We start from the raw sequence: 53732 nt of genomic DNA, 5'->3' as shown, positions 1-53732 counted from the left end.
CACTAATTTCAATATACTGAAAAAGTAATTTTTTTTATTTCTTTTTTCTTAATCATTTACGTACATCTTGATTATATTCTTCCCCAAAAAATATTAGCTTTTTAAATAGTATATGCAAAAATAAAGGTAATATATTCTAAAAACTTCAAATTAAAGACTATTAAAATAGATTAATTATTCATTTATATGGAAGTATCTAACTGGTAATAATAATAGCTACTTGATGTAGCGAGGTTGATCTGCTCATTATTAGAAACGTAACTCTATACGTTGGTGCAGAAATGTCTATATTGTAAATAAAAAGAAAACAATTTATCATAAAACTATTAACGTACAATTTTCTCTTGATTATATGTAAGAAAGAATAGGTGAAATGTATACATATGAAAAATCGCGTTGTCCAATTGCTATTTGTATTTACAATAGCAGTAATTATGATCATATTCTTAAATAAGTCTGTTATTTCCTTATATACCTTAATCGGCATACTATTACCTATCACAATTATAGGGATTTCCTTCGTTATCTTTATTGAAAATCGTTCCCCGCAAAGTACATTGGCTTGGTTTTTAGTATTAGCCATTCTCCCAGTTATCGGTGTACTTTTGTACTTGCTATTCGGAAGAAGTCGCTGGAGAAGAAAGAAACATTTATCTCGTTCAGAAGAAAAAAGGAAGTTATTCCGTGAAATTTTAGCAGGAAGAAGTTTTAATTTAAAACCCTCTTCCCCTTTAAATGAACGATCCACCTATTTGACCCAAGTTATACAAAAGTTTGGCGGTGGTCCTGTTGCTAATGATACAGCAACAAAACTCTTAACAAACGGAGATGAAACATTTACCGAAATCCTACAAGCGATTGAAAATGCAACACATCATATTCATATTCAATACTATATTTATCGCTCAGATGAAATCGGTACAACAATTCGAGATGCCTTAATAAGAAAAGCAAAATCTGGCGTGCTCGTACGCTTTCTTTACGATGGACTTGGCAGTAGTAAATTGCGTAGGAGTTTCTTACAACCAATGAAAGACGTGGGAATTGAAGTAGTCGAATTTGATTCTATTCTTTCGCCGTGGCTATTAGAAACCGTCAATTATCGTAACCACCGTAAGATTGTGATTGTAGATGGGACAATTGGTTTTACAGGCGGACTCAATGTCGGAGATGAATATCTTGGTCGTTCGAAGAAGTTTCCCATTTGGCGTGATAGCCATTTAAAAATAGAAGGAAAAGCCTTATATAAACTGCAGGCCATTTTCCTAGAAGATTTTCTCTATGCCACGAGTAGTTTAAATACTGAATCTTGGAATCACTTTATGGATAGCACATACTTTCCAAGTCAAGGCGCTCATCAGGCAGAAGGTGCCGTACAAATCGTTGCGAGTGGACCTAGCTCAGAAGATACAAGTATTCGTAATGCTTTATTGAAAATTATGGGCTCTGCAAAAAAGTCCATTTGGATTGCTACTCCGTACTTCATTCCTGATCAGGAAACATTAACTTTATTACGTTTGAGTGCACTTTCCGGCGTAGATGTCCGTATTTTATATCCTGGAAAAGGCGATAGCATCATTAGTGATCAAGCATCCCAATCATACTTTACACCACTTTTAAAAGCGGGCGTCTCCATTTACCGCGTTAAAGATGCTTTTATGCATGCTAAGATTGTACTTGTTGATGATGAAGTTGCAACAATTGGTACAGCAAATATGGATATTCGTAGTTTTGAGCTTAATTACGAACTCATTGCTGTCCTATATGAAACTAAAACGGTTCTAGATATTAAAAATGATTTCGTACAAGATTTTAAAGACTCCATAGAAATTACATGGGCGTCATTTCAAAAGCGAAGTATTCAAAAACGCATGCTTGAATCTCTTACGCGACTCATTTCTCCGCTACTGTAAATTTAAAAGGATTCATACACAGTTTTGTGTATGAATCCTTTTTTGCTCTTTGGACGGTGGATGTCGATAAAAATGAAAAGTTGGTCGATAATTCCTGAAAGTGTTTCGATAAAACTAAAAAGTTGGGATGTCATGTGAATTGGTTGATTTGCCGAAGAGCCCTACTTTATTTAGTTTGAGGCAATAGTTTTTCAACAAATGAAAAGGTGGTATGAAAAAATTCATACCACCCTTTATTAAATCAATTATGCCTCGGCATAATTGCGTCCGGAATCGACTTTGTGCTTAGGCCTGCACGAGGGCCAACATGATGTTGGTCACTCAGTCGTGTGTTGTTGTTGTTGTTGTTGTTGCCGCTTCGCTTTCGCACAAATAAAACCCTGTTGCTGCCGCTTCGCTTTCGCACAGATAAAACCCTGTTGCTGCCGCTTCGCTTTCGCACAGATAAATTGCCACAGGACGTGGCGTTTTTAGACTGAGTTCCTTTATTTCAGCGGGTGTTTGAACACCCGCTGAAAGAAGTTAAAGCTCTCCTGCTTTTAATTTTCCATGCCAGTCTTTTAAGAATGGAATATCTTCTTCTTGAATAGCGCCTGATTCATTAGCTGCTTCTATTAAATAATCGAAATTTGTTAGAGATACATATTTAATGCCCGCCTCATCGAATGCTTGTTCAGCACGTGGAAGATTGTAAGTGTAGACACAAACAACGCCCAGTACTTCACAGCCTGCTGCGCGTAAGGCTTCTACAGCTGTAATCGATGAGCCGCCTGTAGAAACGATATCTTCTACGACTACAACTTTTTGACCTGCTGCGTATTTTCCTTCGATTTGGTTACCACGGCCATGCTCTTTTGCTTTAGAGCGCACGTAAACCATAGGTAATTCTAAAATATCACTTACCCAAGCAGCATGTGGAATGCCTGCTGTTGCTGTACCTGCTACGATTTCTGTTGGTCCAAAGTTTTCCTTAATTAAAGATGCTAGACCGTTTGCTAATTGCTTACGAATTACAGGGTCAGAAATTGTTAGGCGTGTATCACAGTAAATTGGAGATTTAATGCCTGATGCCCATGTGAATAGTTCTGTTGGATTTAATTCGACTGCGCCTACTTTTAACATAGCGTGTGCGATTTCATTTTGTAATGTCATATTTATGCCTCCCATAATTCACTTACGATTTTATATGCTGCTACTGGATCTTGTGCACCTGTAACGGCACGTCCAACGACGATTAACGAAGAACCGTCACATTTTGCGCCGTCTGGTGTTGCAATGCGCTTTTGGTCGTGTGCGTCGCCACCTGCTAATCGGATACCAGGTGTCACACGTAAGAAATCTTCACCGCATGCTTCAGCAATCGCTTTTGCCTCATGTACGGAGCAGACAACACCATTTAAACCAGCTTGTTTTGTTAAGCTTGCGTAATGTAATACAGATTCCTGTAGAGATAAAGCAATTTTTTGCTCTGCTTGCATTTGCTTTTCTGTTGTAGAAGTCAGCTGTGTTACGGCAATTAATGCCGCACGTTCACGTCCTACAGGCGTACCGGCTTCAAGCCCCTCTAGTGCTGCCTCCATCATCGGACGTCCACCTGCCGCATGAACGTTGACTAAATCTACCCCTAATTTTGCTAGACCTTTCATAGCAGAACCCACTGTATTAGGAATATCGTGTAATTTTAAATCTAAAAAAATATCATGACCTAGATCTTTTACCTTGCGTACAATATCCGGCCCTTCCTGCATATATAATTCCATACCAATTTTCACGAAAAGAGGCTCGTTAAAGTGCTTTAGAAAGCTGAATACTTCTGTTTCTCCAGGAAAATCTAGTGCAAGTATTGGTTTTGTATTCATGAACGATGGCTCCTTCCGATAATATCTGAAATATGCTCTACTCCTAATTGATCGAGCTTTGCTGGTAGTTCATCAATTATATTTGGACAAACGAAGTGATCCACAAAGTTTGCTGTTCCAACAGCAACTGCCGATGCGCCGGCCGACATAAAGTCTATAACATCCTGCGCTTCTGTCACACCACCCATCCCAATAATCGGAATATTGACAGCCTTATACACCTCATAGACCATGCGAATCGCCACTGGCTTTACGGCAGGACCCGATAAGCCGCCTGTACCATTGGCAATCACTGGCTTACCAGTACGCTCATCTAGACGCATACCGATTAGTGTATTAATCATTGTAATGCCATCTGCACCACCCGCTTCAACAGCTTGTGCAATTTCTACGATATTCGTTACGTTAGGAGACAATTTCACGTATACAGGCACTTCAGAAACAGCTTTGACAGCTTTCACTAGCTCACGTGCAGTTGCAGGGTCTGTACCGAATTGAATACCACCACATTTAACGTTCGGACAAGAAATGTTAAGCTCTAATGCTTTAACATTTGGTGCAGTTGAAATACGACGTGCTACTTCCACGTAATCTTCTGTTTCCGTACCAGCAACATTTGCAATGATTGGCACATCATACGCTTCTAGAAATTTCAATTCTTCATTCATTACTTTATCGATTCCGGGATTTTGTAAACCAATGGCATTCAACATCCCTGCTGCTGTTTCTGCGACGCGCGGAGTTGGATTGCCGGGACGTGTTTCCACAGTCGTAGCTTTAATCATAACAGCGCCGAGCTTTGATAAATCATAAAGCTGTGCATATTCACGTCCAAAGCCAAAGCAACCGGAAGCTGGCATTATTGGATTTTTTAAATCTAAACCTGGTAATTGAATGTTTAAACGACTCATAATGCCACCGTACCTTTCGGGAAAACTGGACCGTCAGAGCATACTTTGACATAGTCTTTTGCTACTTGATCTGTTGTTTTACATACGCATGCAAAACAAGCACCGATCCCACAGCCCATACGCTCTTCAAATGATAAATAACCTTCTTTTTCTGGATAAAAGCCTTCAAGTGCTTTTAACATTGGTAGCGGACCGCAAGAATAAAAGACATCAAATTCAGGTGCTCGGGACTCTAAAACATTTGTCACAAAGCCCTTTGTTCCTTTAGATCCGTCAACCGTTACATAATGCGTTTCTCCAAGGGCACTGAATTCTTCCTCATAGAAGCATACATCTTCCGTTTGGAAGCCAAGCACATGGATTGTTTTAACACCACGTGCGTTCAATTGCTTGGAAAGCTCGTGTAATGGAGGTACTCCAATTCCTCCACCAACTAGTAGGGCTGTGCCTCCCTCTTTTACTGCTTCTACTGGGAACCCATTACCGATTGGACCTAGAACATCGACTAGCTGTCCTTCACGATTTGTCGCTAACACTTTTGTTCCGCGACCTTCCGCACGATAAATCATTGTAAATTCGTTGTTATCTTTATCTATGTTTGCAATACTAATTGGTCGACGTAAAAGCGGCTCCATTGAATCTGACACCTTTACATGGACAAACTGGCCAGGTGTCATATCCTGAACCAGTTCTCCACGAAGTGTCAATTCGAAAATGTTTGTCGCAATTTGCTTTTGAGAGACGACCGTCATTTTCTCTTGACGAATCATATTAATGTACTACCTCCGCTTTTGGCATTTGTTCTGCTGTGAATGTCATTGATTCAATAACACGGACCATCGCTTCAGCTGTGTCTAATGAAGTTAAGCAAGGTACGCCGTTTTCTACAGACTCACGGCGAATTCGGAAGCCATCACGTGCCGGTTGCTTACCTTTCGTTAATGTGTTGACTACAAGCTGTGCCTCACCGTTTTGAATTAAATCGATTAATGTTTCACCTTTTGCACCGATTTTGCCAACTACATCTGTGCGTACGCCAGCCGCTTCAAACGCTTGAGCTGTACCTTCAGTAGCGACAATACGATAGCCTACTGTTGAGAAGCGTTTTGCAAGTGCAATTGCTTCCTCTTTATCTTTATCGGACACAGTGAACAATACTGTGCCTTCTGTGCGAATTTCCATGCCTGCTGCAACTAAACCTTTGTAAAGTGCTTTTTCTAATGTTGCATCTTTCCCCATTACTTCACCTGTTGATTTCATTTCAGGCCCTAGTGTAATGTCAACACGACGTAATTTAGCGAATGAGAATACTGGCACTTTCACGAAGACACCATTTTGCTCTGGCGCTAAACCTGTTGGATAGCCTTGTTCTACGATTGATTTCCCAAGAATTGCTTTCGTTGCAATATTCGCCATCGGAATGTTTGTAATTTTACTTAAGAACGGTACTGTACGAGATGAACGAGGGTTCACCTCAATGACAAATACTTCGCCCTGTGAAATAACATATTGAATGTTCATTAAGCCTATGATGCCAAGACCTTTTGCAAGGCGAGTTGTATAATCCACTAACGTATCTTTTTGCGCTTGTGTTAATTTTTGTGGCGGGTATACAGAGATAGAGTCGCCAGAGTGAACCCCTGCTCGCTCGATATGCTCCATAATACCTGGTATTAAGACATTTTCACCGTCACAAATGGCATCTACTTCAATTTCTTGACCCGTTAAGTAGCGGTCTACTAATACTGGATGATCTGGAGATGCTTCTACCGCGTTCTCCATATAATGTTGTAATTCCTCTTCGTTGTAGACAATTTCCATTGCGCGTCCACCTAGTACGTATGAAGGACGAACTAGTACCGGGAAGCCTAGGCGTTCACTAATAGCAAGTGCTTCCTCCGTTGATACAGCTGTTTGACCTAGTGGCTGTGGAATGTTCAATTCACGTAACGCTTGCTCGAATTTGTCTCGGTTTTCCGCACGGTCGATATCTTCAAGAGATGTACCTAGGATTTTCACGCCATTTGCAGCTAATTTATCAGCTAGATTAATAGCTGTTTGACCACCGAATTGTACAACTACTCCAATTGGTTGCTCAAGGTCGATAATATGCATAACGTCTTCGATTGTTAATGGCTCAAAGTATAATTTATCTGAAACCGAGAAGTCAGTTGATACTGTCTCTGGATTTGAGTTAATAATAATTGCTTCGTAGCCTGCTTCTTGAATTGCCCATACTGAGTGTACTGTTGCGTAGTCGAATTCAACCCCTTGACCAATGCGGATTGGACCAGAACCAAGTACAATAACTGATGGCTTGTCTGATTTGATCGATTCGTTTTCATCCTCATATGTGCCATAGAAGTATGGTGTTTCAGATTCAAACTCCGCTGCACATGTATCAACCATTTTGTATACTGGGATAATGCCATTTTCTTTACGATATGCATATACTTCTTCTGGTGTTGTTTCCCAAAGCTCAGCAATCTTCTTATCTGCAAAGCCTAGTCGTTTTGCTGTACGTAACACTTCTTTATCGTCTTTATTGTCAGCAAGTGTTTGCTCCATATCTACGATGTTTTTGAATTTATTTAAGAAGAATAAGTCAATGGCAGACCATTCATGGATTTGCTCAATAGTTACACCGCGACGAAGTGCTTCACCGATGAAGAATAGACGCTCGTCACCTGCTTTACGGATACGTTTTTCAATCCAAGAATCAGTGTTTTCTTCTGCATGTTTCAGCTCTAAGTGAACTTGACCTGTTTCAAGAGAGCGCACTGCTTTTAGCATAGCTTCCTCAAATGTACGACCAAGTGCCATTACTTCACCAGTCGCTTTCATTTGTGTACCAAGATTACGCTTTGCTGATTCGAATTTATCGAATGGCCAACGTGGAATTTTCGCCACGATGTAGTCTAGAGCTGGCTCAAAGCAAGCATATGTTGAACCTGTTACAGGGTTTTTGATTTCATCTAATGTTAAACCAACCGCAATTTTTGCTGCTAGTTTTGCAATAGGATAGCCTGTTGCTTTTGACGCTAACGCTGATGAACGTGATACACGAGGGTTTACTTCGATCACATAGTAATTAAAGCTATATGGATCAAGCGCTAATTGTACGTTACAGCCACCTTCGATTTTCAGTGCACGGATAATATCTAAAGAGATATTACGTAACATTTGGTTTTCACGGTCTGAGAGTGTTTGAGTAGGTGCCACTACAATAGAGTCACCAGTATGAATCCCAACTGGGTCAACATTTTCCATGTTACATACAACGATGGCGTTGTCAGCAGCATCACGCATTACTTCATATTCGATTTCTTTATAACCAGCAATCGATTTTTCAAGTAAACATTGTGTTACTGGAGAATATTTTAGACCAGATGTAACAATCTCCTCTAGATCTTGATCGTTGTAGCAAATACCGCCACCTGTACCGCCAAGTGTGAAGGCAGGACGAACAATTACTGGGTAGCCAATTTTCGCTACAAAGTTTTTCGCTTCGTCTAAGTTATGGATAATATCTGATTCAGGTACTGGAGCACCTAGCTCATACATTAAATTACGGAAAAGATCGCGGTCTTCCGCTTTATGGATCGCTTCTAATTTTGTACCAAGAATTTCAATATCAAGCTCATCTAAAATTCCTGATTTATCTAATTCAATCGCCATATTTAAACCAGTTTGACCACCAAGTGTTGGCAGGATAGCATCTGGACGCTCTTTACGTAGAATTCGTGATACAAACTCAAGTGTAATTGGCTCAATATATACTTTGTCGGCAATTTCTGTATCTGTCATAATTGTCGCAGGGTTTGAGTTTATTAAAATAACGCGGTAGCCTTCTTCTTTTAAAGAAAGACAAGCTTGTGTTCCTGCGTAGTCAAATTCTGCTGCTTGTCCGATTACGATTGGACCTGATCCGATTACTAAAATAGTTTCAATATCTGTACGTTTAGGCATGTTGTTTCCCCTTCCCTGCTTCTACTTCCATCATTTCGATAAATTCATCAAATAAGTGATTTGAATCCTCTGGACCCGGTGATGCTTCTGGGTGATATTGCACTGTGAAGATTGGATATTTCTTGTGACGCACACCCTCACAAGTACCATCATTTAATGCGATATGTGTTATTTCTAAATCTGTACCTTTTAATGAATCGATGTCGATTGCATAACCATGATTTTGAGATGTTAAATCTGTACGACCTGTGCGTAAATCTTTTACTGGATGGTTACCACCACGGTGACCGAATGGTAATTTAAAGCTTCGTGCACCACATGCTAGCGAGAAGATTTGGTGACCTAAGCAAATACCGAACATTGGCACTTTTCCAATTAAATTGCGTACTGTTTCAATGCCTTCTGCTACGTCTTCAGGGTTACCTGGACCGTTTGATAGCATAATGCCATCTGGATGCCACGCTAAAATTTCTTCTGCCGAAGTATTGTAAGGGACAACGAGTACGTCGCAATCACGTTTGTTTAACTCACGAAGGATACCGTGCTTCATACCATAGTCAATTAATACGACGCGTTTGCCACGACCTGGTGATGGGTAGGCTGCTTTCGGTGAAACTTCACGAACATGATGTGTAATCGCTGGTGTTGCCTGTAATTTTGCCACGATTTCATCCACATTCACTTCTTCATCAGCCGCTGTTAAAATAGCCTTTACTGACCCTTTACTGCGAATAATGCGTGTTAATTTTCGTGTATCGATTCCTTCAATCCCCGGGATATCCTTGGATGTTAAGTACTCATCTACTGTTAAGTCACAGCGGAAGTTTGAAGGTGTTTTTGCTAATTCACGAACTACAAATCCACGAATAGCCGGTGTGATCGATTCAAAATCATCACGGTTAATACCGTAATTACCGATTAAAGGGTAAGTTAACGTTACGATTTGTCCGTAGAATGAAGGATCTGAAATTGTTTCCTGATATCCTGTCATCCCTGTTGTGAATACAACCTCACCTTGTGAAGCGCGCTCACTACCGAACGCTGTACCTGTAAATACTGTGCCATCTTCTAAAATAAGTAAACGTTTTTTCATTACTCTGCCTCCTGGTATACGATATTGCCTTCAAAAATTGTAAGGACTGGCCATCCTTTTGCAGTCCAACCATTGAATGGTGTATTGCGTCCTTTTGATACAAAGCCTTCTGCATCAATTGTTTGCTCTTTATTTAAATCAATTAAAATCATATCTGCTGAAGCTCCAACTTCTAATGTGCCATATGGTAAATCAAATATTTGAGCTGCCTTTACAGACATCCAGTCAATCAACTGTTTTAACGTCCATTTCCCTGTTTCTACAAACTGTGTATAAAGTAATGGGAAGGCTGTTTCAAAGCCTACAATGCCAAACGGTGCGCCTACCATGCCACAGCATTTTTCTTCTACTGTATGTGGAGCATGATCTGTAGCGATACAATCGATTGTACCGTCTAGCAACGCTGCGTGAAGTGAGTCTTTATCATCTATTCCACGTAATGGAGGATTCATTTTCCAGTTTGCATCATCTGATGGAATATCCATTTCTTCAAGTAATAAATGGTGTGGGCAAACTTCTGCCGTGACGCGAATTCCTGCTGCTTTCGCATCACGTACTGCACGTACAGATTCCTTCGTTGATACGTGACATACGTGGTAGCGTGCTCCAGCGGCTTCTGCCAGTAGAACATCTCGTGCAATTTGCACAGATTCACAAATCGATGGAATTCCTGGTAAACCAAGCTCTTGATTACGTTTCCCTTCATGCATCACACCGTCGTAAATTAATGAGTTATCTTCACAGTGTGCGACAACAACCACATCGTGCTGTGCTGCATCTTTCATTTGCTCATACATTGTTGAAGCAAGCTGGATCCCAACACCATCATCTGAAAATGCGACAGCCCCATGTGCTTTTAATTCTTCAATATTTGTACGAACCTCACCTGAAATGTCCCTTGTTAATGAGCCGTATGGAAGTACTCGAATAGCTGCACTTTCTTTAATAAGTCCGTTAATCAGCTGCATGTTTTCTACTGAATCTGGCACTGGTTTCGTATTTGGCATCGCGCAAATTGTTGTGAAGCCACCTTTTGCTGCTGATGCTGAACCTGTAGCAATTGTTTCTTTATGTTCAAAGCCCGGCTCACGTAAATGTGTGTGAACATCGACAAAGCCTGGTGCAACAACTAAACCATTTCCTTCGATTACTTCTGCGCCTGCTACATCTACGTTTTGACCTATTGCAGTAATTTTGCCATCTGCCATAGCGATATTTACTGTATATAGCTCGCCTTGTTCATTTACCATTTGTACATTTTGAAGAATTTTTGTCATGTTACTCTCTCCCCTTTAAAATTGTTTCAACAATAGCCATTCGTGTATAAACACCATTTCGAACCTGCTCGAAAATTCTAGAACGCTCGCATTCTACTAGCTCTGAAGCAATTTCTACATCACGATTGACCGGTGCTGGATGCATGATAATTGCCTTTTCTTTCATTTGTTTCTCACGTTCAATTGTTAAACCGTACTCTTCATGATAGCTCTCTTTTGAGAAGCTTTTATTTACCTTATGACGTTCATGCTGCACACGAAGTAACATAATCACATCGCTTATTTCGATTAAATCATCCCAAGAATGATGTGCTTCGAAACTGCCTGCCCAGTCTTCTGGACAAAGGAAATGAACATTTGCCCCTAGTCGCTGTAACGCTAACGCATTCGATTTCGCTACACGGCTATGGCAAATATCTCCAGCGATTGTCACATTTAACCCTTCAAAAGAACCAAACTCTTTTTTGATTGTATAAAGATCTAATAGTGATTGAGACGGATGCTGACCAGTGCCGTCACCTCCGTTAATAATAGACACATTGATGCCTTCAAGTAGTTCATTGTAATATGCATCTTCCTTTGCACGAATGACTACTGCGTCCATACCAATCATTTCTAACGTCTTTACCGTATCGTACAATGTCTCTCCTTTAGAGACGCTCGAAAAGCTACCGTCAAATGGGATAACGATACAGCCAGCTTTGCGCTCTGCCATTTCAAAGCTTGTTTTCGTACGCGTACTTGGTTCAAAAAATAAATTTGCAACGTTGTACGGGCGAGATAACGATGATGCTTCACCATTCTCAAAAGCTTGCGCACGATCTAGAATGTGGTTAATTTCTTCAATTGTTAAATGTTCCATCGATAATAAGTTCTTCATTGTAACCTCCGTAGGGTTTGTTTCATGAACGTTTATGTAAAACGTTCTCTAAAATCAATTTCGCCTTGGCGTAATTGTTGCTGTCGCTACGTTAGCACTGCGCTTTCGCACAGATAAACAATGCGTCCGGATTTTGAATTGTGCTAAGGCCTGCAGGATGCAGGTCAGTTAGCCGTTTTCGCAGGATGCGAAGGTTTTAGGCTAACATCCTTATATTCATTCCTTTGAAAATCCGTGACAACCGCCGGAGGCTTTATCTTCATTCATCTCACCTTTCTTATAGGTGGGATGAATGAAGATAATAAAAGCCCCGTTGATGTCATCAACGAGGCATAAGGAGGCGTGACAAACTACAGCAGGATACACTCCTACTACTTGCTTATCTACAACTTCCCTTTTTTTGCCTCTCTGGACAATTCATTAAAAGGTACTTCTATGAATTTTCATTTTGATTGTACGGTACTGGTAGTTCCGCTTCTTTTTTACCTGGTAGAATGGCATTTAAAACAACACCGATAATCGCTGCTAATGCCATACCTTCAATACTCAGTGATTCTGAAATGACGAACTTTGCACCACCGATGCCAATGACTAAAATAACAGAGGCAATAACCAAGTTACGACTATTCCCAAAGTCGATATGATTATCCACTAACATTCGTAATCCACTTGCTGCAATTATACCGAAGAGTAAGATGGAAACCCCACCAAGTACAGCTGTTGGAATTGTTGCAATAACTGCCATTGCTTTCCCGAAGAATGATAGTAAAATGGCTACGACTGCTGCACCTGCAATAACGTATATGCTGTATACACGAGTGATAGCAAGGACACCGATATTTTCACCGTAAGTTGTTTTCGGCGGACCTCCGATTAATGCACTAATAAATGTACCAATTCCGTCCCCTAATAACGAACGATGTAAGCCTGGCTCTTTAATATAATCTCGATTGACAACTTTACCTAATACTAACTGGTGACCAATATGCTCTGAAATCGTTACGATAACGATTGGCACCATTGTTAGGAGCAGCTTTGTTGTGATTTCAAACTCATAGTGAACACCTGGGATTAAGAAGTCCGGTAGTGCAAAGAAATCTGCTTTCGCAATTGGTGAATAATCAACAATGTCGATCATCATTGAGTAAACATATCCTACAATTAAGCCAATTAAGATCGGCATTGTACTTAAAATGCCTTTAAAGGCAATCGTGAAAATTATGGCTGTAAATAATGTCACTAACGCTGCTGAGAAGTGTAAAAAGCTATATTTACCATCAACATTCATCGCCATATTAACCGCTGTCCCTGATAATCCAAGACCAATTACCATAATGACTGGCCCTACTACAATCGGCGGTAAAATTTTCATGATCCATTTATAGCCGCTTTTCCAAATGATTAGGGATACGATACCATATGTAATCCCGACTGCCATTGCACCAATCATTGCATGACCTGGATTTACACTGGTACCATCTTTATTTAAACCACCTGCCACTAGTAAAATCGGCGCAATAAAGGCAAATGATGATCCTAAATAAGCAGGTACTTGAAATTTCGTAATTAATAAGAAGAACAGTGTAGCAATCCCACTCGTTAAAAGGGCAATTGCTGGACTAAGACCTACCAACTGAGGAACTAAGATCGTTGACCCAAACATGGCAAACATGTGCTGGAAACTTAATGTCACTAATTGGACTGGGGTCGGTTTATCCTTAATATCTAATACTGCATTTGACATAATGTTTCCTCACTTTATAGTTAGTCTTCTTTAAAAATGATGACGCCATCTTCTCCGTCCACTTCTTGTAAATTTACGACAATACGCTCTGCTCCAGATGTTGGTACATTTTTACCAACATAATCAGCTCTTATCGGAAGCTCTCTATGTCCTCTATCAATAAGAACTGCAAGTTGAATTTGTGCAGGACGTCCTAAATCCATCAATGCATCTAGCGCTGCGCGTACTGTACGCCCCGTATAAAGTACATCATCGACTAAAATAATTTTTTGATTGACGATCACATAATCAATATCTACTTGCTCAACATGTGCCTGTTCATTATCATGCTTTGTCGTTAAATCATCTCGATAGAGGGTGATGTCAAGCTCCCCCGTACGGATTGGTTTGCCTTCAATTTTTTCAATTCGTTCTGCTAGGCGTTTTGCAAGAAAGGCACCTCGTGTTTTAATACCAACTAAAATACATTCGTCGATCCCTTTATTGCGTTCAATAATTTCGTGTGCAATGCGTGTTAACGCTCTTGCCATAGATGGGCCATCTAATAACTCATTTTGTGCCATGTAAGTTTCCTCCTCTCTTCTATCTATTGTTGGTCATGTGTCCATAAAAAAACCTCTCGAGGCGAATAGCCTGAGAGGGTTATATACGTGTTTAAATAGCATGTTAAAAAAATTTGCAGCACAAATTTTTTGCAACACTTTCACATGTACCTTCTCAGCCTCTCTGGACTGCCATTAAAGGTGAATATTTAGTTAAGTTGTTCATTCACTTTCGTTAGTATAGACCTTCTTTACCTATACGTCAATGCATATTTCGTAAATCATTTAATAATTGTTCATAATAAGCAGGAATTGGTGCTTCGAACTCCATATATTCGCCAGATGTAGGGTGATCGAATCCTAAAATTCCTGCATGTAATACTTGTCCATTAAAGTCTATTGTCTTTTTTGGTCCATATTTTGGATCACCAACAAGAGGGTAGCCAATATATTTCATATGCACGCGAATTTGATGAGTTCGTCCTGTTTCTAAACGACATTCCATAAGAGTGTATTCGCCAAAGCGTTCGATAACTTGGAAGTGAGTTACTGCATGCTTCCCTTTATCGACAACTGCTTGTTTTTGACGATCTTTTTGGTCGCGTCCAATCGGTGCATCAATCGTTCCTTTATCATGTGCAATATGCCCGTGAACGAGCGCCGTATATTTACGTGTTACTGTTTTATTGACTAGCTGATTCACTAACGATTCATGAGCAGCATCATTTTTAGCAACCATCAATAATCCTGATGTATCCTTATCAATACGATGCACAATTCCCGGACGCATAACGCCATTAATGCCTGATAAATCCTGACAATGATACATTAAGCCGTTTACAAGAGTACCTGTCATATGTCCAGGCGCTGGATGGACAACCATGCCCTTTGGTTTATTCACAACAAGGACATCTGCATCCTCATAAACAATATCAAGATCTAAGTTTTCAGGAATGACATCTAATGGCTCTGCTTCAGGTACATCGACTTCTACAATATCCCCTACTTTTACCTTATACTTCGCCTTGACAGTCTCTCCATTTACTTTGATAATACCATCAGTAATCCAATTACCAATTTGTGTACGCGACCACTCTGATTGCACACTCGAAAGTGCCTTATCAATGCGCTCTCCCTGTTGCTGTTCTTCCATTGTATATGTTACTTGCGTCATTGTTTCACCTGTTTCTTTCCTTTTTTATCTTCCATGATTATGCCAATCATTAATATTACTACCGCCATTGTTAAAGCTGCATCCGCAATATTGAAGATTGGGAAATCATAATTAATTACTGGAATTAATACATTTACAAAATCGACCACTTCACCTCTAAATATACGGTCAATAAAATTCCCTACAGCTCCCCCTAATAAAAGCATTAAGCCCACTTGAAAAATAGGTTTACCTTTAGCCTCTTTATGATAAAAATATAAGATGGCACAAATAACACCTATCGTAACAATGCTAAATAACCACATTTGGCCTTCTAACATTCCCCATGCTGCTCCTTTATTTCGATGAGACACTATCCCAAACCACGGCTCCCATACTGAAATTCGTTCACGAAACTCCATATTTTTCACAATTAGCCATTTCGTCCATTGATCTAAAAGAATCACGAATGCGGCCAATCCATAATATTTATACACAGACATTCCTCCGTTCGCTCAACATCTAACCTATTCTACCATAAGAGCCCATCTCAGAATAACTAATATAGCATGAAAATATGGATCATCACCATTTTGTGGGGTTGATTTTTTGCTCTGGCTCGTCTCTTTCCTGCGGATGTTTGTTGAGCTATCCGCCGCTTTGGCGGTTCTATCCACGATTTTGGTGGTTCTATCCATCATTTTGACTCTTCTTTCCGTCGCTCTGGCCTTTCTATCCGTCGTTTTGACTCTTCTTTCCGTCACTTTGGCATTTCTATCCGTCGTTTTGACTCTTCTTTCCGTCGCTCTGGTTTTCTTCCGTCATTCTGGCTCTTCTTTCCGTCGCTTCGGCTCTTCTTTCCGTCGCTCTGGTTTTCTTCCGTCACTTCGGCTCTTCTTTCCGTCACTCTGGTTTCAATCCGTCATTCTGGCTCTTCTTTCCGTCGCTTTGACATTTCTATCCGTCGTTCTGGCTCTTCTTTCCGTCACTCTGGTTTTCTTCCGTCACTTTAGCTCTTCTTCCCGTCGCTCTGGCATTTCTATCCGTCGTTCTGGCTCTTCTTTCCGTCACTTTGGTTTTCTTCCGTCACTTCGGCTCTTCTTTCCGTCACTTTGGCATTTCTATCCGTCGCTTCGGCTCTTCTTTCCGTCGCTCTGGTTTTCTTCCGTCACTTCGGCTCTTCTTTCCGTCGCTTCGACTCTTCTTTCCGTCACTTCGGCTCTTCTTTCCGTCGCTTCGACTCTTCTTTCCGTCGCTCTGATTTTCATCCGTCGCCTTGGCTCTTCTTTCCGTCGCTTTTGATCTGCTTTCCGTCGCCTCGACTCTTCTTTCCGTCGCTCTCGACCTTCAAAAAAACGCAAGCCCCCCATCATCAAGGAGACTTGCGTTATTAATTACATAGAATGCAGATTCTTATTTACGTGTTTATTTATGTTACGCGTAATACTTTTCTACAACTTCTGCACAACGCGCACACACTGTTGGTTGTGCTTCATTTGAACCGACTGTTTCAGAAATAGACCAGCAACGCTCACATTTTTCACCTGTTGCCTTTTCTACAACGATCGATGCATGTTCTAGAGCTAATGCATCTGCAGGTGCAGCTTCTATTGATGCTACTTCAAAGGCAGAAACAATTGATAGCTGTGCAAAATTGATGCTTGCATCATTTAATAATGCCGCCACATCTTCTTTTGCATAAACTGTCACTTTCGCTTCAAGTGATTTACCGATTGTTTTTGCATTACGAGCTTCCTCTAATGCTTTTAAAATATCATCACGAACATCAATAATTTTTACCCATTTCTCACGTAGACTTTCGAAGTTTTCATGTTCATCTACCTCTGGGAAGTCTGTTAATTGTACAGATACCTCTTCTACAACACCTTGAGCATGTAAGTAAGACCACATCTCGTCACTTGTATGAGGGATAATAGGTGACATTACTTTTACTAATGTCATTAATGTGTCATGAATGACCGTTTGCATCGCACGGCGGTCTTTGTTGTCATGACCTTCGATGTACACAACATCTTTTGCAATATCTAAATAGAATGAAGATAATTCTACGGCAACAAAGTTATTCACCGCATGATAAACAGCTGCGAAATCATAGCGATCATATGCAGCACGTACAGTTTTTAAAACATCCTGTAGGCGCATATAAACGTATTGATCCATTTCACGAAGGTCTTCATATGCTACACGATCTTTCGTGGCATCAAAATCAGCTACATTTCCGTGTAAGAAACGGAATGTGTTACGGATTTTTCGATAAACCTCTGAAACTTGCTTCAACATATCCATTGAGATACGAACGTCGGCTGTATAATCTACAGAAGCAACCCACAAACGAAGAATATCTGCTCCGTATTGATCCATAACCTTTTTCGGGATAATGACATTCCCTAAAGATTTACTCATCTTACGACCTTCACCATCTAGAACGAAACCATGTGTTAATAGTCCCTTATATGGTGCATAGCCATTAATAGCTACAGAAGTAATTAATGATGAGTTAAACCATCCACGGTGTTGGTCAGAGCCCTCTAAATATAGATCAGCTGGATATTTCATACCACGTTCTACTAGTACACCTTGGTGAGAAGAACCTGAGTCAAACCAAACGTCCATAATATCGTTTTCTTTTGTAAATTCGCCATTCGGGCTACTTGGATGTGTGAAGCCTTCAGGTAATAATTCTTTTGCTGTTTTTTGGAACCAAATATTTGACCCATGTTCACGGAATAATGCAGAGATATGGGCAATTGTTTCTGGTGTAATAATTGGCTCACCATTTTCAGCATAGAAAATTGGAATTGGCACACCCCATGCGCGCTGACGTGAAATTACCCAGTCTCCACGGTCACGAATCATATTATAAAGACGCGTTTCACCCCAAGCAGGTGTAAATGCTGTTGATTTTACAGCCCCTAATAACTCATCACGGAATGCATCTATTGACGCAAACCATTGTGGTGTTGCACGATAAATAACTGGTTTTTTCGTACGCCAGTCATGTGGATAAGAGTGTGTAAAGAAGTTAAGTTTTTCTAATGCGCCTACTTCTTTTAATTTTTCTGTGATTAATTTGTTTGCATCATTGTAGAATACACCTTCAAAACCAGGTGCTTCATCTGTATAGCAGCCGCTATTATCAACAGGGCTAAGAATTGGTAGACCATATTGCTTACTAATATGATAGTCATCTTCCCCGTGTCCTGGTGCTGTATGAACACAGCCAGTACCCGCCTCAGCAGTTACGTGCTCTCCAACCATTACAAGAGATTCACGGTCATAGAATGGATGCTGTGCAACAACTCGGTCTAATGCTTCACCTTTAACTTCTTGAACAACTTCATACGATTCCCATTCAAGTTCGTTAGCAACCGTTTCTAATAATTCTTTTGCAACGATGAATTTTTTATCGGCAACTGCCACTACAACATAGATAAATTCAGGATTTACAGAAATCCCTAAGTTTGCTGGAATTGTCCAAGGTGTTGTTGTCCAAATGATCATTTTAGCATCTGCTGGGACAACACCTTTAGCATCTTTAAGCGCAAAGCTTACATAAATAGAAGGCGATTTAATATCTTTATATTCAATCTCTGCTTCTGCCAGTGCAGATTCAGATGATGGAGACCAGTAAACTGGTTTTAAACCTTTATAAATATAGCCTTTTTCAGCCATCTTTCCGAATACTTCGATTTGACGTGCTTCAAATTCAGGCTTTAATGTAATATATGGATTTTCCCAATCACCACGAACACCTAAACGGCGGAATTGTGTACGTTGGTTGTCGATTTGCTCGTACGCATACTCTTCACATAATTTACGGAATTCAGCAACTGACATTTCTTTACGCTTAACACCTTTGTTCGTAAGTGCTTGCTCAATTGGTAAACCATGTGTATCCCAGCCTGGAATATAGTTTACGTGGTAGCCAGTCATAGAACGATGACGCGTAATCATATCTTTCAACACTTTATTTAAAGCGTGACCGATATGGATATCACCATTTGCATATGGAGGTCCATCGTGTAACACATATTCTGGACATCCTTCTGTACGTTCCATCTGTAATTTATTAATGTCCATTTCGTTCCATTTTTCTTGCATCTTCGGTTCATTTGCCGGTAAGTTTCCACGCATTGGGAAATCTGTTTTTGGCATTAATAAAGTATCTTTGTATTCAACCATTGTTCAATTCCTCCTTTATGTTTACAAACAAAAAACAAATGCACTTAGGCGCTCATACAATTACGACAGTTATTAGGCGTATCATTATAACGTGTGGTTGATTTCCGTTCCGGCTGGGCGCTTTGTTGTTGCTGTCGCTACGCTTTCGCACAGATAAAACAATTGCTGACGCTTCGCTTTCGCACAGATAAAACAATTGCTGACGCTTCGCTTTCGCACAGAGCAAAGCTTCCTGGGGGCGTCCGATGAGCCGCTTCGCTTCGCTGCAGGGTCTCGGGCCAACAGATGTTTTTTGCGCGAAAGCGTAGTGCTAACGTAGCGTCAGCAGCACGATGTTGGTCACGAAGGCGTTATCACAGGACGTGATGTTCTTAGCCTTCGTTCCTCTATCGCTAATCCCCAAGGAGTCGCCCAGCCTCCACTCCAATCAACTTATATACATGACATACGTTTTGTGAAATACCATCCTCAAGTTCTATTTATCGGCAAAATCAACACGTTTTAACAACGGAAGTATAAGTTACCTCCATTTGAACATAAAAAAGCCTCTCAATCCCTCAAAGGGACGAGAAGCTTATACTCGCGGTACCACCCTAATTGTAGCACAACATTGTACTACCACTTAAAGCACATTAACGTTGTGCATCACGAAATAACTTACTTCATTCAGTTATTTAGCTCAGAAGTGATGTTCATTGTTATTTGCATGTTTGGGCTCACACTATCCCCAAATCGCTTAACTACGCCTAACAAATACTGTCTTCGTCTTTGCCTGTTTGCATATGTGTTCAAAATAATTACTATTACCATAGTATATGAAAATCAAACAATCACGTCAAGCTTCACTTATTGCGTTCAAATGTCTAACAACAGCGTTTAAACTTGATCGGCTTCCTGTGCTTCTTCAACAGATGTTTGAATTTCAGTAAGGTCAATATCATATTGTAACAAATGGTCCCAATCGTCTGCATTTAGTAAATCAAGCTGTGCCTCTACAAGCATTTTAAAACGATTACGGAATACCTTTGATTGCTTTTTCAACTCATCAATTTCAATTGTCACTTTACGAGCCTTTGTTAATGCCTCATTGACAATACGATCAGCATTTTTTTCTGCTTCTTTTACAATGAGTTTAGCCTCTTTTTGAGAATTTCTTCGTACTTCATCAGCTGCTTCTTGTGCAACAACAATTGATTTTTGTAACGTTTCCTCTAAAGAGTTAAAATGTCTCGCTTGTTCTAAGGAAATTTCCAGTTGTCTGTCTACTTCTTTTTTTTCACGTAACAAAATCTCATAGTCTTTTATAATTTGATCTAAAAATTCATTTACTTCATCTTCAGCATAACCTCTGAAAGATTTAGTAAACTCCTTATTATGTATATCAATAGGTGATAATGGCATACGATCCTTCTCTCCTTTACATGTACATTCGTACTTTCTATTATACAATTGTTCCAACCACTTAGCAGTAAAAATTAATGAAATTTACTTGATTTTCAGCTTTTTTGGGTCAATCGACCGATTTGTAATCGAATTTTATCTTTTTTTGTACGGCCTTCAGTCATCATAATTTTTATTCGACCACTTCCACGTACAGATAAAATATCTCCTTCTTGTAATTCAAAGGCAACCGTATTCCGTTCAGTCCAATTGACACGTACCTTTTTACCTGTAATTAATGCTTGTGCCTTCTGGCGAGACGTTTTTAAAACCGTCGAGATAATTACATCCAAACGCATAGAAGAAACAGTATGAGACTCTTCTAACCACTCTTCCTCGTTTGGAAGCAGTGTCTCTGTCTCTTTAATCGATTCTACATGTACCTTTACTTTGCCGATGCCTGTTAAATGTAAGCGTACATATTCCGCTACCTCATTCGCTACTACAAATTGTACTAGTTGTTCATTCACACGAATATCACCGAATTTACCACGATTCAGTCCTAAAGATAATAATGCTCCAAGAACATCCGGATGTCGTAGTTGGACAAATTTCACAGGGTATTGAATCGTAAATACGGTAAGCTGAAAGTCTTCCTCCACAGGCTCATAATAAGTAGGATAAATCAGCATGCGCTGTCTTTCTGCATTATCAAAGAGTCCAGCATTAGCTGTTTTCAATGTATCATACTGTCCAATAATCGATGTAACAATAAAACGTTGCCGAGGATCTAGAAAATCAGTAAGCTTTGGAGCATATCGATCCTCTACCTCTTGCTGCCAGCTCACAACCTGTTCGATAAAAGGTTGTTCATCTTTTCTAAAATGCTGTATTAAATGCTCCATGTAACTTCACCTCTATTATCACTCTTTTATCTGTACAATTTCATTGGTATTTTATGGTTTTATATCAATATATATTGATTATCCTTTTTTAAACATACAAATTAATTAGTAGGCTTCTGATTTCCACTACGGGCTACTCGCTTTCCCGCGGGAGTCGAGTAGCCCTCCGCTACAATCAGTTAAAATGGGTATATATTTGCAAAATATCAACAAAAAATTTTTATATTTAATAATAGATGCAACGACACCCTTCACTCAAATCCACATTACGTTTAAACTAATGTCACTCCAACTTTTAGTGGATAAGTAAAAATATGCGTGATTATAGTAGGAATGCTTTCATACCAACAATACTTTTTAAATTTAGTATTGGTCCTTAAATTCAGTTGGATTTTCTTTAGTAATGCCAGAACACTAATCTATACTCATGCTTAGGAATTCTAGGAATCATGACTAAATTGTAAAGCAATCATTTAATGTATTATTCCCCATAAATAAAAAATCCCCACCGTTCGTGAGGATTTCTTTTATTAAAACATAAAGTATATTTTTTGAATAACAATAAAAAGCCCATTTTTAATAAAATTAAGCATAAAAATTGCCACAATTGGTGAAATGTCAATCATCCCAATTGGAGGGATGAATTTCCTGAAAATCCCCAAATAAGGCTCGCATACTTTTTTCAGGAAACGGCCAATTGCTGAATCTTGTACAGCAGGCACCCATGACATTAAAACATATCCAACTAACATATAAGAATACACGTTAAATGCTAATGATATATAACTTAGAATTATCCATAAATCCATATAAACTACAATCCTCGCTATTAATTATCGTCTAAAATAAAATTCGAAATTTCGCCAGACACTTCTACATTTTCAGGTGTGCATAGGAAAATGTCTTTACCAATTCTTTGAATATCACCGCCGAGTGCATAAACTGTGCCACTTAAAAAATCAATAATCCGTACACCTTGTTCTCGTTCAATTCGTTGTAAATTGACGATCGTTGCACGCCTATTTTTTAAATGTTCTGCAATGTCCTGCGCTTCGGCATAAACTCTAGGTTCAACTAATACAACTTTTGCACCTTTAGAATTCATTGCTGTCTGCAAACTGACAATATTGTTTGTAGGTGTTGTACTCTGCGGAAAAATTTCCTGAACCGATGCCTTTCGCTCCTTCATAACTTTTTTAGGTTTCACCGATTGAATCTGTTGCTGCTGTTGTACGGGTTGTTGCTGTTGAATAGGAGCTTGAGTGATTTCTTCTTCTATTTCTTCCTCAAGATAAAAGAAATTTTTAATTTTATTTTTCATGCTCATCCCGTTCCCCTCTTTCATTTCCAACAAGAGCCGTTCCAACTCGAACAAATGTAGCCCCTTCTTCTACCGCAATTTCAAAGTCATTAGACATGCCCATTGATAACTCGGTACAAGGTGCGTGTGCGAATCCTTGCTCGGCTATTTGCTGTTGACATTGTTTTAATTGCTTAAAAACAGAGCGAATAATTGTATCCTCATCTGTATTCGGTGCCATTGTCATTAAACCAACGACTTGAACTTTCGTAAAACTCTTTAATGATTCAATAAAAGGCAGGACTTCTTCAATTGATAAACCATGTTTTGACTCTTCGCCTGATACATTAACTTGTACAAAGCATTTGACAGGTTTGTCTGCTCTTTTTTCAATTTCTTGCGCTAAACTTAAACGATCTAATGAATGTAAATAATCAATACTGTTAATGACCTGTTTTACCTTACGAGTTTGTAAAGAACCGATATAATGCCAATGTACATCAGCTTGAATTGCTTCAGTTTTACGATTTAAGCCTTCAGGACGGTTCTCTCCTAAATGAATAAGGCCTGTATCAATTGCTTCTTGTGTTCTTTCTACAGAAACTTCTTTTGTCACTGCAATAATTTGAACTTTCTCTGCTTCACGATTTGCGCGCTTTGTTGCTGCTTGTATAAGATCATTAATTTTCTTCAAATTTGTTAAGATTTTAGTCACTGTTTTTCCCAACTTTACAACAATAGTTTCTTTTATTGTAACAAGCAATGCTTGAATTATCAATGAATAGCCTGACCTATGTGAAAGAACATTTTACTCTAACAAACGCTTTAAAATTGCTTAGATTTTAATAAGCATTAAAAATTTTGCCTTTAAGATAATGCTTTTACTAAAATGACATCCTTTCCAACTACAAGTACATCTTTCATATACACTTTCCTAACAGATTCTTCCCCGCGAAAAAGGCCAAGATATTTACGGGGTTCTGCAATCATAAAAGCCGTTACATAGCCTGTTTCTTTGGATACCTCTGCATCTACCACAAATCCTAAAAAGCGTCCGTTGCCTGCTTCAATAACTTCTTTTTGCTGTAACATCGAGAAACGCATTTTATCCCTCCTAAATCAATTACTCTCAACATCGTTTTTATCTCAACAAACTATGTTTTCTCTTTATATTTATGTGTTTATTGTTGTTTAAATGAAAATGAAATGATTAAGGAATCTCTCTTTGGCAAGATGAGGAGTTGATTTCCGTTCCAACTGGAGGCTTTCCAAGGGCGTCCGATGAGCCGCTTGGGCCAAAAGGATGTTGGTCACGAAGGCGTTATCACAGGACGTGATGCTCTTAGCCTCCGTTCCTCTATCTGTAGGGTCTCATCTGTGACGCTGATCCCTAAGGAGTCGCCCAGTCGGAACGTAGATCAACCAATTCACATGACATACGTTTTAACAAAATGACATCCCGACTTTTTAGTTTTATCGAAACACTTACAGGAATTATCGACCAACCTTTGATTTCTATCGACCAACTTTCACGTTTTATCACCCAACTTCTGAATTTTATCGACATCTACCTTCCAAAGAGCAAAAAAAGGATTCATACACAAAACTGTGTGTGAATCCTTTTACTTTATTATGTTACCCAGTCGGAACGTAAATCAACCCCTCGTTTTGCCGAAGAGCCCTACTTAATTTTATACCATCGACATAAATAAAATGCGCACCCTGAATTCGGATGCGCATTGTTTTTTACTTATAATCTTTCTGCATTGTTTCAATTGCATTTTTTTCTAGACGAGAAATTTGCGCTTGAGAAATCCCCAATTCTTTTGCAATTTCTGTTTGTGTCTCACCGTAATAAAAACGCTTTGCAACAATCATTTGTTGACGATCATCTAACTTTTGCAAACTTTCCTTTACCGACACGTAGGCAACCCATTGATCTTCAGATACATCATCATCACGTAATTGGTCCATCATATAAACAGCGTCTCCACCGTCTGAATAAATGGGCTCCTGTAAGGAAACAGGGTCTTGAATGGCATCTAAAGCAAATAAAACATCTTCCTTTTTCATGTCAATCATTTCAGCAATTTCTTCAATCGTTGGTTCTCGTAAATTATCTGTTATCCATTGCTCTTTTGCCTGCATCGCCTTATACGCAATATCTCTTAGAGAACGAGAAACACGTAATGCATGATGATCACGCAGATGGCGACGAATTTCACCAATGATCATCGGTACAGCGTATGTTGAAAATCGTACATTATGCTTCAAATCGAAATGATCAATGGCTTTCATGAGGCCAATACAGCCTACCTGAAATAAATCATCTGCCTGCTCACCCCTGTAGGCAAATCTACCGACAATACTAAGCACTAACCTTAAATTGCACATTACAAGCTCTTCCCTAATCTCAGTTTCTCCAGCTTGTAAACGAATGAATAGTTCCTTCATTTCCTCGTGCTTTAATATTGGCAAAGTCGATGTATCTAAGCCGCAAAGATCTACTTTTGTTCGCATATTCGATTCCTCCGGATGTTATTCTCTGACTAAACCGTTACATCAGTTTGTCCGAGAGAAACAAGAATATGCACAAAAGATACGACCAATTTTAGGTAGGTTAAATTTCCCTCTCTAAGATATTGGCTGATTCAAATTTTCACGTAAATCTTGAATAATTTTCTTCTCTAATCGGGAAATATATGATTGCGAAATACCTAAATGATCAGCAACTTCTTTTTGAGTCATTTCAATTTTTCCATTGAGACCGAAACGACATTCCATAATATATCTTTCACGCGCGCCTAGTAAATTAATGGCATGAAACATATGTTGACGCTCAATTTTCTTCTCTACATTGTCTAAAATAATATGCTCTTCCGTTCCTAAAATATCAGACAATAACAATTCATTTCCATCAGCATCGGAGTTTAATGGTTCATCCAATGAAACTTCACCCTTCATGCGACTTGTTTTACGTAAATGCATCAAAATCTCATTTTCAATACAACGTGATGCGTATGTGGCAAGTTTAATATTTTTATCAGTATTGAACGTTTCAATCGCCTTAATTAAACCGATAGAGCCAATACTTATTAAATCCTCAATCGGCGTTCCCGTATTATCAAAACGTCTAGCAATATAAACAACAAGACGTAAATTACGTTCAATTAGTGTATCTCTAGCTCGTAAATCACCATTCATAAAGGATGCAATGACTGTAACTTCTTCTTCTCGACTTAATGGCACTGGCAATGAATCATTTCCCCCTATATAGTACGTTTCACGACTCCGAAACTTACTCCAAAATTTTTTCAAGCTAGCAAGTAGCCTAAGAAGCAATAGTTCTCCCCCTCTATGAGTTATTTGAAAGCGCTGAAAAATGTAAAATTGCTGCTGTGCTATGTGGAAAATTTTTAGCCTTTTTTGTTAAAACGATATATTCATTCGTTTTCACTTGTGAGTGCTCCCCCTTTATATGCCACTCATCAAAGCGGAAACCTAGTACAACCGATTGCTGTTGCACTGTATTGACATGAATAAATCGAATATAACGCTGATAATCTTCTGAAAACATGGATACATTATACGGATCAGTTTCTTGCCATTCTAACAATGATTTGCAAAATGCTACTGGTAGATGTGGGCGTAAAGCTGCATAAGAGACAAAGTGAACAGGTTTTCCTGATAGTGGCTCAATCGCTTGATTCCCCGTATCTACAAATGCAGAGAGTGGTATCTTTACATCAAAGATTTTTAACGTCGTAGCAAACACAAACTGACCACTTAACCGCTCAAGCTTTACAAACCCCCATTGTTTATAAAAAGCAACAAGATTACCAACAGCTAATAGTAGGCAAATGATTATAAAATGGACAACAGAAAGATTCTTTAAATACGGTTGTAACGCTGTTAATAATCCACCAATAATGATTGTTGCTGTTAAAACGATTGGTCCTTGTTTTTGAAAGCTTCGAATCTTGAAGCGAAAAGCTATCCCGATTAGTAAGATAAAGCTCAGTACCGTCGTCAACAGCATTTGACCACCTATTACAGCTACAAAACTACTACAAATAGAACTCATTAATAATCTCGTGTTCTTTACAAAAACCCCTGTTACTTTCGCTGTAAACTTGAGTATCGCTAGATTAAAAAGTGTATTAATGAGCACCAGCCATTCTCCATACATAACAGCCGCCTCCTACTTACAAAGTTAGCATGTTAGACCCACAAATATTGTCAAACAATCGCATCATTTCATAAAAATGTTTTGACAAAATACATCCTTTCCTTACACATTTGAACATAATTAATTTTTAAAACACTGAAAATAGTCAAAGAAATTTCTATGAAAGTTGTAGCGCTTTAAATGGGGATAGGAATCCTTTTTTGCTCTATTGAAGGTGGATGTCGATAAAAATTAAAAGTTGGGTGATAAAACGTGAAGTTGGTCGATAAAATCTAAAAGTTGGGTGATAAAACGTGAAAGTTGGTCGATAATTCCTGAAAGTGTTCCGATAAAACTAAAAAGTTGGATGTCATTTTAAAACGTATGTCATGTGAATTGGTTGATTGGCGTGGAGACTGAGCGACTTCTAGGGGATCAGCGTCACAAATGAGACCCTGGAGCGACGCTTTCGTGACCAACACCCTGCCACTGCCGCTACGCTTTCGCGCAAAAATCATTTGTTGCCCCAAACGGCTCATCGGACGCCCCCAGGAAGCTTTGCTCTGCGCGAAAGCGAAGCGTCAGCAACAAATGTTTTATCTGTAGCGAAAGCAAAGCGTCAGCAACAAATGTTTTATCTGTGCGAAAGCGAAGCGTCAGCAACAAAGCGCTCAGTCGAAGCGGAAATCAACCCCTCATTTTGCAGAAAAGCCATACTTTATTTAATAGGACCACTTAATTTCATTTACATATTAACAACATAAAAAAGCTCGTATTTCACATAATGTAAAATACGAGCTTTTTAAAGTTCGGATGCTGACTTATCCGCGATTTTTACGATTGCGTAAAAATGCTGGTACTTCAAGCGTGTCATCCTGTACATAATTTTGTTGATTTTGACGTGGTTGTTCTTGCTGTACATGTACATCTTGACGTTGCTCACGAATCGGAGCTTGCTGTTGCTGTACAGCTTGTCTATTTGTATTTAACGTCGGTCGTGAAGTATTACGCTGTTGTTGTAAAGCTTCCTCTGAGAAACCAGTCGCAATTACTGTCACAATAATTTCATCTTTAAGATTTTCGTTAATAACAGAACCGAAAATCATATTTACTTCTTCATCTGATGCTGATGCTACAATATCTGCAGCCTCTTGTACTTCAAATAAGCTAAGATTTGAGCCACCAGTAATATTCATAAGGACACCTTTAGCGCCATCAATTGATGATTCAAGTAAAGGACTTGAAATAGCTTTCTTAGCTGCTTCTGCAGCACGGTTTTCACCTGTAGCAATACCAATACCCATTAACGCTGAACCTTTATTAGACATAATTGTTTTTACGTCTGCAAAGTCTAAGTTAATAAGACCTGGCGTTGCAATTAAATCTGAAATACCTTGTACACCTTGTCGTAAAACATTATCTGCTTCACGGAATGCCTCTAGCATTGGTGTAGATTTATCGACAATTTGTAATAACTTGTCGTTCGGAATAACGATTAAAGTATCAACAGACTCCTTCATGCCACCAATACCACCGATAGCTTGTGTTTGTCGTTTGCGACCTTCAAACGTAAATGGACGCGTTACAACACCGACTGTAAGAGCTCCTAAATCGCGAGCAATTTGTGCGATTACTGGCGCGGCACCAGTACCAGTTCCTCCGCCCATCCCAGCTGTAACGAATACCATATCTGCACCACTTAGAACTTCTTCTAATTGTTCACGGCTCTCTTCTGCAGCTTTTTTCCCTACTTCAGGATTTGCACCTGCACCTAATCCACGTGTAAGTTTCGTACCAATTTGTAGCTTTATTTCTGCCTTCGATAAATTTAACGCCTGTGCATCTGTGTTTACTGCGATAAAGTCAACACCTTGTACACCATGTTCTATCATTCGATTGACAGCGTTGTTACCGCCGCCACCAACACCAATGACTTTTATTACTGCAAGTTGATCAACACTTGTATCAAATTCTAACATTTCTTTTTCCTCCCACGGTAACTCGACTCTGTATCATTCATTACGCATTCAAGTTAATCAAAAAACTTATCAAATAATTTTTTTGCTCTTCCGATTACGCTTCCTTTTGGTTCTGAAGGTGCAGCATATTCTTGCTTTTTAGGTGTGGCTGCAGGAGATCCTACAACTGCATATTCAATAGGCTGCGTATTAGTACCTTTTCCATAAAAATCATCTTCTAAATAGGCGTAACGAATAAGTCCAACTGCCGTCGTAAATGAAGGCTCTCTAACGCCAATATAGTCAGGTGTGTATATTCTAACACGAGTTTGTAGAATCTGACGTGCCAGTTGAGCAATACCATCAAGCTTTGCAACGCCCCCGGTCAAAACAACACCGCCTGGTAAATCTCTAACACCTAGACGAGCTAACTCGTCGATAACTAACTCAAATAATTCTTCCAATCGAGCGCCAATAATTTCTGATATAAAGCGCTGGCTGTACTGATCTGTTGAATCTGTCCCTACAACCGGTACTTCGAATAGTTCATCATCTGATGCGTCATCATAATAGGCATGTCCAAATTGATGTTTAATTTGTTCTGCCTGTTCTGTTGGTGTTTTTAAGACGATCGAAATATCTTTCGTGATATGATCGCCACCAACAGGAATGACACCCGTATGTGTTAACAGTCCCTCTTCGAATACTGTGATAGTAGTTGAACCGCCTCCTAAATCAATGAAAGCGGTACCTTGGTTTTTTTCATCCTCCGATAATGCAAAAAACCCTGCTGCTAATGGTTGCAAATATATTTCTCGAATACTTAGGCCTGCACGTTCTACACAACGTAGAACATTGTGTAAAAGTGTTTTTGAGGTAGTAATCATTGTGGCATCCATTTCTAAACGAATGCCAATCATACCTCGTGGATCTTTAATCTCATCTAAATTATCCACAATAAACTGTCTTGGAATAATATTCACTAATTCACGTTCAGGAGGTATTGACATGACTTGTGCAGATTCTACCACTCTATCTAAATCATCATCTGTAATTTCTCTATTTTCACTATTTACAGCAACTACACCTTTAACTAGCTGTAACATCGTCTGGTTAGCAGGAACACCTAGAACGACTTCATTAATTTGATATCCTGTCATTCGTTCAGCTTGATCTATTGCTTTTCGAATTGATTGAACTGTTGCATCAATATCAACAATTGCACCTTTTCGAACACCATTCGATTTTACATTCCCGACCCCAATTACATGTAATTGACCGTCGCTCATTTCACCTATTAATACCTTGATAGAGGAAGATCCTATATCAAGAGAAATATATAAATCTTGCTGATTCAATTCGCTGCACCTCCTCGAAAAAATGCTCTTATTCTCATTCTATTGTAAATTCAGCATAATGTCTAAGCAAATCGAGTATTTTGCTCAATTTTTCTCTCATTCTATGGAATTTTTGTTCCTTTTGTGACGTTTCTCATCTAACCGAGTTAGTAAAATACGCCTAATTATTGCTATATTCTGGAACAAACGTACCCCAAAAGCGAAAATAGCAGCTAAATACAAATCTATCCCTAAATACACACCTAAAAAGGCTAATCCCGCTGCCAGAATTATATTAAAAAAGAATCCTGATACAAATACTTTATCGTCATATACTTGTTGCAATTGAGCACGAATACCGCCAAATAATGTATCTAAAGCTGCTAAAACAGCTATTGACAGATAATTTTCATATATAGAGGGTATTTGTATATTTGTTAACAAGCCAAGGGCAAGTCCAAATATCAAACCTAAAAATGGTAGCCACATATATTATTCTCCTTTTTTCACCTCTGTTAAATAATCATTTGTCAATGGCTGATCAAATGCTGGGATTGTTAAATGCTCAGTTGGTTCCTCTATTATTAAATTAAAGTTATCCAAATAAAAGGAATCAATAAATGTGGAAGCCTGTAAAGAGTTGTACATTTTTTGAGCTTCCTTAAATGTGCTTGTCCCAACATAAATTTCAAAGGGTGGTGCGGAAAGTGGTACACTGTTCACTGTAGTCTTTCCATTTATATCTCGAATGGCTGTTGTCTGGACAACTCGATTTCCATCTATCGAGACACTCGCTGCATTGTTTTTAAACAGAGCATTTAGTAATTGGGTTAGTAAATCAGGTGAAATTTCTTTGATTTCATATCCCATTTCTACTAATTCGGGCGCTGGTTCAACACGAAGTACAACTCCGGGCCCTGTGACCTCCGTTAACCCGGCCTGTAGCTTTAAACGATTCAGCGTTTCATTCAATGCTGATTGTAAATTTGTTTTCTCAGATTGCTCATAGCGACCCACTACTTCATTAAGTGAACGAATTTCTGCTAATAATGTGGAATGCCTTTGCTTTTCTTCTGCTAATTCCTCTCTTATGGCCCAAATATCTCGTGTATCTCGCTCAGCTGGTTGCTTTATGGTATTGTATTGTACCGCTATCATCAAACCGATAATAAATAGCACGATCGTTATTCGGGTATACATATTTTTTTTCAAAATAGCCCCTCCTAGACGTATCGTAACCCTTCACAGATTTACGCCTTAGATCTTGAATTATGCAAAATACTTGTTAAAGTCTATAACCAAATTGGAGGCTATAACTAAATTTAATCTGTAACTATTGACTAGAAAAATCGTTTAACTTTCTACTTTTACTTTTGGCATCGTAAGCTTTTGTTCTTCTTCTACTGATACAACAATATTGTCATTTAATAATTGATCCACTACACCACCATTTAAGTTTAAGGAAGCTATGAATGTTGCTGAATTTCCTACAGCCTCGATAACGAATGGAGCTGGATGTTGCTTGCCATCAATCGTAATGACTGGTCCATTACAGTGTATATAAGAATTCGCCAAAACACGTTGACCATTAATAGCAATTGCTTGTGCACCAGAAATTTTAAGCTCATTGAGCAATTTAAAAATATGGCTTTCATGCACGATATAATCATTAGGATTGGCAGATTTCGGATCGTAATCACCATCTTGAAGCGTTACACGTACCCCTTTTCCTTCTGAATTTAAATCGCCTAACAACAAGCGTAAATCCTCTGCCTCTTCAACAAGCTTTGTATAATCCTTTTTGCTAGCGACGAATGATTTTTCATACTTACGAATTTTTTCCTGCAAAGCATTCGTCTCTTCTGATAGTTCTTTATTGCGCTCTTGCTGTGCAATTAACTCCTCACGATAAGAATCCTCTTGCTCTAAAAGCTCTGGATTGGTCGAACTTGCGTCTCGATTATCTTTTGCCTGGTTGTAGGAATAGCCAATGATAAACCCCATAGTCACACAAACAATAAGCAATTGAATTTGTTTTCTTGAAAAGAAATTTTCTTTGCTATTCTTTTTTTTGTTGTTCATCTTTTTCCACTTCCTGGTTGGCCGCATCTTTATCTATCTCAATAGCTGCTTGGTTGTACTCATTATTGAAAGGACGATAATACGAGCCGACCTCTAAATCGATAACCCCTTTCTCCAAATTAGAAATTTGTGCCACAAGCGAAGGGTAATGATTTAGCTTTTCTGCTAATGTTTGAATAACCGCTCGAACTTCATAGCCATCGTTCATATAGAGCTTGATTGCATTAGGGTTTGAATTATTGCTATTAGTATTGACTTGAGAAATTAGTGTTAATACTTCTGGATTTAATTGTGCTAACTGCTTTACAAGTTTCTTAATTGTCTTTTCGCCAGTTATGCCGATAAATACAGGTGCATCAATCGGAATTTCATCTCCAGCTTGATCAAAGCGCTTGCCATTTTCGAGCAATGGATAATAAGTACCGTCACCAGCTAAGTACGCAACCTTTTTCCATTCTTTAATGTCTATTGCCACGCCTTGAAGCCAATTACGTTTAACATGTGCTTCTTTCACCCATTTATCCTTTAGTAATAATTTCTCTACCTCTTCTTCTTTAAATCCCCACATTGACTTCCCAGTTGCAAGAGTACTTGTCTTCAAATAATACTGTTCTTCTACTAATCGAGCGCCGTTGACTGTAATATTGTTGATTCTACTGTAAGGAGATTGAAAATAAAGGAGTACTGCTAACACGATAAAGAAAAGTAATATTAGCACTATAAATTTCCGATTTGTACGCTTTTTTCGTCGCTGTTTTAGCGTAGGTATGCGATCTTCTATATCAATTACTTTCTCCAAAAAGTACTCCTCCTTTATATTTATTTCGCTAATTGATAAATAATACCTATTATTAGCCACATTGTTACTAAAGATGTTCCTCCATAGCTGATAAAAGGCAATGTGACACCTGTTACAGGCACTAAGCCAATCACTACTGCTATATTTAGAAATGCTTGTACGGTCAACATTGTTACAAGTCCAATGATCGCGTAATAAGATGTTCTTGTTTTAGCCTGCACTGCAAATTTATAGCCTGCATAAATCGTCAGTACGAAAAGTGTTAAAATAACAAGTCCACCAAATAATCCAACCTCTTCAAGAATTATTGCGTAAATAAAGTCATTTTGTGGTTCAGGTAAATATAAAAACTTTTGCCTACTTTGTCCAAAGCCATGCCCGAAAATCCCAGCAGGACCTATAGCCATTAATGACTGTACAGCCTGAAACCCACTTCCTAAAGGATCGAGCCACGGATCAATAAATGCCTCAATCCGCTTTAGTCGGTATGGCGCTGTGACAATCAAGCCTACTAATCCAGCAATCCCTGCAATCAAAAATATCGCATACAGTTTTAAAGGATACCCTGCCACAAAAAACAATAAAAACACAGAAACTACGAGAATAAAAACTGAACCAAAATCAGGCTGTAGCATAATAAGTACAACGGGTAATAATAAAATCAATCCATGCCGCCAATTAATAATAGACGTACCCGTTTTATGCTGTGCTAAAATATGGCTCATGTATACAATGACGGTAATTTTCGTTATCTCTGCTGGCTGAATTGTTAACGGACCTATGCCAATCCAGCTTTGAGAACCATTTCGTACAAGTCCAATTCCTGGTATCAGTACAAGGACTAGTAAAATTAACGAAAATATATAGGCCATTTTCCAAAAGGACTGCTCTTTCAAAATATTTAATCGAATCGTGATTAAAAACACTACAATGGCTACGGCAAAGTATAGACTTTGCTTCATATAAAACGGCATTTTTCCACTATAATGAACGGCACTCCAATAGGTACCTGCAGAATAGACGAAAATAATGCCGATTATAGAAAGCATCAATGTTGTGACGAGCAATAAATAGCTTTCTTTCCCTCTCAGTAATGCCATCCTTCCAAGTCAAGTATATTCTAAAATAGTTACAGGCTCATTACAGCTTCATTACAGCATCAATAAAAACATCGCCTCTTATTTCAAAGCTGTCATATTGATCCCAACTTGCAGAAGCCGGAGATAACAGAATAACATCGCCTTCCGTTGACATCGGCGCCGCATAGTGTACTGCATCCTCAACATTTTGAGCAATGACAGTTTGCTGTACACCACACGATTTTGCAAATTCTACAAAACGTAGTCCCGTTTCTCCAAAGGCAACAACACCTTTTACATGGCTCATGCATGGACGTAATTCTTCAAACGAATGTCCTCGATCTAATCCACCTGCCAGTAAAATAACAGGTGCTTGGAATGCATCTAAAGCACTTTTTGTAGCTAAGCAGTTTGTTGCTTTGGAGTCGTTGTAAATTTTGCGTCCGTTCCATTCACGCACAAACTGAGTGCGGTGACGAACGCCTCCAAACTTCGCTAACACTTCTTCCATTTTAGCTTTGTCACAGCCGACTAAAATACAAGCTGCGACAGCTGCTAAAATATTTTCTAAGTTATGCTTACCAGGCAAAGCGATATTTGCTCGATCTAAATACGGCTCACCTTGCCAGTAAATTGTTGTTTCATCCGCACTAATTCCTTCATCCGTGCGTCCCTTAGAACTAAATGGTACCTTTTTAGCATTTGATTTTGTCGCATAGCCAACAACAATCGGCTGATCGGCATTATAGATAAAATAATCGCTTTCATCTTGATTACGTGCAACACCAAATTTTGCCTCTGCATAGTTGTCAAATGTCCCATGATAATCAAGATGTGCATCATAAAGATTTGTTAATATAGCAATCTTCGGCTTAAACGTTTGCGTCCCCATTAATTGGAAAGATGATAGCTCTGTAACAATTACATTATCCTTTTGTGCTTCTCTTGCAACACCACATGCGACTGTTCCTATATTCCCTGCAATTAACGGTTCTAAACCACCGTTATTCAGCATATCGAAAATTACTGTTGTCGTAGTTGTTTTACCGTTTGATCCTGTAATACCGATAAACGGAGCTTCACTAATTAAATAGGCAAGCTCAATTTCTGTCCATACAGGGATTCCACGGCTTATTGCATCCGCTACTATTTTGTTGCTATAAGGAATCCCTGGATTTTTCACAACTAATTCAAAGCCTTCATCCAGTAAATCTTCTGGATGACGCCCACAAATAACCGTAATCCCCTTTTGCAATAGGCCTTGCGCATCTGGGCTTTCGTCAAATGGTTTGGAATCATTTACCGTCACAAAGGCGCCAAGCTCATGTAAAATCTCAGCTGCAGCCACACCACTTTTAGCTAGACCTAAAACAAGGACTTTTTTATGTTGTAAATCTGTAATATTTCTCATAAGAACGCCTCCGATAAAACTCCAATCAATGCTACTGCTAAAGCAGTTGACCAAAAGACAAGTACTACCTTCCATTCTGACCAACCTGATAATTCAAAATGATGATGAATAGGACTCATTTTAAAAATACGTTTTTTACGCAGTTTGAAGCTACCTACTTGTAAAATAACGGATAATGTTTCAATAACAAACACTAATCCAATTAATAATAGTAAGAATTCTGCTTTTTCTAAAACAGAGACCATAGCTAATGCTCCACCTAATGCTAACGAACCTGTATCTCCCATAAATACCTTTGCAGGATTCGCATTAAAAAGTAAAAATCCTAATAATGCACCTGTTACTGCGAATGTAAATAAGGCGATATCAGCTTGTTCTTGGAACAGAGCAATAACACCAAATGCTGCAAAGGCAATGGATGCAGTACCCGCCACAAGGCCATCTATGCCATCTGTTAAATTCACTGCATTCGAGAAGCCCACTAACCAGAAAATTAAAAAGGCTACATAGAAAATACCAAGATCGATCGTCCAATCTGTAAATGGTATAGCAAGTGATGTATCAAACGATCCATGTAGTAAGAAATAGGCCAAGATTGCAATGACAATTTGACCAACAAGCTTTTGAAGTGATGTTAGTCCTAAATTACGTTTAAAAACAACCTTTAAGCTATCATCTAGCAAGCCGATTAACCCAAACCCTACTAATACTAGTAACAGTACAATGGTTTGTGTTGTAAATAAATCTAAAAAGCTACCTACTCCAACAGTAGTGAGGATAATGGCAATTAAGAAAATAATGCCACCCATTGTTGGAGTACCAGCTTTCTTCATATGGGATTTTGGTCCCTCCTCACGAATACTTTGACCGAACTTTAATCGGCGAAGAAGTGGAATAAAAATTGGTGCCAGGATAACTGTTACTATAAAAGCAAGAGCTAAAATGGTAAGCGTTGTTGCGAGTTTCATTGAAAAATCTCCTTTAAATCTTGTTTCACTTTCTTCTTGAAGAAAAAAGCATAAACTTTCATGTATTTATTACTACCCTTCATAATAATAGTGGTTCTTTCCCATTTTTTAAAGGTAAAGTTAATTAGTTTTCTAAATAAAGATGAATGGTGCCATCTTGTTTGATAACACTATCCACTTCAGGCAGCTGATTGCCAATTTTAGTCCCTTCTCCATGCCATACAATACGGAATGGATATTGTTGCTTGGCAATATCATCCTTCGTTTGACCAATAAAACTTGGTACCTTCACAGTAATTGGGTCACCCCAGCGATAATCCTTTTCAAGCTGTTCCTTCGATTTTTCAATGCCAACAAAAGGTGCAACATCTTCAATAATTTGACCAACGATTGGAGCTGCTACCACACCGCCAAATTGGGTTGCCTTTTTCGGGTTATCCACTGCTACATAAACGACAATTTCCGGATTATCCGCAGGTGCAAAGCCAATAAACGATACGATGTATTCGCCGTCTTTATAACGGCCATTCTCTACCTTTTGCGCTGTGCCTGTTTTGCCGCCGATTCGTAATCCATCTCGGTAAGCTTGACGTCCTGAGCCCTTTGCGACAACAGATTCTAATGCACCTCGAACCTTTGCAGATGTCTCCTCACGAATAACCTGATTTTTCACTTCCGGTTTAGTCTCTTTTATCACTTCACCAGTATTAGGGTTAAAAACCTTCTTCACAACATATGGCGTATACAGCTTGCCCCCATTTACTGCGGCGGATACTGCCTGCACCTGTTGAATTGGTGTAACGGCAACACCTTGACCAAATGAAGTTGTGGCCTGCTCAACAGGTCCAAAAGCCTCCTTGGAAAATAAAATCCCTGAAGCCTCGCCAGCAATGTTAGAGCCTGTTTTTTGTCCAAAACCAAAATCTTTAATATACTGTAGTAGTTTTTCATTACCTATTCGCTGACCTAATTCAATAAAGCCCGGGTTACAAGAATTTTCTACCACTTCAAGGAAGGTTTCAGAACCATGACCATCACGCTTCCAACAACGCAATCTTGCTCCCGCAACCATTGAATAACCTGGATCATAAAAAGTATCCTTCTCTAAATCCACCACATTTTCTTCCAGCGCTGCGGCGAGTGTTATGATTTTGAACGTTGACCCCGGTTCATATGTCATCCAAACCGGTAAATTTCGATTGTAGATAGCAGGCTCTACCGTTTGATATTCTGCTGGATTGAAGGTTGGATAGGAAGCTAACGCTAAAATCTCGCCAGTATTTGGATTCATGGCAATCGCCATTGCTTGGTCAGCATCATAACGCTCCATTGCCTGTGACAATTCACGTTCAACGACCTGTTGTACATCTACATCTATCGTTAGCTCGATCGTTGCGCCATCTTCACCAGCCTTCCAGGCGCTCTTTACGTTAGGTAAATTATTCCCTTTCGCATCTGTAAAGATCCGTATGGCCGAAGAATTAGCCTGTAACAGCTTATCGTATTCATATTCAATTCCCGCTAAACCTTGTGCATCATAACCTGTGAAACCTAAAAAACGAGAGAGTAGGGTACCATATGGATAATCCCTTGAATAATCGACGCCACTATATAATCCCTCAATCTGCATACCTTGTAACTCCACTGCTTTTTCATAAGGAATGTTTTTCCCCTCAGGTGCCAGCTTTACTAAGTATGCTTTTTCCTTCATTTTTTTCAACAGCTTTTGTTCATCTACGCCCAAAACTTGTGCAATTTTTGCCGCTGCCCCTTCAATATCCTTACTTTGAGAAGGCATGAAATATAAAGTTGGTGCAAGCTTATTTGTGACAATATTTTTTCCTTTACTGTCAGTAATATGCCCCCGTTCATTGGCAAAAGGAATTTCTCGGTCCCAATTCTCTTCGGCTTTCTTTGTCAGATCTTTTTGATCTAATACTTGCAAGAAGAAAAGCCTAATAATAATCGCAACAGCTACAAACATAAACAATACGTATAAAATACGTAATCGCTTTTTGGAATGGATAGAAATCCACTTCATTCGACATCACACCTTGTTTTTTACAACGTATGAAATAAAGTGGGCTTCTATTCAGGTTTATTCCGTTGTTTCACCCTCAGGTGGGGTCTCTACATCTTTGACAAAGCTTTCAGCTGGCGTTTTCAGCTTCACGACAATCGGTGAACGATCTGAGATTACAGTACCTGCCGAGACGCTCTGACTTGTTACAAAGCCCTCTCCAACGACTTCAATTTCTAAATTTGCCAATGCCTTAAAAGCAAGTACATTACGCAACGACCAATTGGTGAAGTCTGGCAGTATTACATCGCCTGCTGTCTTTAAAAACACAAAATTACCTTTCACAAGTTTTTGTGGACCTTTTGGATATTGGTCAATAATTTTACCGCCACCACCAACAATAATTGGCTTCAGACCATCATTTTGAAGCTCTACTTGTATAGCTTCAGCACTTTTACCTGTGTAATCCTGTATTTTTGCATCGTCAACATGCTTTACACCTTCAGGATTCACATTTAAATACTTTAAACTATTTAACATAACTGGGTTAAATACTTTTGAAACTGGTATAGAACCGGCATCACCCTTTAACTTCGGCCTTTTTACTGAGACATACATAATGAGCTGAGGGTCATCTAAAGGAGCCATCCCTAAGAAAGAATACAGAAATTCATTTGATCCCCATGAATACCTACCATTTCCTAAAGGAATTTGGGCAGTACCTGTTTTCCCTGCAACTTCATATTCATCAAGAATAAAGTCCTTCGCCGAACCATCCTTAGCTGTTAACGTAGAGGCAAGAATTTCTTTTACTTGCTTCGCTGTGTCAGCTGAAACTGATTGTCCCTTTACAATCGGCTCGTGCTTTTTAATCGTTTTTCCTGTTGAAGGGTCAACAATACGATCTATCACATACGGTTGCATCATTTTCCCGTCATTCGCAATCGCTGTCAATGCTTGGATTAATTGAATCGGGGTTACCGTAGAACCTTGACCGAACGTTGTTGTCACTCGTTCTACTGGATATTTCGATAAAAGTTTTCCCGATGCTTCATTCGGTAAATCAATACCTGTTTTTTTACCAAATCCAAATCGATCTAAATAGTCAAAAAAGACATCCTCACCAATAAGCTTTAACAAGTGCGCCATTGCAGTATTGGATGAACGTTGGAAGCCTTCTAAATAAGAAATCCAACCCCAACCATTCCCACCATTATGGTCTTTAATTACTTGATCTAGGACTCTGTATTGACCTGACGGATAGTATTTATTTGGATCCCAAACCCCTGTATCAATAGCCGAAGCGAGTGTGAACGTTTTCATCGTCGAGCCTGGTTCTATGGTCTCTTCAATAGCCTCGTTCAGCCATTTCATATTATCGCCTTCGCGTGTATCAGGATTAAACGTAGGTCGCTGAGACATCGCAAGGATTTTACCGGTTTTCGGATCTGCCACAATAGCTGTCATCGATTCAGGGTTATACTCCTTTTCAACCGCTGTCATCGCTTCCTCTAAAAAGCTTTGAATTGTTTTATCAAGTGTTAAATAAATATCATCACCGTTTTTTGCGGGTGTCACCATTTTCTCGCTATTCGGTAATAAATAACTGAAGGCATCTGTCTCATATTCTACCTTACCGTCTTTTCCGGTTAGTGCTTTGTCGTAGGTAAGCTCAAGACCCATTTTCCCTTTTGTTGTAAACGTACCATCCTTATTTTCCTCTTTGACAGTGAAACCAACTAAGTGTGAGGCAAAAATACCATTTGGATAATAACGTTTTAAATCGTTTATAAATACAATCCCCGGTAATTTCTCCGCTTTGATTTTACTCATAATCTCATGGCTTATTCCGCGGCCTGCACTTCCAAATTCAACTTGATAAGGCTTTTTGCCATCATCTTTTAATCTAGTAAGCTGTTTATAGATTTTTTCTTCGTCCATAGGAATATATTCTGCTAATATTTTTGCAGTTTTTTCTGGATCTACTACATGTCGAGGTTTTTTTGCATCCGTCGTAGCCTCTTTATTAACGATTGCAATTAGTCGATAACTAAGTGTATCCTCAGCAATGACTTGATCATTTGCATCATAAATTTTCCCCCGACTTGCTGTTATTGCACTTTCTTTACTATATTTTGCAGCTGCCCTTGCCGCAAGCTCTTGACCTTTCACTTCACCTGTCGCTTGTAACGTCACCATTCTCGCGAACAATAGAAAAAAGAGCCCTCCATAAAAAATAATTAATAGAAAGGCTCCCCATTGGAATCGAAATCTCTTTTTTTTCATTCTCCCGGCACTACCTTTACATTTTTCTCATTTTGAGTTAAACCGAGTTCTTTAGCTTTTTTCCATATGTTATCGTAAGTAGACAGTTCACTTACACGAACTGTCAAGTCAACATTCTGTTTAGTAATCTCTTCTGCTTCAGTTCCGATTTTTTGAATGTCCATGCTGGTTGTTTGAATGGCTGCTTGCTTATTTAACACTAATACTGACATTACAGCGATAATGCTAACTAAAGCAATGAGCATTGTTTTTTCAAACTTCTGGTTCGTTTTTTTACGACGTTTGATAGTGGGTTGTGGGCTAGGGGGTGTTATCGGTTGTTGCACTTGCTGTTGCTGGTGCTGCCTTACACGAACTGCTGCCATTTACTCACTCCCTTTGTCGTTAATTTTTTCTACCACTCTAAGCTTTGCTGAGCGAGCACGATTGTTTACAGCTAGTTCTTCATCAGAAGGAACGATCGGCTTTCTCGTGATAAGCTTTAAAGTTGGCTTCATGTCATCAGGAATCACTGGTAAATTTGGTGGTAATTCCGGTAATGATGACGCTTCCTTAAAAATAGTCTTGCATAGGCGGTCCTCCAATGAATGGAACGTAATGACACTGATGCGTCCACCTACGTTTATCATATCAATCGCATCGACTAATGAACCCTCTGCCGCGCCTAGCTCATCGTTAACAGCAATTCGTATTGCTTGGAATATGCGCTTCGCTGGATGTCCACCTTTACGGCGTGCCGCTGCTGGAATACCCTCTTTAATAAGTTCTACAAGTTGGCTAGTTGTTTCAATCGGCGCTACCTTACGTGCCCCTTCGATTTTACGAGCAACTTGCTTTGAAAATTTCTCTTCTCCATAGCGGAAAAATATACGTACTAAATCTTCATATGCCCATTCATTCACGACATGAAATGCTGTAAGTGTTGCCGTTTGGTCCATGCGCATATCTAAAGGTGCATCATGGTGATAACTAAAGCCTCGTTCTGGTGTATCAAGCTGTGGTGAAGATACGCCTAAATCATATAAAACACCATCAACTTGCTCAATACCAATCGCTAATAGTTCTTCTTTTAAATAGCGGAAATTCGAATGGACAAATGTCACACGTTCAATATACGGTGCCAATCGAATTTTTGCATTGTTAATAGCTGTCATATCTTGATCAAAGCAAATTAAACGCCCTTTTTCAGATAATTGTTGTACTAAATATTCACTGTGTCCTGCCCCACCTAACGTACAGTCCACATATACACCATCAGGATCGATGTTCAACCCATCAACTGTTTCTCTTAATAACACGGTTGTATGATCGAACATACCACTCGCTCCCTTCAGGCCTTAACTTCATACAGCTGACACCTTAAGTGTCTAAAAAGTTAAAAATCAAAGCCAATCATATTTTCTGCAATTTCATTAAAGGATTGCTCCGACTCACTAAAGTAAGTCTCCCAAGCATCTTTCGCCCATATTTCAATCCGATTTGAAACTCCTAACACTACACATTCTTTCACAAGATGTGCATGCTGCATAAGAGTTGACGGAATGTTAATGCGCCCCTGCTTGTCTATCTCTACTTCCGTTGCCCCAGAAAAGAAAAACCTTGCAAATGCACGTGTGTCCTTTTTGGTCATCGGTAAGCCCTTTAATTTTTCTTCGAGTTTTCGCCATTCATCCATAGGATAGCCAAACAAACAATTATCAAGTCCGCGTGTTACAACAAACGTTTCACCTAAGGCTTCACGAAATTTTGCGGGCACGATTAATCGTCCTTTCGCATCAACAGAGTGTTGATATTCTCCCATGAACATGCTATTCACCCCACTTTATTAAATAATGTACCACATCCCCCCACTTTCCTCCACTTTTTTTGAAAAAAACTTGACATTTTAACAGTTAATGTGTGATTAGACCTTTCACAAATTATTGAATCTATGCTAAAGGACACAAAAAAGAGCCACCCATAGTAGGATAGCTCTCTATTCACTATTTTATATCGACATTGTCCATCAAATAAACATTGTATCAAATCGTTAATTAGGTACAAAGATACATATATTGGAATTATAAATAAATTAAATAATGGTGATTGCCAATGCTATAGTTTTGTTTCAGCATTTCAGTAATTAATACAGATCCAAACTCATTAAAATATTGATAAGGATTATATGTTCTTTCCTGGAACCCCTCATTTGGATATAACTCATTTTGTAGCGTCATAAATTTCCGGATTGTCGTTTCATGTTTGTTAAGAACAGTTTGTTCAACCTTTTGCTGTAAATACTCAAATTGCTTTAGATGATTCTCTTTATTTTTCACAAGTATTTTATCTAGTAATAGATGTTGCTCTTCTAAATAAAGTTGAAGTGCATCATATTTTTCTAAAAGGTCTCGTTGCATCGTCTGGATTTGACGCTTCACTTCTGTATCCTGTACACCAGCAATAAATTGTTCTTTAAGCTGTAACGCTTTACCATCCAAAACTTCAGCAACACTTAAACGATATTCGCGTAAAAGCTGTTCCACGTGACGTGTGACGATGGTGATATGAAGACGTGGCGCAAAAATCGGCATTTGTAAGCCTAATACCGAAAATGCATCCTTCAACGTCGCCCAGTACGCAAGTTCCCCAGGTCCACCAACAAATGCTAGCACAGGCAATGTCATTTCCTGCATTAGAGGACGCGTCACAACGTTATTACTTAATTGCTCAGGATGGTTTTCAGCAATTCTTAAAACTTCTTCTCGAGATAGCTTGATATTTGCAGCCAGATTAACAAATTGCTGATTTTTCCTTTCTAAAAGATGACGCTCTTCATCTTCTACATAGAATAAATTTGCCGCTTCGTTTGTTGCCGAAATAGGTTTGCCATAGCCCGTACGTTCAAGCTCTTCTTCTCTCTCTGTTACCACTTTAGCAATTTCTTCATTTTTATGAATGATACGGGTAAAATTCCCACTCTCATATTGACGGAATTTAAAGTCCGCTGCATCAATCATCAATAAACCTTCATCTTTAAACAAGTGGTTCATAAGTTGCGCAAAGAAGTCCGTAAATGTGTCACTCTTATTAAGAGTATCCACTAATTGTTTAATAAGTACTTCAGTGAATTCTGTTTCACCCATATCCTTCACAACAGTATTTATTAATTGTGTCATGGATTCTTTGTTTATCCTTGTTTCAGAAGCCATTGTTTTACGTCTTGAACGTTCACCGTATGCACGTTTTTTAATATCTACACCACGCACTGTATACGTATGGTTAATTTCCTCTAAATCATGATCTTCTCCAGCTATCCAAAAAACAGGAACAACCGGTCGCTGAAGCTTTACACTTTGCTCTTTCGCTAAAGTAATAACCGAAATCGCCTTATGCACCGAATAAAGAGGACCAGTTAAGATACCTGCTTGTTGCCCACCAACAACTGCAATAGCTCCTTGCTCTAGTTGCTGCAAATGTTCATTCGCTTTCTTTGATATACCAAGCGGCTCCATAAATTGACGTATGATGGCTGTTAATTCTTTTTGATCATACGCATGCTGATCTAAATATTGCGCACGTTTTTCAAAAGATTTATCGTTATATTCGTATTCAAAAAACTCATGGATGGCAGTATTCGGTGACCAATAATCTGCTAGCAAACGATTTTTTATGGGTACTTGGATTGACTCCAGTTTCATTTAACACAAACTCCTCTACCTAAATCATCTTCTTACTCTTTAATAAGCAAAATAAAAATAAATTCCCAAATGTGTTGATTAACCATTTTCATCCACCCTATGGCACTGATTTCAGCTACGCTACAATCAGTTAAAATGGGCATATATTAGCAAAATATCAACTAAATTTTTTATCAGTCAAAAATAAACCTATGTTCCCTCAATCAACACGCCTGATAAATCCCGTTAATACTTACTATGCAATTTATCCATCGAAAGTTTATTTAAAATGACAATTTCCAACAAACTTCAAACGCTTGAGTACTTCGGAATTTTATTTCATATTTTTTGCACATTTAGAGTCATTACTAAAAAACAATGTATAATGCTATTATTTTAACGCTTATGGCTTCAACATGAAAAGAAAATGCTTAGACAGCCTGTAAATATTCTATAACAGATCGAATAACACCTACTATACAAATAACAATATACGCCGTACTTAGTACTAAAAATTGAAAGCGCCAAATTTTCCTAAGTAGCGGTTTTATTTCAATTTCCTTTTTTGTTCGCCAATCAATATATGTAAAAATCATTGCCATCACCACCGCCAATGTTACTAATAGTGCGCTAACATTGACATTCCATAGTACCCCGATTGCCAGGGGTACTGAAAAAAACAAACACACTGTTGTCACATCCGATGCCGCTCCGAAAGCATGAGTGCCTCGAATTTTAACCTTTCGACTAAATAAATAGACAATCACAAAAAGGAGGATTGGACAAAAAATAATGATACTTATAATTATATGTAAAAAATCTTTCAACGTCTTTCACCGCTCTCCTCTATTGCAAGTACTTGGTGATATAAAGTACGTAAAGTTGGCAAATCGTGACCATTTGCTAGAGCTTTTTCTAGTATTACTCCTACAATCGTGTCAATTTCGCTTTTTTTCCCTTGCATCCGATCCGCTAGCATAGATGATGTATTACTTGCTGTTTTTTCACATAAGTCTATCACCTTGAAAAAAGGTATAGCTTGTTCTATGCCTTCAAAAGCATCCGTTAGCTCTCGATAAAGAGTTCGCATTATTAGAAACGCTTGCTTATTCGTTACTAACTCTCCATTCTTCACTTGCAGTATAGCCGTCAACGGATTAATCAAGCAGTTGAATACAGCTTTCTCAAATAGCATTTGTTCCGCATTAGCAAACAGTTCAACTGGATATAAGGAATTGTTTAGTTGTAACAAATCGTTAAACGCATCACTATTACCTCGCTCTATCGCAATTTTACAAGCACCTACGCCTCTATGTTGCACAGTTATCTGATTGATTAATTGAGCACCGAATGATACAGAACAAAAGGCAATATTCTTTTGCGGCAAACGTAGTGCCTCATCAAAATGCGCTAAACCATTTTGCATAAACAGCAACGATACCGTGCTCGGTAACGCAGATAATTGTTTGTACAACTCTTGTAATTGACCGTATTTAACAGCAATTATAATTAAATCCTGTTGTGGTAGCTCCTCTAATTTCGTAGTTGAAGCAACTTTTTGTACAGTTTTCGTTCCATCAACATTCACCCGCGTTAAATACTTTGCATGAAGTTCATCTACCTGTTCCTGCCTTCTCGTAACCAACGTAACAGACATACCAGACTCAGCTATAAAACTTGCCGTTAACTGACCTACAGCCCCTGCACCAATAATTGCTACATCCACAATATATCACACCTTCCACATTTACAATGGACGATCAAACATAAAAGAACGCCCTCATCAATTATACCTCGGCATAATTCCGCGACATCCGCCGGAGGCTTTGGGCCAAAGGATGTTTTCCGCGCGAAAGTTTAACGTCAGCAGCGTGATGTTGGTCACTCATCTTTGCCACAGGACGTGGCGTACTTAGACTGAGTTCCTCTATTTCAGCGAGTGTTTGGACACGCGCTGAAATAAGTAATCAGTTCTATCGCTATGACATCAGCCGCTACTGTCCATCATTATACAATCCATTTTGCCCATTCCTACAGAAGGAGGTGCCTTAGAAATCATTCTAAGGCACCTCCTATGCAGGTTCTTTTATTATACAGGATTGGCTAAGTGTTTTCGATAATATCTAAAGCGAAACTACAATCGGAGATTTACTACCCGTTAATGCGGGATAAACACCACTTAGCGCAGCATTATGTTTTAATCAAGCTTACATTCTTTCTAAGTAACTTACTCTCCAGCACTTGTAACTTTCATCTACTTCCTGATTTTAATCTTTCATTAAAGAATATCCTTGCTGTAACCATTTCACTAGTTTTTCATGCTCATTTTGTAATTCACGGTGTCTTATTTCGAGACTTTGATAGGCATCTGTTAATTCATCAAAACTTGTTAATGCCAATTTCAAATGGCTTCGCATAGATTGTTGCGGCTGATTTCGTACAGCTAGTAGTGACTGACTATATTGACTACGTAATGTTTTATTCCAACGGAAACCACATGCTTGTTTTGTACGACCTAGTTCAGTAGCAGCCATTTCAAAAGCCTCTAGCTGCGTTTTGCCATTTTGCACATTATGCAACACAATTTCTGCTAATCTTTCATCGTCTTCCTTCGTCCATTGATCTTTTCTTTTTTTCAATTCCATAATCTATCACCCTCGCATTTTTTACTACTATATGCATGGGCGAGCAAAATAGAATCATGGAATTCAAAAAGACAGTGATTATGTTTTGCTATAATCACTGCCGTTATACATTATTTATTGTTTTTCTTTGTTAGGAAATTAGCAACTGCCTCGTGATGAGCTTCACTTTCCCACAATATCGCACATGTACGAACTTCCTCCATAACACGTTCATACATATTACGCTCACGCCACTTTCGAAGCTCAATTTCTTTATAAGCCTTATGAACAGAAGGGTGAATTTTACGCATATGTTCGATAAAATCATTCAACGCCACTTCTTTTGAACCTTCAAAAACGCGCATTGCCCAGCCAATTTCATATAGTAATTCTGCTGGATAAGGCTTCGCATCGACTAGCATCTTCATTGCACGATCATGGCGTAACCCTCGTTCGAATAAGTATGTACCGCCTCCCCAGCCGCTCGTAATTGCTAATGTCCCCTGTATAAAACCACATTTCGCATGACTTGCCACTAGACGAAAATCACAAGCTGTTGCAATCTCACAACCTCCACCAACCGCTGTTCCATTAATTAACGCAATCGTCGGCACAGGCAAAGTTGCAAGGTCGTATAATATTTTGCCCATCTTACTCAACATCCCAAAAGCCTCGTCCTCTGTTTCGAGCGAATGAAATTCGGATAAATCGCCCCCTGAGCAAAATGATTTATCCCCTGTACCCGTCACAACTAAAAAACGGACATCATCATGATTTCGAATATATGTAATGACTTCTTGCAGCCCGTCCATAACCTCATCATTAACCGCATTCCTTTTTTCTTCTCGATTAATCGTAAACGTCATGATACCATCTTTGTTATCAATTATATAAGCCATACTATTCCCCCCTTTGTCCCGATGGATAAATTGTATCATACAATTATTATAGTACTATATATCTTTTTGTTATTGCCGGAAAATTCCGTCTCTTCAAACTAACAAAAAGGCTAGTAAAGAGCCATGGTCTCTCTACTAGCCTTTTAAGTGAGCAAACACTGTATTATTTGCTTACTACTTCTTTACCTTTGTATTGTCCGCAAGCTTTGCAAACACGGTGTGATAATTTTGCTTCCCCACAGTTTGGGCAAGCTACCATACCAGGTACAGATAGTTTGAAATGCGTACGACGCTTTCTTTTTGCAGTTTTAGAAGTTCTTCTAAATGGTACAGCCATTGATGGCACCTCCTTACAGATCGTCTATTCGTCTGTTTGATCAAAATACTTAGCTAAATTAGCTAGTCTTGGATCCACTTTTTGTGTGTCAGCTTTTTTGTGTAGTTCAACGTCTTCATCTGTTGCGTAAGACCAGTTTTTACCACCTTGCACTTGTCCTTCGGTATTCTCCTTGAACACTTGCAAAGGTATTTCAAGAAGCACTAACTCCTCGATAACCGGCTTCATGTCGATAACTTCACCATCAATATAGCGAAGTTCTCCGTCATCTTCCCCTCGTTTATCCTCGTCAATCCAGCTGAAAACTTCAACTGTCTCAACTTCGATAGGAAACTCAACATCTTCCCATGTGCGTGCACATGGTAATGTTAACGTCGCTGTCACAGTTAGCTGACATGTCATTTGCGATGCACCGAAAGTACATAGCCCTTTTACATGAACGGGCGAAATTGCTCGAATATCCTGGTTTCGCTCCATCACCTCGTCCAACTGGACATAGGCATCGATTGGCATCCCGTTTTGGCGGTATTTAGATAATTGATGAATTGACCATTTCATTCGTTTAATCACCTCGAGACAACAATGTTGATTATATAATGTGTAAAAATAGATGTCAAGATAATTTCTTGTCACCACAATAAAACCCACCTATAATTATATATTATAATAAGTGAATTTGCTCCAAATCGTTCTATAATAAGCAAAAGGCTCCAAATTTACAAGAACGAGAAGCAAATAATATTGATAAAGGGGGCTTACATTTGCAAGCAGTCGGAATAGTTGTAGAATACAATCCTTTTCACAACGGACATGCCTATCATTTGGAACAGGCAAAAAAAGTAGCACAAGCGGATATTGTCATCGCAGTCATGAGTGGGGATTTTTTGCAGCGTGGTGAACCAGCCATGGTCGATAAATGGACACGCACAAAAATGGCTCTCGCAGGTGGTGTTGATATAGTCATTGAACTACCCTACGTTTATAGTACCGCACCTGCAACTGATTTCGCAAAAGGAGCCATTTCCTTACTATCTGCAATTGGTTGTGATTCTTTTGCCTTTGGAAGCGAAGATGGTTCCATTCAACCCTTTATGAATACGTTTCAGCTCATTAATAATCACCGCACTGAATATAACACTCTTATTAAAGAAAGCCTTAAAACGGGTGCAAGCTATCCTAAAAGTCTACATTACGCCTATGAACAGCTTTCTCAAAAGTTCCCTGCTACATACATTGATTTGGGACAACCGAACAATATCCTTGGTTTTCACTATATTGAGGCTGCTAAGGCTCTAGATAGTAACATTAAGCCTTTAACAATCCCTCGCATCGTTGCAGGTTACCACGACACTATACAAGAAGGTGCATCCATTGCTAGCGCCACAGGAATACGCAAGGCACTAGCAACAACCAGTGATCTTCAAAGTGTGCAAGATTTTCTTCCTAAAGCATCGTTTGATTATTTAGCTGATTGGCATGGAAAATATGGTGAATTTGCAAGTTGGGAAACTTTTTGGCCATTATTACAGTTTACACTTATTCGACATACACCTAATGAACTTACCCGCTATGCCGAAGTAACAGAAGGCATTGAAAATGCTCTTATCAAAGCAGTAAAAACGAGTCAATCATTTAGCAGCTTTATGGAGAAAATTAAATCAAAACGCTATACTTGGACACGACTTCAACGGATGCTCACACACATTTATACGGGATTTACAAAGGAACAGTTGCAAAGCTTTGATGCTCCTTCCTGTATACGTTTACTTGGTATGAGTAAGCAGGGACAAGCCTATTTAGGCATGCATAAAAAAAATATACCTTTACCTTTAATCAGTCGTGTTGCAGCTATGGATGATGTTATGCTTGCTGTAGATATTCATGCAGCAGAGGTATACAATTTAAGTATAGAACAAAGAACAAAAGAGCAAAGTCTCCCGAAAGATTATCAAACACCACCGATTCGTTTTTAAGTAACGGAAAAGGATGCCAGAAATTCTTCTGACATCCAACTTTTTAGTTTTATCGGAACACTTTCAGGAATTATCGCCCAACTTTTGAATTTTATCGACTAACTTTCACGTTTTATCACCCAACTTTTAATTTTTATCGACATCCACCTTCCAAAGAGCAAAAAAAGGATTCATACACAAAACTATGTGTGAATCCTTTTACTTTATTATGTCGCCCAGGATATCACCCTAATTTAAAAATCAGGGTGTTTTTCGCGAAAGCGCGGAGGAAGCAACTCGACGCTTGCTCACTGGAAAGCAACGGAAATCAACCCACGTTACAATGATAAAACTTTATTTCGGCTGTAACTGTTTTAAATATTCGATTGCATCATCCACAGTTTTAACCGGAACTATTTTCATTTTTGTTCCAATATCTTTAGCAGTCATTACTGCTGTAGCATAATTAGATTCCAGGTCAGGATATTTAGCTTTCATTTCTGGAGTAATTTCATCATCTGGTGCAAAAAAGATTTCCATACCATCACGATCAGCAGCAATGACTTTATAGTCTATTCCACCAATTCTTCCAACAGAGCCATCCACCAGCATCTCCCCTGTCCCTGCAATAGCATAGCCTTTCGTTAAATCTTCTTTGAGAAGTTGGTCTAAAATTTCTAAAGTAAACATTAGTCCAGCAGACGGACCTCCAATATCCTCAGTTTTCATAGATACATTTGGATTTGTTTCAATAGATTTACTTTCAGCATAAGTAATACCTAAACCAGCCCTCGTTTCTTCTGATTCAGGAATTTCCTTTAATGTAATCGTTACCTCTTGTTCTTTTTTATTACGTATAAATTTAATTGTCGCTTTATCTCCAAGCTGCTTTGGTTTTAAAAGATCTAAAAGCATTTGTTGGTTTCTAATTTTTTGTCCATCAACTTCAATAATTTCATCACCAGCTTTTAATAAATTTTCCGAAGCACCGCCCTCAAGGACATTTAATATAAAAACACCGTTAAAAAGAATTTTTGTTTGAAGGCCAGCTCTTTGAAAAGCTACATACTTTGCATTAAATTGAGAATCAGACATTAATTTAAGCTGTCGAACATTATATTCCTCTTCATCCTCTAATGGATTTCGAACTTGGGTAATATCCATTAATTTTTGGTATTTTTGGGTTTTTGCCCAAAGATACGAAAAAGGCGTAGCTTGCTGCATAGCCACTGTCATTAAACTCAAGGAACCTTCATCATTCGTGTGGCTATTTTCAACGTTAACAAATTTACTGACATCATAAGCACTTCCAGGCTTCATGATATAAGCGTCTAGTCGGTATAACATTAAAAAACAAATCACGACTAATAACACTGCATAAATACTAATTTTTTTCTTCATTAGAAAACACCTCCTAGGACGCTCGCAAAACCATACGTTCATGTTTTTGCCTTTTTTACATATATTGATTTTAGCATTTGCCTATGTGAATGACAAAAAGTTGAAACGAGATGATAACATGTATGCGACAATTCAAATAGCGATTTGCATAGTTCTTATTCTATTACTCTTGTTATTCCCACAAACAGCTCATACTGGTACTGATTTAGGTTTAAACCTTTTTATGGATGCCCTATTCCCTTATTTATTACCGTACCTTATTTTAACTCAATGGCTTCTCCGTTTAACGGCTCCTATGCGCACGAAAACAAAAAGAGCTTCTTTATACGTACAAGCCTACATTATTAGCGCACTCGGGGGGTATCCGTCTGGAGCAACAACCATTGTTTACTTAAAAAACAGCGGGCAATTACACGCTAAAGAAGCAAATTTTTTATTAGCCGTATGTCATGCACCAAGCCCTCTATTCGTGCTAGGCTTTGTAAGCCTTGATTTATTACACAGTAATACGTTCGGATGGTTATTTTTATGTTTACTACATAGTTTTAACATTTGCTGTTTAATAACCGGTTACTTTTTATTTCGTAAAACGGATCCTCCTAGCATCGCCATACACAATACACCTTTGTCTTCAGCACCATTCTCTGAAAGCATAAAAGAAACAGCCCCGACAATACTATTAGTTGGAACGACAATAATTTTTTTCACTACCATCCAGACGATTGTCCAGCAAGGCCTTGATTCACTGATACCTAAACTTCCCTATACAGCCGAGCTTTCCATAGCCGCAATTCTTGAAGTTACAAATGGTCTTAAAATGACCGTCTCAGCTTTTCCCAATCTTTCATATTTACCGTTTTTGGTCGTTATGTTGTTAACTATGCAAAGTATAAGCATCCATTTACAAATTTTCGTTATTGCGAAATCAGCTAAGCTTTCCGTTCGACCCTATATAAAATTCCGCCTACTTAGCATAATCATTGTACCTACTATTTATGCTCTTTTTTTCTTAAAATAAATAATCGTCTGCATCACCACACCTCCCTCTATTGGAGTGAAGGTTCAAACTGACTTAGGAGCAAGCATAGTAGAGGAATTCAATCACTTGCCTGCCTCTTTTTTCCCTTTTTCAATTGCAATAGCAGAAAATATTATATTAATTTCCGATCTCATCCTGTTATCAAATAAAACAGAGGCTGGAACACATCGCTTTATTACGATAAATTAGAGCAATATGTCAGAAGATACAAGCTTGTAAAGTGGTTGATTGGAGTGGAAACTGGGCGACTCCTTGGGGATTAGTAATAGAGGAACGAAGGCTAAAAGCATCACGTCCTGTGATAACGCCTTCGTGACCGACATCCTGTCGCCCCGACGCCCCCAGGAAGCTTTGCTCTGTGCGAAAGCGAAGCGGCAGCAACAAATGTTTTATCTGTGCGAAAGCGAAGCGGCAGCAACAAATGTTTTATCTGTGCGAAAGCGAAGCGGCAGCAACAAATGTTTTATCTGCGCGAAAGCGAAGCGTCAGCGACAAATGTTTTATCTGCGCGAAAGCGAAGCGTCAGCGACAAATGTTTTATCTGCGCGAAAGCGAAGCGTCAGCGACAAATGTTTTATCTGCGCGAA

At 38.9% G+C, this 53732-nt stretch carries 55 protein-coding genes and 1 other annotated feature; of the genes, 6 read left to right on the top strand and 49 right to left on the bottom strand.

All coding sequences use genetic code 11. The annotated features are described in order from the left end of the window. Positions 1-383 precede the first annotated feature (383 nt). The gene (locus ACFCYJ_RS19335) at positions 384-1913 is read left to right on the top strand and encodes a cardiolipin synthase (protein WP_376075953.1); all 1530 of its coding nucleotides are present in this window, start codon (positions 384-386) and stop codon (positions 1911-1913) included. 321 nt (positions 1914-2234) lie between these two features. Here ACFCYJ_RS19335 and ACFCYJ_RS19330 read toward each other — a convergent pair whose 3' ends face one another. From ACFCYJ_RS19330 to ACFCYJ_RS19215, 24 genes are all read right to left on the bottom strand, one after another. Further along, positions 2235-2369 (bottom strand): hypothetical protein, encoded by a 135-nt coding sequence (locus ACFCYJ_RS19330; protein ID WP_376075952.1) that lies wholly within the window; start codon positions 2367-2369, stop codon positions 2235-2237. 66 nt (positions 2370-2435) lie between these two features. Then, entirely contained in the window at positions 2436-3065 is a 630-nt protein-coding gene (gene pyrE, locus ACFCYJ_RS19325; RefSeq protein WP_376075951.1) for an orotate phosphoribosyltransferase, read from the bottom strand. A 2-nt stretch (positions 3066-3067) separates the two neighbouring features. Beyond that, positions 3068-3772 carry an orotidine-5'-phosphate decarboxylase gene (pyrF, locus tag ACFCYJ_RS19320; protein ID WP_376075949.1) on the bottom strand — a complete coding sequence of 235 codons (705 nt, stop codon included), beginning with the start codon at positions 3770-3772 and terminating at the stop codon, positions 3068-3070. Then, positions 3769-4683: a dihydroorotate dehydrogenase gene (locus ACFCYJ_RS19315; protein ID WP_376075947.1), complete on the bottom strand. Its 915-nt coding sequence runs from the start codon at positions 4681-4683 to the stop codon at positions 3769-3771. The genes pyrF and ACFCYJ_RS19315 overlap by 4 nt, the downstream gene beginning before the upstream one ends. After that, positions 4680-5453: a dihydroorotate dehydrogenase electron transfer subunit gene (locus ACFCYJ_RS19310; RefSeq protein ID WP_376075946.1), complete on the bottom strand. Its 774-nt coding sequence runs from the start codon at positions 5451-5453 to the stop codon at positions 4680-4682. Before ACFCYJ_RS19310 ends, ACFCYJ_RS19315 begins: the two co-directional genes overlap by 4 nt. 1 nt (position 5454) lies before the next feature. Further along, a complete protein-coding gene (gene carB / locus ACFCYJ_RS19305; RefSeq protein ID WP_376075944.1) occupies positions 5455-8652 on the bottom strand; it encodes a carbamoyl-phosphate synthase large subunit in 3198 nt (1065 codons plus the stop codon). Next, on the bottom strand, positions 8645-9745 hold the full coding sequence (locus ACFCYJ_RS19300) for a carbamoyl phosphate synthase small subunit (RefSeq protein ID WP_376075942.1): 1101 nt from the start codon (positions 9743-9745) through the stop codon (positions 8645-8647). Before ACFCYJ_RS19300 ends, carB begins: the two co-directional genes overlap by 8 nt. Further along, on the bottom strand, positions 9745-11022 hold the full coding sequence (locus ACFCYJ_RS19295; protein ID WP_376075940.1) for a dihydroorotase: 1278 nt from the start codon (positions 11020-11022) through the stop codon (positions 9745-9747). Before ACFCYJ_RS19295 ends, ACFCYJ_RS19300 begins: the two co-directional genes overlap by 1 nt. Before the next feature lies 1 nt (position 11023). Beyond that, positions 11024-11902, bottom strand: a complete 879-nt coding sequence (locus ACFCYJ_RS19290; protein WP_376075939.1) for an aspartate carbamoyltransferase catalytic subunit — start codon at positions 11900-11902, stop codon at positions 11024-11026. Between the two features lie 433 nt (positions 11903-12335). Next, a complete protein-coding gene (locus ACFCYJ_RS19285) occupies positions 12336-13646 on the bottom strand; it encodes a solute carrier family 23 protein (RefSeq protein ID WP_376075938.1) in 1311 nt (436 codons plus the stop codon). A 20-nt stretch (positions 13647-13666) separates the two neighbouring features. Next, positions 13667-14209, bottom strand: coding sequence for a bifunctional pyr operon transcriptional regulator/uracil phosphoribosyltransferase PyrR (gene pyrR, locus ACFCYJ_RS19280; protein ID WP_376075936.1), 543 nt, complete (start codon positions 14207-14209; stop codon positions 13667-13669). Between the two features lie 241 nt (positions 14210-14450). Further along, entirely contained in the window at positions 14451-15362 is a 912-nt protein-coding gene (locus ACFCYJ_RS19275) for an RluA family pseudouridine synthase (protein ID WP_376075934.1), read from the bottom strand. Further along, positions 15359-15838 (bottom strand): signal peptidase II, encoded by a 480-nt coding sequence (lspA, locus tag ACFCYJ_RS19270; protein WP_376075932.1) that lies wholly within the window; start codon positions 15836-15838, stop codon positions 15359-15361. The genes ACFCYJ_RS19275 and lspA overlap by 4 nt, the downstream gene beginning before the upstream one ends. A 30-nt stretch (positions 15839-15868) precedes the next feature. Then, positions 15869-16105: a hypothetical protein gene (locus ACFCYJ_RS19265; protein WP_376075930.1), complete on the bottom strand. Its 237-nt coding sequence runs from the start codon at positions 16103-16105 to the stop codon at positions 15869-15871. After that, entirely contained in the window at positions 16102-16248 is a 147-nt protein-coding gene (locus tag ACFCYJ_RS19260) for a hypothetical protein (RefSeq protein WP_376075929.1), read from the bottom strand. The genes ACFCYJ_RS19265 and ACFCYJ_RS19260 overlap by 4 nt, the downstream gene beginning before the upstream one ends. Before the next feature lie 214 nt (positions 16249-16462). Further along, on the bottom strand, positions 16463-16702 hold the full coding sequence (locus ACFCYJ_RS19255; RefSeq protein ID WP_376075927.1) for a hypothetical protein: 240 nt from the start codon (positions 16700-16702) through the stop codon (positions 16463-16465). A 73-nt stretch (positions 16703-16775) separates the two neighbouring features. Beyond that, on the bottom strand, positions 16776-19544 hold the full coding sequence (gene ileS, locus ACFCYJ_RS19250; protein ID WP_376075925.1) for an isoleucine--tRNA ligase: 2769 nt from the start codon (positions 19542-19544) through the stop codon (positions 16776-16778). An 84-nt stretch (positions 19545-19628) separates the two neighbouring features. Further along, a complete protein-coding gene (locus ACFCYJ_RS19245) occupies positions 19629-19763 on the bottom strand; it encodes a hypothetical protein (protein ID WP_376075924.1) in 135 nt (44 codons plus the stop codon). 339 nt (positions 19764-20102) lie between these two features. Continuing rightward, positions 20103-20322, bottom strand: a binding site (T-box leader). A gap of 98 nt (positions 20323-20420) precedes the next feature. Continuing rightward, on the bottom strand, positions 20421-20945 hold the full coding sequence (locus ACFCYJ_RS19240; protein WP_376075923.1) for a DivIVA domain-containing protein: 525 nt from the start codon (positions 20943-20945) through the stop codon (positions 20421-20423). 95 nt (positions 20946-21040) lie between these two features. Continuing rightward, positions 21041-21829, bottom strand: coding sequence for a YlmH family RNA-binding protein (locus ACFCYJ_RS19235; protein WP_376075922.1), 789 nt, complete (start codon positions 21827-21829; stop codon positions 21041-21043). Between the two features lie 530 nt (positions 21830-22359). Further along, on the bottom strand, positions 22360-22638 hold the full coding sequence (locus tag ACFCYJ_RS19230) for a YggT family protein (protein WP_376075920.1): 279 nt from the start codon (positions 22636-22638) through the stop codon (positions 22360-22362). 20 nt (positions 22639-22658) lie between these two features. Beyond that, positions 22659-23156, bottom strand: a complete 498-nt coding sequence (locus tag ACFCYJ_RS19225; RefSeq protein ID WP_376075919.1) for a cell division protein SepF — start codon at positions 23154-23156, stop codon at positions 22659-22661. Then, positions 23140-23856 (bottom strand): YggS family pyridoxal phosphate-dependent enzyme, encoded by a 717-nt coding sequence (locus tag ACFCYJ_RS19220; RefSeq protein WP_376075917.1) that lies wholly within the window; start codon positions 23854-23856, stop codon positions 23140-23142. Before ACFCYJ_RS19220 ends, ACFCYJ_RS19225 begins: the two co-directional genes overlap by 17 nt. A gap of 140 nt (positions 23857-23996) precedes the next feature. Further along, the gene (locus ACFCYJ_RS19215; RefSeq protein WP_053594630.1) at positions 23997-24233 is read right to left on the bottom strand and encodes a PRC-barrel domain-containing protein; all 237 of its coding nucleotides are present in this window, start codon (positions 24231-24233) and stop codon (positions 23997-23999) included. Positions 24234-24410: 177 nt separating this feature from the next. Between ACFCYJ_RS19215 and ACFCYJ_RS19210 the strand changes: the two genes are divergently transcribed. Continuing rightward, on the top strand, positions 24411-24584 hold the full coding sequence (locus ACFCYJ_RS19210) for a hypothetical protein (RefSeq protein WP_376075915.1): 174 nt from the start codon (positions 24411-24413) through the stop codon (positions 24582-24584). Positions 24585-24875: 291 nt separating this feature from the next. Here the strand turns inward: ACFCYJ_RS19210 and sigG are convergent, their stop codons facing one another. The 3 genes from sigG to ACFCYJ_RS19195 form a co-directional block, all read right to left on the bottom strand. Beyond that, positions 24876-25649 carry an RNA polymerase sporulation sigma factor SigG gene (gene sigG, locus ACFCYJ_RS19205; protein ID WP_049668350.1) on the bottom strand — a complete coding sequence of 258 codons (774 nt, stop codon included), beginning with the start codon at positions 25647-25649 and terminating at the stop codon, positions 24876-24878. Between the two features lie 114 nt (positions 25650-25763). Further along, a complete protein-coding gene (gene sigE / locus ACFCYJ_RS19200) occupies positions 25764-26471 on the bottom strand; it encodes an RNA polymerase sporulation sigma factor SigE (protein ID WP_049668349.1) in 708 nt (235 codons plus the stop codon). A 13-nt stretch (positions 26472-26484) separates the two neighbouring features. Next, on the bottom strand, positions 26485-27318 hold the full coding sequence (locus ACFCYJ_RS19195; protein WP_370045607.1) for a sigma-E processing peptidase SpoIIGA: 834 nt from the start codon (positions 27316-27318) through the stop codon (positions 26485-26487). Between the two features lie 497 nt (positions 27319-27815). On the opposite strand from ACFCYJ_RS19195, the gene ACFCYJ_RS19190 reads away from it, so the two are divergent. Next, complete coding sequence (locus tag ACFCYJ_RS19190; RefSeq protein ID WP_376075913.1) at positions 27816-28061, top strand: hypothetical protein; 246 nt, start codon at positions 27816-27818, stop codon at positions 28059-28061. A 57-nt stretch (positions 28062-28118) separates the two neighbouring features. Here ACFCYJ_RS19190 and ftsZ read toward each other — a convergent pair whose 3' ends face one another. The 21 genes from ftsZ to ACFCYJ_RS19085 all read right to left on the bottom strand — a co-directional run bounded on the left by ftsZ (position 28119) and on the right by ACFCYJ_RS19085 (position 49311). Beyond that, complete coding sequence (ftsZ, locus tag ACFCYJ_RS19185) at positions 28119-29276, bottom strand: cell division protein FtsZ (RefSeq protein WP_376075911.1); 1158 nt, start codon at positions 29274-29276, stop codon at positions 28119-28121. A gap of 53 nt (positions 29277-29329) precedes the next feature. After that, a complete protein-coding gene (ftsA, locus tag ACFCYJ_RS19180) occupies positions 29330-30613 on the bottom strand; it encodes a cell division protein FtsA (protein WP_376075909.1) in 1284 nt (427 codons plus the stop codon). A gap of 96 nt (positions 30614-30709) precedes the next feature. Next, entirely contained in the window at positions 30710-31081 is a 372-nt protein-coding gene (locus tag ACFCYJ_RS19175; RefSeq protein WP_323645284.1) for a small basic family protein, read from the bottom strand. Positions 31082-31084: 3 nt separating this feature from the next. Then, positions 31085-31804, bottom strand: coding sequence for a DUF881 domain-containing protein (locus ACFCYJ_RS19170; protein WP_376075908.1), 720 nt, complete (start codon positions 31802-31804; stop codon positions 31085-31087). 141 nt (positions 31805-31945) lie between these two features. Further along, positions 31946-32674 carry a DUF881 domain-containing protein gene (locus tag ACFCYJ_RS19165; RefSeq protein WP_376075906.1) on the bottom strand — a complete coding sequence of 243 codons (729 nt, stop codon included), beginning with the start codon at positions 32672-32674 and terminating at the stop codon, positions 31946-31948. Continuing rightward, positions 32652-33473, bottom strand: coding sequence for a cell division protein FtsQ/DivIB (locus tag ACFCYJ_RS19160; protein WP_376075904.1), 822 nt, complete (start codon positions 33471-33473; stop codon positions 32652-32654). Before ACFCYJ_RS19160 ends, ACFCYJ_RS19165 begins: the two co-directional genes overlap by 23 nt. A 20-nt stretch (positions 33474-33493) precedes the next feature. Beyond that, entirely contained in the window at positions 33494-34573 is a 1080-nt protein-coding gene (locus tag ACFCYJ_RS19155) for an FtsW/RodA/SpoVE family cell cycle protein (protein ID WP_376075903.1), read from the bottom strand. Positions 34574-34613: 40 nt separating this feature from the next. Next, positions 34614-35963, bottom strand: a complete 1350-nt coding sequence (murD, locus tag ACFCYJ_RS19150) for a UDP-N-acetylmuramoyl-L-alanine--D-glutamate ligase (protein ID WP_376075901.1) — start codon at positions 35961-35963, stop codon at positions 34614-34616. Next, positions 35960-36931 (bottom strand): phospho-N-acetylmuramoyl-pentapeptide-transferase, encoded by a 972-nt coding sequence (gene mraY, locus ACFCYJ_RS19145; RefSeq protein ID WP_376075899.1) that lies wholly within the window; start codon positions 36929-36931, stop codon positions 35960-35962. Before mraY ends, murD begins: the two co-directional genes overlap by 4 nt. Before the next feature lie 124 nt (positions 36932-37055). After that, positions 37056-38972 (bottom strand): stage V sporulation protein D, encoded by a 1917-nt coding sequence (locus tag ACFCYJ_RS19140; RefSeq protein WP_376075897.1) that lies wholly within the window; start codon positions 38970-38972, stop codon positions 37056-37058. A gap of 57 nt (positions 38973-39029) precedes the next feature. Continuing rightward, positions 39030-41237: a penicillin-binding transpeptidase domain-containing protein gene (locus tag ACFCYJ_RS19135; RefSeq protein ID WP_376075895.1), complete on the bottom strand. Its 2208-nt coding sequence runs from the start codon at positions 41235-41237 to the stop codon at positions 39030-39032. Next, entirely contained in the window at positions 41234-41602 is a 369-nt protein-coding gene (gene ftsL2 / locus ACFCYJ_RS19130) for a cell division protein FtsL (protein WP_376075893.1), read from the bottom strand. Before ftsL2 ends, ACFCYJ_RS19135 begins: the two co-directional genes overlap by 4 nt. Beyond that, entirely contained in the window at positions 41603-42553 is a 951-nt protein-coding gene (gene rsmH / locus ACFCYJ_RS19125; RefSeq protein WP_376075892.1) for a 16S rRNA (cytosine(1402)-N(4))-methyltransferase RsmH, read from the bottom strand. A gap of 59 nt (positions 42554-42612) precedes the next feature. Next, entirely contained in the window at positions 42613-43044 is a 432-nt protein-coding gene (mraZ, locus tag ACFCYJ_RS19120) for a division/cell wall cluster transcriptional repressor MraZ (protein WP_068983256.1), read from the bottom strand. A 253-nt stretch (positions 43045-43297) separates the two neighbouring features. After that, on the bottom strand, positions 43298-44914 hold the full coding sequence (gene bshC, locus ACFCYJ_RS19115; RefSeq protein WP_376075890.1) for a bacillithiol biosynthesis cysteine-adding enzyme BshC: 1617 nt from the start codon (positions 44912-44914) through the stop codon (positions 43298-43300). 410 nt (positions 44915-45324) lie between these two features. Next, on the bottom strand, positions 45325-45720 hold the full coding sequence (locus ACFCYJ_RS19110) for a DUF3397 domain-containing protein (protein ID WP_376075888.1): 396 nt from the start codon (positions 45718-45720) through the stop codon (positions 45325-45327). Next, complete coding sequence (locus ACFCYJ_RS19105; protein WP_376075887.1) at positions 45717-46619, bottom strand: ketopantoate reductase family protein; 903 nt, start codon at positions 46617-46619, stop codon at positions 45717-45719. Before ACFCYJ_RS19105 ends, ACFCYJ_RS19110 begins: the two co-directional genes overlap by 4 nt. A 541-nt stretch (positions 46620-47160) precedes the next feature. Then, positions 47161-47538, bottom strand: coding sequence for a transcriptional regulator (locus ACFCYJ_RS19100; RefSeq protein ID WP_376075885.1), 378 nt, complete (start codon positions 47536-47538; stop codon positions 47161-47163). Positions 47539-47648: 110 nt separating this feature from the next. Further along, a complete protein-coding gene (locus tag ACFCYJ_RS19095) occupies positions 47649-48416 on the bottom strand; it encodes an enoyl-CoA hydratase/isomerase family protein (RefSeq protein ID WP_376075883.1) in 768 nt (255 codons plus the stop codon). A gap of 163 nt (positions 48417-48579) precedes the next feature. Further along, positions 48580-48753 (bottom strand): 50S ribosomal protein L32, encoded by a 174-nt coding sequence (gene rpmF / locus ACFCYJ_RS19090; protein ID WP_010858320.1) that lies wholly within the window; start codon positions 48751-48753, stop codon positions 48580-48582. A 24-nt stretch (positions 48754-48777) separates the two neighbouring features. Continuing rightward, positions 48778-49311: a YceD family protein gene (locus ACFCYJ_RS19085; protein WP_376075881.1), complete on the bottom strand. Its 534-nt coding sequence runs from the start codon at positions 49309-49311 to the stop codon at positions 48778-48780. Positions 49312-49514: 203 nt separating this feature from the next. Here ACFCYJ_RS19085 and ACFCYJ_RS19080 point away from each other — a divergent pair, with 203 nt between their 5' ends. Beyond that, positions 49515-50726: a nucleotidyltransferase gene (locus ACFCYJ_RS19080; protein WP_376075879.1), complete on the top strand. Its 1212-nt coding sequence runs from the start codon at positions 49515-49517 to the stop codon at positions 50724-50726. A 333-nt stretch (positions 50727-51059) separates the two neighbouring features. Here ACFCYJ_RS19080 and ACFCYJ_RS19075 read toward each other — a convergent pair whose 3' ends face one another. Next, positions 51060-52106, bottom strand: coding sequence for a SepM family pheromone-processing serine protease (locus tag ACFCYJ_RS19075; RefSeq protein WP_376075877.1), 1047 nt, complete (start codon positions 52104-52106; stop codon positions 51060-51062). Between the two features lie 64 nt (positions 52107-52170). Here ACFCYJ_RS19075 and ACFCYJ_RS19070 point away from each other — a divergent pair, with 64 nt between their 5' ends. Then, a complete protein-coding gene (locus tag ACFCYJ_RS19070) occupies positions 52171-53124 on the top strand; it encodes a hypothetical protein (RefSeq protein ID WP_376075875.1) in 954 nt (317 codons plus the stop codon). 379 nt (positions 53125-53503) lie between these two features. Further along, positions 53504-53732, top strand: a 229-nt coding sequence (locus tag ACFCYJ_RS19065) for a hypothetical protein (RefSeq protein WP_376075874.1), incomplete at its 3' end; no start/stop codon positions are given.

The organism is Lysinibacillus sp. NPDC056232 (assembly GCF_042267565.1).
In the GTDB taxonomy this organism is placed as follows: Bacteria; Bacillota; Bacilli; order Bacillales_A; family Planococcaceae; genus Lysinibacillus.
The sequence above is the reverse complement of the archived record's forward strand: the minus strand, read 5'-3'. Positions and strand labels throughout refer to the sequence as shown.

Coding starts and splice junctions, on each gene's coding strand:
- ACFCYJ_RS19285 (WP_376075938.1), bottom strand. CDS start 13,646: ATGTCAAATGCAGTATTAGATATTAAGGATAAACCGACCCCAGTCCAA.
- ACFCYJ_RS19225 (WP_376075919.1), bottom strand. CDS start 23,156: ATGAGCATGAAAAATAAAATTAAAAATTTCTTTTATCTTGAGGAAGAA.
- ACFCYJ_RS19240 (WP_376075923.1), bottom strand. CDS start 20,945: ATGCCATTATCACCTATTGATATACATAATAAGGAGTTTACTAAATCT.
- ACFCYJ_RS19135 (WP_376075895.1), bottom strand. CDS start 41,237: ATGAAAAAAAAGAGATTTCGATTCCAATGGGGAGCCTTTCTATTAATT.
- ACFCYJ_RS19295 (WP_376075940.1), bottom strand. CDS start 11,022: ATGACAAAAATTCTTCAAAATGTACAAATGGTAAATGAACAAGGCGAG.
- mraZ (WP_068983256.1), bottom strand. CDS start 43,044: ATGTTCATGGGAGAATATCAACACTCTGTTGATGCGAAAGGACGATTA.
- ileS (WP_376075925.1), bottom strand. CDS start 19,544: ATGGTTGAATACAAAGATACTTTATTAATGCCAAAAACAGATTTCCCA.
- murD (WP_376075901.1), bottom strand. CDS start 35,963: ATGAGAAATATTACAGATTTACAACATAAAAAAGTCCTTGTTTTAGGT.
- carB (WP_376075944.1), bottom strand. CDS start 8,652: ATGCCTAAACGTACAGATATTGAAACTATTTTAGTAATCGGATCAGGT.
- bshC (WP_376075890.1), bottom strand. CDS start 44,914: ATGAAACTGGAGTCAATCCAAGTACCCATAAAAAATCGTTTGCTAGCA.
- mraY (WP_376075899.1), bottom strand. CDS start 36,931: ATGAAACTCGCAACAACGCTTACCATTTTAGCTCTTGCTTTTATAGTA.
- ACFCYJ_RS19075 (WP_376075877.1), bottom strand. CDS start 52,106: ATGAAGAAAAAAATTAGTATTTATGCAGTGTTATTAGTCGTGATTTGT.
- ACFCYJ_RS19165 (WP_376075906.1), bottom strand. CDS start 32,674: ATGAACAACAAAAAAAAGAATAGCAAAGAAAATTTCTTTTCAAGAAAA.
- ACFCYJ_RS19195 (WP_370045607.1), bottom strand. CDS start 27,318: ATGTATGGAGAATGGCTGGTGCTCATTAATACACTTTTTAATCTAGCG.
- ACFCYJ_RS19155 (WP_376075903.1), bottom strand. CDS start 34,573: ATGGCATTACTGAGAGGGAAAGAAAGCTATTTATTGCTCGTCACAACA.
- ACFCYJ_RS19100 (WP_376075885.1), bottom strand. CDS start 47,538: ATGGAATTGAAAAAAAGAAAAGATCAATGGACGAAGGAAGACGATGAA.
- ACFCYJ_RS19235 (WP_376075922.1), bottom strand. CDS start 21,829: ATGGAGCATTTAATACAGCATTTTAGAAAAGATGAACAACCTTTTATC.
- ACFCYJ_RS19175 (WP_323645284.1), bottom strand. CDS start 31,081: ATGTGGCTACCATTTTTAGGTTTGATATTTGGACTTGCCCTTGGCTTG.
- pyrR (WP_376075936.1), bottom strand. CDS start 14,209: ATGGCACAAAATGAGTTATTAGATGGCCCATCTATGGCAAGAGCGTTA.
- pyrF (WP_376075949.1), bottom strand. CDS start 3,772: ATGAATACAAAACCAATACTTGCACTAGATTTTCCTGGAGAAACAGAA.
- ACFCYJ_RS19215 (WP_053594630.1), bottom strand. CDS start 24,233: ATGCGTTTCTCGATGTTACAGCAAAAAGAAGTTATTGAAGCAGGCAAC.
- rsmH (WP_376075892.1), bottom strand. CDS start 42,553: ATGTTCGATCATACAACCGTGTTATTAAGAGAAACAGTTGATGGGTTG.
- ACFCYJ_RS19315 (WP_376075947.1), bottom strand. CDS start 4,683: ATGAGTCGTTTAAACATTCAATTACCAGGTTTAGATTTAAAAAATCCA.
- sigG (WP_049668350.1), bottom strand. CDS start 25,649: ATGCGAACAAAAGTAGATCTTTGCGGCTTAGATACATCGACTTTGCCA.
- ACFCYJ_RS19085 (WP_376075881.1), bottom strand. CDS start 49,311: ATGAAATGGTCAATTCATCAATTATCTAAATACCGCCAAAACGGGATG.
- ACFCYJ_RS19335 (WP_376075953.1), top strand. CDS start 384: ATGAAAAATCGCGTTGTCCAATTGCTATTTGTATTTACAATAGCAGTA.
- rpmF (WP_010858320.1), bottom strand. CDS start 48,753: ATGGCTGTACCATTTAGAAGAACTTCTAAAACTGCAAAAAGAAAGCGT.
- ACFCYJ_RS19210 (WP_376075915.1), top strand. CDS start 24,411: ATGAGCCGCTTGGGCCAAAAGGATGTTGGTCACGAAGGCGTTATCACA.
- ACFCYJ_RS19275 (WP_376075934.1), bottom strand. CDS start 15,362: ATGACGCAAGTAACATATACAATGGAAGAACAGCAACAGGGAGAGCGC.
- ftsZ (WP_376075911.1), bottom strand. CDS start 29,276: ATGTTAGAATTTGATACAAGTGTTGATCAACTTGCAGTAATAAAAGTC.
- ACFCYJ_RS19140 (WP_376075897.1), bottom strand. CDS start 38,972: ATGAAGTGGATTTCTATCCATTCCAAAAAGCGATTACGTATTTTATAC.
- pyrE (WP_376075951.1), bottom strand. CDS start 3,065: ATGACATTACAAAATGAAATCGCACACGCTATGTTAAAAGTAGGCGCA.
- ACFCYJ_RS19300 (WP_376075942.1), bottom strand. CDS start 9,745: ATGAAAAAACGTTTACTTATTTTAGAAGATGGCACAGTATTTACAGGT.
- ACFCYJ_RS19095 (WP_376075883.1), bottom strand. CDS start 48,416: ATGGCTTATATAATTGATAACAAAGATGGTATCATGACGTTTACGATT.
- ACFCYJ_RS19310 (WP_376075946.1), bottom strand. CDS start 5,453: ATGATTCGTCAAGAGAAAATGACGGTCGTCTCTCAAAAGCAAATTGCG.
- ftsL2 (WP_376075893.1), bottom strand. CDS start 41,602: ATGGCAGCAGTTCGTGTAAGGCAGCACCAGCAACAGCAAGTGCAACAA.
- ACFCYJ_RS19230 (WP_376075920.1), bottom strand. CDS start 22,638: ATGGATTTATGGATAATTCTAAGTTATATATCATTAGCATTTAACGTG.
- ACFCYJ_RS19290 (WP_376075939.1), bottom strand. CDS start 11,902: ATGAAGAACTTATTATCGATGGAACATTTAACAATTGAAGAAATTAAC.